Origin of the sequence: Fulvimarina manganoxydans (assembly GCF_900176465.1) — a bacterium.
In the GTDB taxonomy this organism is placed as follows: Bacteria; Pseudomonadota; Alphaproteobacteria; order Rhizobiales; family Rhizobiaceae; genus Fulvimarina; species Fulvimarina manganoxydans.
On sequence record NZ_FWXR01000014.1, the window covers coordinates 57,672 to 114,380 of the forward strand.

Consider the following 56,709-nt stretch of genomic DNA (forward strand, 5'->3'; position numbering starts at 1 on the left):
GCAGAATGTAGCTCTGGCGTTCCGTCACCGAGATAACGCCCCGCGCATCGAGGAGATTGAAGGCATGGGACGCCTTGATGCACTGGTCATAGGCCGGCAGCACGCATCTGTGCAGGGCGCTCTCGCCCGCCGGCGCGCCGGCCTTCAGAATCGCGGCGCTCTGCTTTTCGGCCTCGTCGAAATGGCGATGCAGGATCTCGGTGTCGGCGAATTCGAAATTGTAGCGGGAATATTCCTGCTCGGCCTGCAAGAAGACGTCGCCATAGGTGACCTTCTCGGCGCCTTCGCGGCCATTGAAATTGAGGTCATAGACGTTGTCGACATTCTGCACATACATGGCCAAGCGCTCGAGGCCATAGGTCAGCTCGCCGGCGACCGGCGCGCATTCGATGCCACAGACCTGCTGGAAATAGGTGAATTGGGACACTTCCATCCCGTCGCACCAGCATTCCCAGCCAAGACCCCAGGCGCCGAGCGTCGGGCTTTCCCAGTCGTCCTCGACGAAGCGGATGTCGTGAAGCGCGGTATCGATGCCGATCGCCTTTAGGGAGCCGAGATAGAGCTCCTGAAGATTGGAGGGATTCGGCTTCAGAATGACCTGATATTGGTAATAATGCTGCAGCCGGTTGGGGTTCTCGCCATAGCGCCCGTCCTTTGGCCGCCGAGATGGCTGCACATAGGCCGCGTTCCAGGGTTTTGGCCCGAGGGCTCTGAGGGTCGTCGCCGGATGGAAGGTGCCGGCCCCCACTTCCATGTCATAGGGCTGGAGCACGACGCAGCCATAATCGGCCCAATAGCGATGGAGAGTGAGAATCAGCGCCTGAAAGGAACGGCGCGGGTCCATATGGGGCGCAAGGTCGGTCATTGAGCGGCGGCCTGTCGAAGGGTTGCGAAGGTCGAGCGCCGAGTCTCATGCGGGCTGAGAGCAGTCAAGCCGAGACGTTGTGCTCGTACCCGATCCGCGTCCTCGCGCAGCCTTTTTGAAAAGGCGCGGAGAGCCGTCAGTCCTGTTTCAAGCGATAGACCCCATCCGAGCCTCTGACGAGCGTCCCGTTCGCGCCGGTGCGCATTTCCGCTTCCGAGCGCCGGTTGCGCTCGGCCACCTTTTCGGCCTCTCGCTTCATCTGCTTATAGCCATAAAGCGCGGCGGCCCCGACGAGGCTGAGAAGAAAAAACTGCGGCATGATGTCGATCACGGCGTCCATTGGTCTTCAGCCACTATGCGCTTCGGCCGCCCGCGCCGCAATGTGCGCTCTTCGCCTTCGCCTTCACGGCCTCGGGATCGAGCCGGTCGGCGCTCATAGTCCGTAGCGAGCCCAGAGCGCCCGCTCCTCGGCCAGAGATAGGGTCTCACGCACGAGCGCCGAAGCGAAGGGCGAGGCCGCATCGCCGGACAGCATGTCACCCAGATGCGAGGCGATGCCTGGCTTGGCGCGGCCGAAGAGGCCTGTCTTCGGCGTGACCAGAACCGGCTTGACCTTCTCGCCATAACGCTCGCGCAGCGTCCCGCGCAGATCGCCGAGACTGTCGACGAGACCGAGTTCCTTACCCCGGACACCCGACCAGAAGAGGCCGGTGAAGAGATCGTCGTCGGCCGCGAGCTTGTCGCCCCGCGCGCCTTTGACGAGGTCGATAAAGGTCTGATGCACCTCCAACTGAAGCGCCTTCAGCCGCTCGACATCTTCCTGCCGCTCCGGCTGAAAAGGATCGAGCGTCACCTTGTTGCGCCCGGCCGTATGGACCCGTCGCTCGATGCCGAGCTTTTCGATAAGGCCTACGAAACCGAAGGACCCCGAGACCACGCCGATCGAGCCGACGATGGAGGATGGATCGGCGATGATCTCGTCCCCGGCGCAAGCGATCATATAACCGCCGGACGCCGCGACATCCTCAACGAAGATCAGCACACGCTTCTTCTTCTCATTCGCCAGATCGCGAATGCGCTTATAGATCAGGCGCGACTGGACCGGCGAGCCGCCCGGCGAATTGACAGAGATCGCAACAGCCGGGGCCTCCTTCATGGAGAAGGCCTTTTCCAGCATCGGCGCAGCGCTGGCGAGGGACAGGTTCTGCCGGCCGAGCGTCGAGGAGGCCATAATTGCCCCCGACAACCGAACGACCGGAATCTGCGTCTCCGACTTGCGAAAACGCTTGGGAACGAACCTCTTCAGGGGATTTGCCAAGGCGGCCCTCGTCTCGATGCTTGTATCAGGCTTTTTTCGAAAGCAGTGCTGCTCCGGCCCGTCATGTATGGAGACACCCGGCTTTCGCAAAGCCTCATGACGGATGAATGATCGGCGTTGCGCAGTCTCGAGGAGCAAGGGACAGTGCCTGCGATCGGCGTCGCTACAGCGCTCAAGCCGGCCATACGCCGACGGCCATCCCATCGATTTTTCTGATACCGCCAGAAGAAAATTTCATGAATCTGCCTTCGATGCGGTCATACGACTTGACCTGACGGTTTTTCGGGCAGCAATATATGACAGTGTTGTGGCGCCTCTCTACGAGTCACGTATAGAGGTCGGACCCGAAAGCCGGTGGCATCCATCGACGCTTCCGCGCTTTGGAGATCAGAAATGCAGTCAGGAATCCGGCTCTCATCATGGAGCCGGGCCGGATTGTCTGATGCTAAACTTTGAGAGGCCGGTGAAGATCACGCGTTATACGCATCGCCTCATGACAATTCTGGTCCCGTGATTGGCAATCCGCCGGCCCGGCTCTGGCGCGCCCGCATCTTAGCTTTTGAGGGAGACGGCCTTGTCCACGACACTGATTATCGGGATCGACGGCAGCAAGGCGGGCGAACGCGCCCTTGCCCATGGCAAGCGCCTCTCGCGCCTGATCGGCGACTGCACTTTGCTGCTCGTCTACGTGATCGAATGGTCTCCCTATAAATTCCAGTCGGCCGAAGAGAATGCGATGCGGCACAAGCGCCGCGAGGAAGAGATCGAGATCGCCAAAATGCGGGTCATCGAACCTCTGCTCTCCGCGCTGAAATCGGAAGGGCTCGATGCCGATTGCCGCGTTCGCCATGGCGACGCCGCCGAAATCCTGAACGCCGTCGCCCTCGAACATCGCGCCGAACAGATTGTCGTGGCGCGCGGGTCCGAGAGCGGCTTTGCCTCCCGCGTCTTTGGCACCGTCGCCATCAAGCTGGTCTCGTCGGCCAGTGTTCCGGTCACCGTCGTTTCGTAAGGATCGAAATCCGATGAAAAGACTGTCCCTCCTCGGCCTTTGGGCTCTCGTCTCCTTGGCCGGCACCACGGCCTTCGCTCTTGCCCAGGAGGCCGAGCCGGCGCCCTCGGGTATCGACGCCGTCGTCAACAACATTTTCGGCCTGTCGACGGGCTGGTTCGTCAGTCTCATCTTCGCGCCGATCCCCGGCACGAGCTTTCCCTGGATCGTGCTTTGGCTGGTCGCCGGCGCAACGATTTTCACAATCTATTTCGGCTTCATCCAGTTTCGCGGCTTCAAACATGCGATCGAATTGGTGAAGGGAGATTATTCGGACCCGAACGACGCCGGTGAGGTCAGCCATTTCCAGGCGCTGGCGACGGCGCTGTCCGGCACGGTCGGTCTCGGCAACATCGCGGGCGTTGCGGTCGCGATCGGCATTGGCGGGCCCGGCGCGACCTTCTGGATGATCTTGGCCGGCCTGATGGGCATGGCGTCGAAATTCACCGAATGCACACTCGGCGTCAAATATCGAAACGAATATCCCGATGGTTCGGTCTCCGGTGGGCCGATGTACTATCTCACCAAGGGCTTCGAGGTGCGAGGGAAGAAAGGCGGCCAGTTTCTCGCAGTCCTCTTCGCGATCTTCTGCATTCTCGGCTCGCTCGGTGGCGGCAACATGTTTCAGGCGAACCAGGCCCACGCCCAGCTCGCCAACATCTTCGGCGATTTTCCAGGCTGGATCACCGGCGTGATCTTTGCCGGCATCGTCTTTGCCGTGATCGTCGGTGGCATCAAATCGATTGCCCGCGTGACCGAGAAGGTCGTCCCCTTCATGGGCGTCCTTTATGTCGGTGCCGCCCTCATCATTCTCATCGCCAATTACGACATGATCGGCTGGGCCTTCGGCCAGATCTTCGCCGGTGCCTTTACCGGGCTCGGCGTTGCCGGCGGCTTCGTCGGCGCCCTCATCCAAGGCTTCAAGCGCGCGGCCTTTTCCAACGAGGCCGGGGTCGGATCGGCCGCGATCGCTCACTCCGCGGTGCGCACCAAGGAACCGGTCACCGAAGGCTTCGTCTCGCTTCTCGAGCCCTTTATCGACACGGTCGTGATCTGCACTATGACCGCCCTCGTCATCATCATCACGGGGGTCCTGCAGGTCGATCCCGAGACGGGCCTCTATCTGGTCGAAGGCGGCGCCATCGTTACGGAAGGCGGGGCTTCGGGTGTGGAACTGACCTCGCTCGCCTTTGGCCAGTCGATCAGCTGGTTCCCTTATGTACTCGCGCTGGCGGTCATCCTCTTCGCCTTTTCCACGATGCTGTCCTGGTCCTATTACGGGCTGAAGGCGTGGACCTTCCTCGTCGGCGAAGGAAAGAACAAGGAAATAACCTATAAGGTGATTTTCTGCCTCTTCGTCATCGTCGGCGCGGCGGCGAGCCTCGGGCCGGTCATCGACTTCTCCGACGCGGCGATTTTCGCAATGGCGGTCGTGAACATCGCCGGCCTCTATGTGCTGATGCCGATCGTCAAGGCAGAACTCAACTCGTACTGGTCGCGACTGAAATCGGGCGAGATCAAGAAATACAAGGCTGCCGGGTCCGGCACCCCTGCAGCGGCCGAATGACGGGCGGGCGCCTCCAGCGACGGATGCCGGCAGGTTTGGAGGGTGTTGCTGGCCTGTCGCTCGATCAGCCTGGCTCCGCCACCGACGTCGGCGTCAGCGCCAACCGAAAAGCGCCTCTCCCTCCGAGACGCTTCTCAAGAATTCGCTCGGCGTGCCGCCGGTCTTATGAAGGATGCATCCCGGCAGGATGGCGAGCGGGGCACGCGATGCCTTTCGCCCGGTGATCAGGATGCGGATCGCGGCCTCACCCTCTCTTGCATGAATGGGCGTGATGGCGATCGCGCCGAGACGCGTTTCATAGACGGGAAGGCATTCTCCAAGCGCCTCGGGCGGCAGAATTGCCGAAAAACGCCCACTATCCTTCAAAAGCGCGAGAGACGAGCGCATCCAATGCGACAGGAAATCCTCCCCCAAGGCATTCAGCGCGGCCGCTCGCAGAGGATCGGGCGAGATGCGATGGCCGGCGGGATAGAAGGGCGGATTGGTCAGAACGTGATCGAAAACACCCACATGAAGCCCCGCTTCCTCAAGGACCCGCCTTGGCGCCAGGAGGTCGGCCTCGATCGAGGAGACCCGATCGGCGAAGCTCTCATTCTCCGTAAGCGCTAGCCCTTGAGCGAGAAGGCCAACCATTTCCGGCATCTTCTCGACGCAAACGACGTCAAGCCGAGGGGCACGCGCCGCACAGGCAAAGCCGACCGCACCGGCCCCGGCGCCGAGATCGGCGAGGCGCCCCTTGGCATCCGGCGCGAGGGTCGAGGCGAGCAGCAGCGCATCGAGCCCCGAGCGGTAACCCTGCCCGACCGGCTGCACCAAGGCGAATCGCCCGCGCCAGAATCCGTCGATCCGGGTGTCGAACGGGCTTATGGAAGCCTCAGGCCGGATCGGTGAGCTCATGGCCGAGTTCGGCATCCTTCAAGAGGCGGCGGGCCTGCTCGGCCCAGTCGCCATCCACCATCACACGTCGCGGCAGGGCTCCGATCGAGCCGTCGAGAATGCTCATATGCGCATCAGCGACGAAATGCGGTATGCCGGCGTCATTGAGAAGTGCGTCCACGAAGGATATGAGAACCGCGTCGTTGGACCGCATCAGTTCCTGCATTTCGTGCTTTGCCCCTTTGCAAAGATGGCCGGCCGTCCGAATGGTTCGGCCCGACTTTGATGATTGAAGGGTGCCGGATCGCATAGCTGGAAGGCAAGAGCGCCGCGGACATCCTATCGAATGGCTGGCGTCCGCTCCCGGTCGCCCTAGCCTAATGGGTCGAATCTGATCGCAAGGCCTGTCTCAATGATCAGGCGAGGCCGATGGCCGAAGGGAATTGGAGTGACATGGTGAGTTCGGCGAGCCAAGTCCGGCACAGCGAGACGCGCGGATCGATCGATGGCATCCTCGCTGTCACCAAGCACGACATGGGCCGGGTCAACGATCTCATCCTGTCGATGGCAGGGTCCCGCGTCGATCTCATCCCTGAGATCGCCAATCATCTGATCTCCTCCGGCGGCAAGCGGCTGCGTCCGATGCTGACCATCGCATCGGCCCTCGCCCATGGCTATGAGGCGGGAGACGGTCATGTAAAGCTCGCGGCCTGCGTCGAATTCATGCACACGGCGACGCTTCTCCATGACGACGTGGTGGATGAGAGCGATCTGCGCCGGGGCAAGAGCACGGCGCGCACGATCTGGGGCAATCAGGCGAGCGTCCTCGTCGGTGACTATCTCTTGGGCCAGGCCTTCAAGATGATGGTCGAGGTCGGCTCGATGACCGCGCTCGGCATCCTCTCAGACGCCTCCGCCGTGATCGCCGAGGGCGAGGTCTGGCAGCTCGCCGCCGCCAAGAAGATGACCACCAGCGAGGCCGATTATCTCGCCGTGGTCGATGCCAAGACCGCGGCCCTCTTTTCGGCCGCCGCCGAAGTCGGGCCGGTGATCGCGGGCGCCGGCGAGGCCGAACGCGAAGCGATGCGCCGCTATGGCCGCTCGCTCGGGATCGCGTTCCAGCTCGTCGACGACGTTCTCGACTATGGGGGCGTGGCGGCCGATCTCGGCAAGAACACCGGCGACGACTTTCGCGAGGGCAAGATCACCCTGCCCGTCATTCTGGCTTACGCAAAGGGCGACGAGGCCGAGAAGGCGTTCTGGCGCGCGGCGATGGAAGAGGGTCGCAACGACGACGACGCGCTCGCCGAGGCGACGAAGCTGCTTCACCGCCACGGCGCGCTCGCTGCGACCACGGACCGCGCCCGGGCATTTGGAGCCGAAGCCTATGGCGCAGCCGAGACGCTGGCGCCCTCGCCTGTCCGCGAAGCCCTTCTCGATGTCGTGGAATTCTGCATCGACCGCATTCGCTGAAGAGGCCGGCTCGTCGACCCTCGTCCGACCTAAAGAAGACTGAGGGCGATAGGGCAAAGCCGATTAACTGCCTTTCGCTTGAAGGCGGAACAATCGCTCCGTATTCGAGACAAATCGCGGGGCCGACGCGAAGGGCTTTGAAAGCCCCAATCACGACAAGGTCTTGATGCAGGGTCCGCGATCACTTGCATTTCGGGCGCTTGTAGCGTCACTTCGCGCGACGAAAGCCTATCGCCGATCGGCGACCACCATGCCGAGAAGAGGAAGTCCCGTGTCCCTGAAACGTCGTCTCTGCCTGTCCGCGATGGTCGGTCTGGTCGTTGCGGCGCCCTTTGGCGCCTTCGCCGCCTCCGATCCGGTGGATGCTGGCAAGCCGGGCATTCCGCCGGTCGTCGCGCAATCGCTGTCCGGGGCCTATCTCGCCGCCAAACAGGCCCAGCAGACCGGCGAATTGGAAAGCGCCGCCCGTTTCTACGACCAGGCGCTGCGGCTCGATCGCGAGTCCGAGATCCTGCGTCAGGACGCGATGCTGGCTTATCTCGCAGCCGGCCGGTTCCAGGATGCCGCCGATCTCGCCGCCGAGCTTCGGGACAGCCCGACCAGCGGCAAGATCGCACGCATCACACTGGGCATTGACTCGCTCAATAAGGGGCTTTGGGACGCGGCGATCGAGGAATTCGATATCGTCGACCCCTCCGATCTCGACGCGCTTCTTCTCGGCGAAATGACCGCCTGGGCCGAGATCGGCGCCGGCCGTGTCGATGCGGCCCTCGCGCGGATCGACGCGCTCGATCAGGTGCCTTGGTACGAGACCTTCAACCTGTATCAAAAGGGCCTTCAGGCCTTGGTGGCCGGCCGCGACGAGGTTGCGCGCGGGACGCTGCGGACCCTCGTTGATCGGACCGATCTCGCTCGCACCTCGCCGGACGCCTATCTCGGCGGGGTCGACGCCCTGGCCCGGCTCGAAGCTCGCGCAGGCGATAAGGAGGCCGCACTCGCCGCTCTCGACAAAGGGCTCGAACTCGCCTCCTCCTATGACCCGCTTCTTCAGCTCAAGAGCCGGATCGAAAGTGGCGAGACCATCGAACCGGCCGTTTCGGGTGTGAAGGAGGGTGCGGCCGAAGCGCTCTATGTGCTCGGCCAGACCATCAATCGCGGCGACGGCCAGGATGTGGCGCTTCTCTATTTCCAGCTTGCCCGGACTCTCGCTCCGCGCAACCCGGCCCTTCTGACGGCGCTGGCTGGCATTGCCGAGCGCACGGAGCAATTCGATCAGGCGATCGCCTATTACCGCGCGATCCCCGAAGATTCGGCCTATCGCCGCACCGCCGATCTCCAGATCGGTCTCGACTATTGGTATGCCGAGCGCAAGGACGAGGCCAAGCAGCATCTGAAGCGCGCAGTCGAAGCCTATCCCGACGATATCCAGGCCCATACGGCGCTTGCCGACGTCCTCGCCGCCGACAAGGACTTTGCCGGCGTGGTGAAGGCTCTCGACAAGGCGATCGCGCTGGCCGAACCCATCGACGACCGCGACTGGAACCTCTTCTATCAGCGCGGTATCGCCTATGAGCGCCAGGGCGAATGGGACCAGGCGGAAGCGGACTTCAAGAAGGCCCTGGAGCTTTCGCCCGACCAACCGCAGGTGCTCAACTATCTGGGCTATTCCTGGGTCGATATGGGTCGCAATCTCGAGGAAGGCCTCGAAATGATCCGCAAGGCCGTCGAGCTTCGGCCCAATGACGGCTACATCATCGACTCCCTTGGCTGGGCTTATTATCGTCTTGGCCGCTACGAGGACGCGGTCGAGGAACTCGAGCGGGCGGTGCTGATCACGCCGATCGACCCGACCATCAACGACCATCTGGGCGACGCCTATTGGCATGTGGGCCGCGAGCGCGAAGCGCGCTTCCAATGGGAGCGGGCGCTGAAGGGCGATCCGGAGCCGGATGCCGAGCAGGTCGAGAAGATCAAGGCCAAGCTCGAAGGCGGTCTGAACGCCGTCGACGACGAGGGCGGCAATGTCGGCCCTGATGCCACGGAGCGGACCGGCGAGGCCAAGTCCGAAGGCGGCGGCTCGACGACGGCGGCGGAGGCGGAAGCCGCTCCCGGGTCGGGCAAGTCCGAGACTCGCTGACGGGCTTTTCGATGCAATCTCTTGCCTGCGGCGGACTGAACGCCCCCGCCAAGGTCAATCTCGCTTTACATGTCGTCGGTCGGCGCGCCGACGGCTATCACGAGCTCGAAAGCCTCGTTGTCTTCCAACCGCGAGCAGCGGATCGCCTTGATATCGCAATCGCGCCGCCGGGAAGCGCGGACAGTCTGAGCGTCGGGGGCCCCTTCGCTGCCGGTGTGCCGACGGGGCGGGAGAATATCGTTCTGAGGGCGATCGCGCTCGCGCGGGACCTGGCGGAAAGGGATGGCGAAACGATCCCACCGCTCTCGGTACGGCTCGAAAAGCATCTCCCCCATGGCGCCGGCATCGGCGGCGGCTCGGCGGATGCGGGCGCGATCTTGCGCCATTTGACGGCCGCCTGCCCTCGCCTTGGCGACCGGCTGACAGAGGCCTCGGCCTCTCTCGGCGCGGACGTTCCGGTCTGCCTCTTCGGTGCCCCTGCAATTATGAGCGGAATCGGTGAAAAGCTCGAAGCGGTCGGATCGCTCCCCGGTTTCGGCCTCCTTCTCGTCAATCCCGGCAAACCGGTCGCGACGCCGTCCGTTTTTCAGGCGCTGGAAAACCGAGACAATCCTCCGCTCCCCGCCTTGCCGGCTGGCGGCTTCGGCGATTTTCCCGCCTTTTGCGCCTGGCTCGCCAAGACACGCAACGACCTGCAAGCCCCGGCCGCCAGGATCGAGCCGTCGATCGGCGAGGCGATGCGAGCGGTCGAGGCGACAGGCGCTGTGCTCACCCGTATGTCCGGCTCCGGGGCGACCGTCTTCGGCCTCTTCGAAACGCAAGCCGAGGCCGAGGTGGCGGCGATTGCGGTGGCGGCCGCCCATCCTGACTGGTGGGTCTCCCCCCAAACCTCGGAGCGTTAAGACCGGCCCGTCCGGCGGCAAAAGCTGGCGCCCTATTCCGGCACTTCGTCAAGAAGCCGCTGAAGAAATTTCAAGACGCCGTCGCGTTCGTCCTGCGACAGGCTGCCGACGGCCGCCGCGAGACCCTGCTTCAAGACCCGCTGCTCTTCGAGGATCGGGCGCGCCTTCGCTTCGTTGAGAACGATGACGATCGCCCGACGGTCTGCCGGATTGGGCTGTCGCTCAATGAGGCCGGCGCGCTCCAATCGATCCAGAAGCGCGGTGGTCGCCCCGGTGGAGAGTGCCACATGCTCGGCCACCATCTTGCCAGACACCGGCTCGTGGCAACTCTCTAGAAACCCCAGGCAGCCTATATCCGTCAGCGCCAGATCGTGTCGGGCCGCGACATCCCGGTCGCGCGCGATCGCCCGGCGTAGCACCGCCTTGAACAGTCGCGCGACGTCGCAGAGCGCCAGATCGGCCTCGTCGTTCTCCCGGCTTTCCGAACGTCTTACCGAAGCGTCATCCGTCATTGACGTCACCCCCAATTCAATATAGCTTTATCGTAGAGTAATTCGACCATCAAGCAAAATGGTGATTAATATGGCCGGCAGAGGGGAAGTCGGGCAGAGACGGGACTTGCGCTCGCGCTGGGCCGCTATCGGGCGTTTGGCGCCGCTTCTCCTGGCGGCGGCGCTTGCTGGCTGCAACGAGGCGGAGACGCCCGAGCGTCCGCCCTCTCCAGTTGCCTATGTCACGGTGGAACCTCAGCCCTTCAGCCGCACGATCGCTCTGACCGGCGAGATCGCCGCACGCCATTCGGCGACCTATGCCTTCAAGACCAGCGGCCGGGTGACGGATGTCGCCGTCGATGTCGGCTCCAAGGTGGAGGCTGGCGATGTCCTCGCCCGCCTCGATCCGGTCGAACAGGAAGCCGACGTAGCAGCGGCGGAAGCCTCCGTCGCCTCGGCCAAGGCCCAGGCGACCCAGGCCCAGGCCGCTTTCGACCGCCAGAAGAACCTTCTCGACAGCGGCTACACGACCCGCAGCAATTTCGAGAATGCGGAAGAGGCGCTTTCCTCCGCGACGAGCGCCGTGGACATGGCCGAAGCCGAGCTTGGCACCGCACGCGAAAATCTAGACGACACCGTCCTATGCGCCGACGCGAGCGGCGTCATCACGAGCCGCAGTGTCGATCCGGGTCAAGTGGTGAGCGCCGCTCAGACCGCCTTCGGTTTTGCCGAGGATGGGCCGCGCGACGCCATCTTCGACATCCAGGAACAGCTTCTCCTCCAAAGCGACAAGCCGCCCGAGATCGCGATTCATCTTCTCGCCGATCCGAAGGTGCAGACCCGTGGCACGGTTCGCGAGATTAGCCCTTTGATTGACACGAGGACCGGCACCGTGGAGGTGAAGGTCGGGCTTCAGGACACGCCGCCGGAGATGACCCTCGGCGCAGCGGTCGTCGGCAGCGACACCGGCATCAGCGTGGAAAATGCAATCGTCATTCCGTGGGCCGCCCTAATGACGAGTGAAGGGGAGCCGGCGGTCTGGGTGGTCGATGGCAAGACGGGCGCCGCGCGCCTGACACCGATCAAGATCGGCTCCTATCAGAGCGACATCATCCTTGTGGATAGCGGCCTCTCCGAGGGCGACAGGGTTGTGACTGCCGGCTCGCAGCTCGTTCGGCCGGGGCAGGTCCTCGATCTAGTCGAACCCGACGAGCCGATCGGCATCGTCGGCGGCGGAAAGGACGGTGCATGATGACACGCGCGTTTTCGAACGGTCTGGTCCTTTTCGGGCTCATCGCGCTTGCGGCCTGCAGCGAGGCCGAAAACGAAGCGGCCGAGACGCCACAGGCGCCGCGCCCCGTCGTCAGCATCGTTGCCGAACCCATGGCGCTGGAGACCCTCGGCTATAGCGGCATGATTGCGCCGCGCTACGAGACGGCGCTTGCCTTCCGCACGCTCGGCCGAATTGTCGCGCGCGAAGTGGATGTGGGGGATCAGGTGGAGAAGGGCGAGACGCTCGCCGCCATCGACGCCGAGACGCTCGCGGCCAATGTGCGCTCTGCTAAGGCGCGGCTTGCCAATGCCCGCATCCAGGCGCGAACGGCGCGCGAGAGCGAGCAGCGCACCCAGTCGCTCTTTACCGAAAACACCGTCTCTCAGTCGGACCTCGACGTGGCGCGCCAGAGCCGCAGCGTCGCCGAAGCCGAATTGAAGAGCGCCGAAGCCCAGCTCGACAAGGCGGAGAATGCCCTCACCTTCGCCGTCCTCACCGCGCCCTTCGACGGCGTCGTCACCGCGCGCTCGGCCGATGTAGGCGATGTGGTCTCGGCCGGCGAGAGCGTCATGACGCTGGCAAGGACCGACGAGCGCGAGGCGGTGGTCGACGTTCCGGCTTCCGAGACCTCGAAGCTCGCGCCCGAGCAGTCCTTCCGCGTCGTCCTCCAGATCGATCCGAGCATTCGGATCGACGGTAAGTTGCGCGAGATCGCGCCCCAGGCCGATCCCCTCACCCGGACCAATCGGGTGCGGATCGCACTCGATGATGCGCCGCAGGCCTTTCGCATTGGCGCTCTCATCACGGCGGTACCGATTTTCGAAGGGGCGGCAATGCCGATTCGCATTCCCGAGACCGCGCTCTTCAAGATGGACGGCGAAACCAAGGTCTGGGTCGTCGACGAGGCCGCGGCCTTGGTGAAGGGTCGCAGCGTGACCACAGAAGCGGCACCGGACGGAATGGTGACGGTCGTCAGCGGCCTGTCGCCCGGCGAGCGGGTGGTGACGGCCGGTGTCGGCAGTCTGAAGGATGGTCAGGCCATCTCTCTTCAGGAAGGCATCGGCGAGAGCGGCGCGGCCGAGGCCCGCCAGGACGAGACGAGCGGGAGCGCATCGTGAAGGGTTTCAATCTGTCGGACTGGGCGCTGCATCACCGCTCCTTCGTCTGGTTCCTGATGATCGTCGCCATGATCGCCGGCACGCTGGCCTATCTCGGCCTCGGCCGGGAGGAGGATCCGCCCTTCACCATCAAAACGATGGTCGTCTCCGGCGCGATGCCTGGCGCGACCGTGACGGAGATGGCCGAACAGGTCACCGACCGCATCGAGAAAAAGCTCCAGGAGCTCGACAGCCTCGATTACACGCGTTCGATCACGACGCCCGGTCGCTCGGTCATCTTCGTCAATCTTCTGCCGACCACCCGAGCCGAGACGATCCCCGACGTCTGGACGAAGGTCCGTCATATGATGACGGACATCCGGGCTGACTTCCCCTCCGAGTTCAAGGGCTTTGCCTTCAACGACGAGTTCGGCGACGTCTTCGGCAACATCTACGCCTTTACCGCCGATGGTTTCTCCCAGCGCCAGCTGCGCGACACGGTCGAGGCGGTGCGCACCCGCATCCTGCAGCTTCCCGATTCCGGCAAGGTCGAGCTGGTGGGAGCGCAGGACGAAAAGATCTTTCTCGAATTCTCCCTGAGACGCATTGCAAGTCTGGGTATCGACCAACAGCAGGTGATCTCGACGCTTCAGGCCCAGAACGCGATCGCTCCCTCCGGCGTCGTCCAATCGGGCCCCGAGCGCATCTTCGTCAGGGTCTCGGGCCAGTACCGATCGGAAGAAAGCCTGCGCGAGGTCAATCTTCGCATCAACGACCGCTTTTTCCGCCTCAGCGACATCGCCACTATCACCCGCGGCTACGAGGACCCGCCCGCCACCCTCTTCCGCTACAATGGCGAGCCGGCGATCGGGCTTGCCATCGGCATGCGCAAAGGCGGCAATATCGTCGATTTCGGCGAGGAGCTGAAGGCGGAGATGAGCCAGATCGTCTCCGAGCTTCCCGTCGGCATCGATGTCCATCTCGTCGCTGATCAGTCGGCGGTCGTCGAGGAATCGGTCGGCGGTTTCACGCAGGCTCTCTTCGAAGCCGTGGTGATCGTTCTCGCCGTCAGCTTCGTCTCGCTCGGATTTCGGGCCGGCTTCGTCGTCACTCTGTCCATCCCCCTCGTCCTCGCCCTCACCTTCGTCGGGATGGAGTTTTATGGGCTGACGCTGCAGCGCATCTCGCTCGGCGCGCTCATCATCGCCCTCGGCCTTCTCGTGGACGATGCGATGATCGCCATCGAGACCATGGTCTCGCGCCTCGAAATGGGCGAAAGCCGGGAAAAGGCGGCAAGCTTTGCCTGGACCTCGATCGCCTTTCCGATGCTGTCGGGAACGCTCGTCACCGTCGCCGGCTTCCTGCCGATCGGCTTCAACAATTCCAACGCCGGCGAATACACCTTCTCGCTCTTCGTGGTGATCGCGCTTGCCCTGCTCCTGTCCTGGATCGTGGCGGTGCTCTTCACGCCGCTCATCGGCGTGCTCCTTCTGCCCAAGACCATGCATCATCACGATGCCAAGCCCGGCTTTGCTCGCCGAGCCTTCAGCGCGGTACTGAAGGGAGCGATGCGCTTTCGCTGGCTGACGATTCTCGTGACGGTTCTGCTCTTCGCCGGCTCGATCTATTCGATGCGCTTCGTCCAGCAGCAATTCTTCCCGACCTCCGATCGTCCCGAACTGGTGGTCGACTTCACGCTTCGTCACAATGCGACGATCGCCGACACCAAGGCGCGGATGGACGAATTGGAGGCGATGCTGAAAGGCGAGGAGGATATCGACCATTTCAGCTCTTATGTGGGCCGCTCAGCCGAACGCTTCATCCTCGCCTATGACGTCCAGCCCGACAATCCGTTCTTCGGCCAGATCGTCATCGTTAACAAGGACCTGGAAGCGCGCGAACGGATTCATAAAAAGATCGACGCCTTCGCCCGCGAGCATCTCGTCGGCATCGACGTCTATGTGAAGAATCTCGAACTCGGGCCGCCCGTCGGCCGACCTGTGCAATATCGCATCGGCGGTCCCGACCGGTCTGTGGTGCGCACCAAGGCCCGCGAGGTCGCGGCCATCATGGCGAGCGATCCGCGTCTTCATTCCATCGTTCTCGATTGGAACGAGCCGGCCCGCGTCTTGAAAGTCGAGATCCTTCAGGACAAGGCGCGCCAACTCGGCATCAGTTCCCAGGAGATCGCCGCCAATCTCAATCTGATCCTCGATGGCGAGACGGTCACCCAAATCCGCGACGACATCTATCTGGTGGACGTGGTGGCGCGCGGCCGCCAATCCGACCGGGACTCGATCGATGCGATCGAAAATCTCCAACTCACCAATTCGCAAGGGGCCTCGATCCCGCTGGCGAGCCTCGTGACCTATGAATATGGGTGGGAGGATCCGATCCTCTATTCGCGCTCGCGGATTCCGACCATCACCGTCAGCGCGGCGATTCTCGGGCCGACCCAGCCCGCGACGATCGTCACTGATCTTGCCCCCCAAATCGCCGAATTCGAAAAGAGCCTGACGCCGGAGACCAATCTCGAAGTCGGCGGCGCGGTGGAATCCTCGGCCGAGAGCCAGGGTCCGATCGCGGCCGTCGTGCCGGTCATGCTGGTCGTGATGCTCACCTTGATCATGGTCCAGATGCAGAGCTTCAGGGGTATGATCATCGTGCTCTCGGCCGCCCCGCTCGGTCTCATCGGCGTCGTCGCCGCGCTTGTCCCCTCGGGCGCCCCGCTCGGCTTCGTGGCGATCCTCGGCGTTCTGGCCCTGGTCGGCATCCTCATCCGCAACTCGATCATCCTCGTTCACCAGATCGAGGTGCTGAGGGACGAGGGCCTTCATCCCTGGAATGCGGTCTTCGAGGCGAGCGAGATGCGCGCCCGACCGATCCTCCTGACGGCGGCGGCGGCGAGCCTTGCCCTCATTCCGATCTCGCGCGAGGTCTTCTGGGGGCCGATGGCCTACGCCATGATGGGCGGCATCATCGCCGGCACGCTGATTACGCTCCTCTTCGTCCCGGCGCTCTATCTCGTGGTCTACCGGGTCAAGCGCCCGGATGGGCCGCAAGGAGAGACCGGCGCGAAGGCCGATGGCGAGAAGCCGCAAACGGCCGCCGGTTGACGAAACGACGGGCACCGCAATCGGCGACCGGGCTTGATCCCTCACCGATTGCGGCCCTTGCGCGATGCGGACAAAGCTGACGGGCGGCCCTTCGTTCGTGCATTTCCTCGGCCCGAGTGCCGCTCTGACGGTAACGGCATGGTCCCCGCACTCTTCGAGTGCGAGGATGACGAAGCGTCGGGGAAATCGCTCTCACCGTCGAACCCGCAAACTTGAGGACAGTTTACGAAACGAGACGGTAGGCTTCAGGAACTGTCCGAGATCCACAGAAATGGCGCGGCGGCGGCGCTGCGAATGGACAAGGAGACAGAAAACGGCGACGGCCCCGATCGATGATCGAGGCCGTCGCCGTTTCAAGCGTTCTGGCGAAACGAGGTGTCTTGGCGGAGAAGCGAGCTTCCGCAACGCCCTGAGCGCTCGGATCAGAAGGCGTAATTCAGACCGACGCGGCCGATGACGAGATCGTTGTCGAAGTGATAGTCGATCTGATTGCCGGGGAAGACGGGATCGGTCACCTTGATCTTGGTGTCTTCGAGATCGACGTAGAAGAGCTCGGCCTTCAGCGAGAAGGCCTCGGTGAACTTGTGCTCGACGCCGCCGCCGATCGCATAGCCGGCCGACCAGTCCTCGTTGCTCCAGCGCCCGATACCGCCGAGATCGCGCGGATATTGCGCGCCGTTGAGGAGCGGGAAGGTCAGATCCAGATTGAACTGATTTTTCACTTTACCGTATGCGAGGCCGCCCGAGACATAAGCGAGGGTCGGGCCGCTGGCATAGCCGAAGCGGGCACGCACCGTGCCAAGATTTTCGATGTCGGTGCTGTAGGACGTCCGGGTATCGGTTCCGGTATAGGGAAAGGCCGGGCTCGGATCGATCCGCTGATATTTGTTGAGAACGTTCAGATCGGTGAAGGAGAAATCGGCCTCGGCGCCGGCGACGAAATTGCCGAACTGGTGATTGTAGCCGACCTGAACGCCGCCGATCACGCCCCATTCGTCGCCATCAATGTCGCCGGGAAAGAGCCCATTGCCCACATCCGTCGTCAGCGGTTCGCCGGTATAATAGCCGCGCTCGGCTTGTCCGTCGCTATGGGCCCCGCCGAGGGTCACACCCGCATAGAACCCCGTCCAGATCGTGGGCTCGGAAGGTGCGGTGAACGGCGCGTAGTCGGACATGTCCGCCGCGCTCGCCGAAGTGGCCCCGACGATCAGTCCCGCAAGAGCTATCGAAAACCGGTTCATGGAGGCGGCTCCTGTTGAGCTGAAATCAGATCGTCAATCGGCTCCAAAAGGCACCGAACGAAATGCTGTCGTGGTTATCGTTTTCTAGTCGAGCTAGGTTAACCGATCGTTACCACTCTCGCGCGGCGAGTGTTTCGACAGGGGAACCGCCCGCATCGGCGGGACAGCCATCTCATGGTGCGGAAGGGTGGCGATGATCCAAAAGGCCCATAAAAGCCCGCCTCGCGTTTAACAGGCGATCAAGCTTTGACGCCTATGATCGGCCGAACACTTTCCTAAGGCTCCGTCGCGACGCTGAACCGTGGAGACCCCGGTTCGCGGCGCCGGCCAACACTTGTCGGGAGCCGCGATCGCTCGGATGTCGTCGCGCTCCAGGCCGGGAAGCCGAACGGACCGCACGGCCCGTCAGGGCCACGCTCAGGGGTTGAGAAGCATGCGTTTCGCCGAGCATCTGTTGCGCTTCATCGAGTATTTCGTTCCCGATTATATGCGGAATGACCGGGAAGCATCGGATCAGGCGCGCATGTTCTTGATCAGCCATTCGGTGGGTCCGATCATCGGCAATTCGGTCCCGCTGGCTCTCTATCTCGCAGACCCGACACCCGACTATGCGATCGCGGTGTTGTGCCTTGCGATCACGTCCTTCTGGGGCTTCCCCTTCCTGCTCAAGGCCGGACTTGGCTACAAGCCTCTCGTGCTGGTCTCGGTCACGATCCTCAACTTCTGCATTTTCTGGAGTTGCTGGTTCAATGGCGGCATCGCCTCGCCGACCCTGTCTTGGGTGCTCGTCATTCCGCTCTTGTCGTTCTTCTATATCGGCGGCGATGCGTCGCTTCGCGTGCCTCTTCTGGCGATTTTCGCCGCCTTCGGCTTCGGCTTTTTCGTGCTCTATCTGAAATTTCAGCCGAACCCGAACGACATTCCCGCCATGTCGAGCAAGGTCCTGGCCTTCGTCTCGAACATCGCCGCACTGCTCTATGTCGCGTTGATGGCGATCTATTATTCCCGCGTCTTCGATCGCAGCCTGGAACTGGAGCGCGAAGTGCGTCGGCGCCAAGTCCTCTCGCGCGAACTGCGCAGCGCCGTCAGCCAGAGCAACGAGGCCAATCAGGCTAAATCCCAGTTTCTGGCCCGCATGAGCCACGAATTGCGCACTCCGCTCAATGCCGTGATCGGCTACAGCGAAGTCTTGCGCGAGGACATGGAAGCGGACGGTCGCACCCATATGCTGCCGGACGTCATCCGCATCCACGATGCCGGACGATATCTCCTGCGCCTGATCAACTCGATCCTCGACATTTCCAAGATCGAGGCAGGTCGAATGCAGTTCGACGTCAAACAGCATGATGTGTTCGATATCGTTTCCTCAGTGGCAAACGACCTTCGCGGTGCCATCGAAACGAATGGCAACCGCCTCGACATCAACTTCGAAGCGCAAGAGCGTCTCATCGAGACCGATCGTTTCAAGCTTGTCGGAGTCCTGCGTGAACTCCTCGTGAATGCCGGCGACCATACTCGGAACGGCGAGGTGCGTGTCACGATTTCGCGGGAAACCCACCAAGATCGGCCCTTCTATCGCATCGCGGTCGCGGACACCGGCGCCGGTATCGCACCGAGCGAGCGTGTCGGTCTCTTTGAGCTTCATGGCGACAGCCGGGATGCGGCCGGCAGCCAATATGGCGGGACCGGCATGAGCCTGATCGTCTCGCGCATGTTAATCCGCGCCATGGGCGGCACGATCGAGGTGGAAAGCGACCTTGGCAAAGGCAGCACCTTCTCGGTGCTCGTGCCGGTCAAATGGAGCAAGGCGACGCCGGACCGCGATAAGGATCTCTTCGCGCTCACCACTACGTCGGTCGAGCGGAGCGATCTCGGGCAATCAGCTGCCGCCATCGCCTAGCGCGAGATGCAACGAATCGGAATCGCGATTTCGCTCTAAATCTTTGTTTTCCTGCATGACGAGATCCGGAAAGTCATGCAACTTTTCGGATCTCATCATGCTCGATTAAGACGAGGAAATCCTTCTCGTCTAGAACCGCATGCCGACGCCCGCGGTCAGAACCAGCGGATCGAGATCGACCTTGGCCGTCGCCGGCAGGGGGGCGCCGGTCGCCGGATCGAAGGTGGTCGCCGTGCCCGACGCGCCCGTGAAGACCTTCTTCACGTCGGTGAAGAGGTGGTAGTTGTCCCAAAAGCCGAATTCGGCACCCGCCTGAAGCACGGCGCCGAATTCGCCCTCCACCTCGAAATCCTTCAAGACGGCGTCTTTATCGTCGAAGATGAAGGTGTAGGCGACACCGGCGCCGATATAGGGGCGGAAGCCCTCCCCAAAGGCGTTGATGTGATATTTGGCCGTCGACATAACGGTGCCATAGGTCACTTCCCCGAGCCGTAATCCCTCGAAGCTGCCGCGCCCATCGAAATCCGAGGTCAACGGTATTCCGAGCGTCAGCGCCAGGGATACATCCGGCCGGACATAATAGCCGATTTCGGCCGTTCCGGTCATTTCGTCGGAGATTTCGGCATCGGCGTCGGGAACGCGATGGCCCATCACGTCGATCTTCGAGGAGGAGTCGAACAGGACACCGGCCAGGCCGATATTGACGTACCAGTCATGCGCTTCGGCGACCCTCTGATCGGCAATCTCGAGAGTGTCGGCGGCCTGTGCGGCGCCGATCATCATCATGCTGGTTGCAACGACAGCTGTTTGAACCGCACTCTTGCGCATTCCATCTTTCCTTCGAGCAGCCTTCGCTCCGGCATTCCCGGAAAATGAGATCGCCTGCGGCCTGAGGTCGAACGCGCTTCGCCCCGCGACCGGCGCGGCAGGCGCTGTGGGAATCGCAGTCGTCCGCCCGCCGGTGTCTGGCGATATCTCGACGGCCGAACGCCGCCCGACCGCCGCTCGGTATAGCCACCGCGCCTTGCCCGAAACCATCATCACAGGGTCAAGAGGCGTTCACAGGGGGTCGGGCAGAGCCAGCCGGCTAAGCCGAATCGGCTATCGCCCGTCTCCGAGGCGCGGAGTCCGACCCTCGCTCTGGCCGGTGGTCTCGCCCCTCTTCATAAGCCAAACTTAACGGTTGCGCCGATAGGTTGGGTCTCGAAGGCGTTCGTGATTCTTACAGCCTTCGCGCGTTGGCCGAGAAAACCGACACGCATCTCTCCGCTTGCGTCGCCACATCGGCTCGCAAACCACCACGCGGAGCACACTCCAGACAAAACACCTTGTTCTCAAAGATTTTTTGGAATTACACGGTCATTAAGCGTGTTTTGCCGCGAGATTTCGTTAATCCATCAAGTTATCCCTGTCTTAAGCCGCGGATTGGAAGGTCGCGTTGCAGAATTCAACTTAAGACGCCTATAGACAGGGGCCCTCCTCATGACCTTCCGCACCCTTCCCGCCGTCCCCCAAGCTGCCCTCGAAGGGTCTATGCGCGACTTCCGCGTCATGGAGGGGATCGATCTTCTCGAGCGCTGCGAACATTTCTTCGCCTGGCAGGATGTGCGCCGGCAATCGGGCACCTGGCCCTTCTCGCGTTCGACGGAGACGGGTCCGGCTTCGACCTGCGGCGTTCGCGACGATACCGGCACCTTGACCGAGGGCGTCAATTTCGCCTCCCAGGACTATCTCAGCCTTTCGTCCCATCCGGCCGTTGCGGCCGCCGCCAAGCAGGCGATCGACGTCTTCGGCGTCCATTCCGCCGGTTCACCGGCGCTTGTCGGAAACACCTCGACCTCGGTCGTCCTGGAGCGCCGGATCGCCGACTTCCTGAAGATGGAGGAAGCAATTCTCTTCCCTACCGGCTGGGCCGCCGGCTTCGGGGTCATCAAGGGCCTCGTTCGCTCCGAGGACTTTATCGTGATGGACGCCCTGTCGCACGCCTCCCTCCAGACCGGGGCCTATGCAGCGACGCGCAACATCTCGCTCTTCCGGCATAACGATCTGGAAAACTGCCGCGATCGCCTTGTGCGGATCCGCAATCGCAGCCCGAAATGCGGCATCATGATCGTCACCGAAGGCCTGTTCTCCATGGACAGCGATACCCCCGACATCGAAGGCCTTCAGGCACTGGCGAAGGAATTCGATGCGACGCTCATGGTGGATGTCGCCCATGATTTCGGCTGCCTCGGCGAGGACGGAACGGGCCATATCGGCATCCAGGACATGCTCGGCAAGGTCGATCTCGTCATGGGCAGCTTCTCGAAGACCTTCGGCTCGAATGGTGGTTTCGTGGCGACCAACAGCCGCGCGGTGAAGGAATATTTGCGCTTCTACAGCCCGTCCTGCACCTTTTCCAACGCGCTGTCGCCGGCTCAGATCGCGACCGTCACGGCCGCGCTCGACATCATCCAGAGCGACGAAGGCGCCGAGCTGCGCCGTAAGCTCATGACCAATATCCTCTCCCTGCGTTCGCAGCTGAGCGATCTGGGCTTCGAGACCTATGGCGAGCCCTCGGCCATCGTCTCGGTGAAGATGGGCGACGAAGCCCTGGCCCGCATGACGGCGCGTGCCCTGCCCCATGTCGGTCTCGTGGCCAATCTCGTCGAGTTCCCGGCGGTCGCCAAGGGATCGGCCCGCTTCCGCCTCCAGGTCATGGCGAACCACACGCCAGAGGAAATACAGGCGGCCGCCCGTCGTGTGCATCAGGCCTATCTCATCGCTCGGCGAGAGCTTGAAACCAACGAAGCCGCGGACGAAAAGCGCCTCTCGGCCTGACTCTTCACAGCTGATAGTATCCGGCGCCCGAACCTCGCCGGATACTGGATTATAAGGCGCGAGTAAGCCCTTCATGTTCGAAGAAACTTAAGACGTTTCTGGGACTGTTCGCGAACAAGAGGGAATGGATCGATGGGCGAGACTATCATCAACATGTTCATCCCGCGTTCGCTGGTCAGCAGCCACACCGAACGCGAATTGATGAAAATCTTTGTATTCACGCATCTTCTGGGCCCGCTGATCGCGCAGCCGATGGTCATTTATCTCTATGTGATCTCACCGAGCATCAACGCGCCGATGACCATCCTGACGGCCGGCGTCTGCGCTTTTTGGGCTTTGCCCTTCTTGCTGCGATACACCGGGGATTTGCGTCTTTGCGCGACCTTGTCCTTCGTCGGTCTGACCTCGGTCTCGCTGTTCGGCACCTATTTCTACGGAAACCTGGCCTCGCCCTTCCTGCCATGGCTGATCGTCAGCCTGCTGCTCGGCTTCTTCTACCTGTCCAAGAATGTCGCGCTGGTAATTGGCCTGTTCTCACTTTGTGTGGGCGTCTTCTCATGTGCTGTGCTTCTGTTCGGCCTGCCCACGATCGTCGATGCCAGACATCTCCAGCCGGTCGCCTGGCTCTCCATCGTCGCGGCCAGCATCTACATGTCCTGGATGGTCGTCTATTACGCCCAGATCTGTGCGATGCGCATGGATTTGTCGGCCGAGAGCGAACGCTATCAGGCAACGCTCGCCAAGCTTCGCAGCGCGCACGGCGTCGCCGAAGAGACGAGCCGAAAGCGCTCAGCCTTCTTCGCCAAGATGAGCCATGAATTGCGCACCCCGCTCAATGTTATCATCGGCTTTTCCGAAATCCTCATCGAGGATGTCGCGGACGAGGACGGCGAAGACGCCGCCAGCTGGGAGGACCTGCAGCGGATCAACAAGGCCGCCAACCACCTTCTGTCCTTGATTTCCCACGTCCTCGACGAAGAGACCGGCGAGACACAGCTCGACGATCTCGACGTCACGGAATTCGCCCTGTCGGAGCTTGTCGCCGATATCGAGGCCACGGCCCGCCCGATGATCGAATCCAATGGCAACGAATTCGTCATCCATTGCGTCAGAAGCCGCGAAATCCTTTGGACCGATCGCACGCGGGTTCGGCAAATCCTCCTCAATCTGTTGAGCAATGCCGGCAAGTTCACGCAGGCCGGCAAGGTGACGCTTTCGATCGAGGTCGACAAGATCGGCATAGACACACGAATCCGCTTCAGCATCGCCGATACCGGCATTGGAATCACGCCGGAGGCCATGGGCCGGCTCTTCCAGGACTATATGCAGGCCGACGCCTCGATTTCGGGCCGGTTCGGCGGAACCGGCATCGGCCTCGCACTGACGCGCCAGCTCTGCATTCTCCTTGGCGGCGATGTCAGCGTCGAGAGCACGCCCGGCGCGGGCTCGACCTTCACCGTCGAGATCGCCGCCGAGGTGAATGGTGGCACCGAACGCGCTGCGACGCTCCAGGAGGCCCTTGCGGGCGACGAAGACGACGGTGGCGGCGGACAGGGCAACGAAAAACAGACGATGCTCGCGGCCGCCTGACAGGTCATGAAGTGCCCCTTTTGAAGCGGACGAGAGAGAGATGCAAAGCGTTCAGAAGATCGACATCGACGACTGCGAGACGCCACAGGCCCAGCCGCGCCTTCTCGTCGTCGACGACGTCGCCGATAACCGTGCGATTTTGATGCGCCGCCTCGTCAGGCGCGGTTTCGAGGTGGTGGAAGCCATCGGCGGCCAGGACGCGCTGGACAAGATCGCGGCCGAATCTTTCGATCTCGTGCTTCTCGACATCATGATGCCGGACATCAACGGCAACGAGGTTTTGCGCCGGATTCGCGAGCGCTTTTCGGAGATCGAGCTCCCGGTCATCATGGTGACGGCGAAGGGCCTGAGCGACGATGTGGTCGAGAGCATCACCCTCGGCGCCAACGACTATGTGACGAAGCCCGTCGATTTCGCCGTCGCGCTGGCCCGTATTCAGAGCAATCTGCAGCGAAAGCTTCTCGCCGACCGTCTGAACCAGGAAAAAAAGAGCGCTGAAAGCCAGGCGGCCGAACTCAAGGTGACGGTTCTCAAGAACGAGACCCAGCTTCTCGACGAGAGCAATCGGCGCCAACAATCGGAAGAGCAACTCCGCTTTCTCGCCTTTCATGATTCGCTGACCGGCCTTCTCAACCGGCAGGGCTTCAACAACGCCCTGGCCGAGACGCTCGAAGTCACCAAGCGTGGCGAGGCCGAGACCGCTCTTCTCTTCATCGATCTCAATCTCTTCAAACAGGTCAACGACGCTTACGGCCATGAAGTGGGCGATCAGCTGCTCGCGGCTGTCGGCGCCCGCCTCAGCGAGACGATCGGCGAGGGAATGTCCGTGGCGCGCCTCGGCGGCGACGAATTCGCCGTTATCACGACGGCAGCCCATCAGCCGCAGATGACGATGGCGATGTCCGACAAGGTGATCGAGGCGCTCGGCCGCCCGTTCGAGATCGCCGGGCATCAGCTCCAGATCGGCGCATCCTGCGGAATCGCCTGTGCCAGCGACTGCGCCAACCAAGCCGAAAGCCTCGTGAAGGCGGCCGATCTCGCCATGTATCAGGCCAAGGGCGCCTCCAAGCAGACGGCGGTTCTCTTCACGCCCGACATGCTGACGGCCCAGAACCAGCGCAGGCAAATGGAGCAGGATCTGCGCCATGCCGTCGCAAATGGCGACCTGCAGCTCTTCTACCAGCCGCTGGTGGATATGAAGACCCGCAAAATCGTCGCCTTCGAAGCCTTGGTGCGCTGGCTCCATCCGACGTTCGGCATGTTGCCGCCGGATGTATTCATTCCATTGGCCGAAGAGATCAACGTCATCGATCAATTGGGCAATTGGGTGATTCGAACGGCCTGCGCGCAGGCGGCCCAATGGCCGTGTGGGATCGCCGTTGCGGTCAATGTCTCGCCGCTGCAGTTCCGCGAAACCTCGCTGCTTCCCACGATCATCAACGCCTTGAGTTCGAGTGGCCTCGCCCCGCGCAGGCTGGAGCTCGAACTCACCGAATCGACGCTTCTCAACCAGTCGGACGACCTGATGCGCACGCTCTCGTCGATCCGCGATCTCGGCGTCAAGCTCGCCATGGACGACTTCGGGACGGGCTATTCCTCCTTGAGCTATCTGGAGCGCTTCCGCTTCGACAAGATCAAGATCGACAAGAAATTCATCCAGAGCATGAGCGCAAGCGTCGAGACCAGCGCCATCGTCTCGGCGATCATCAATCTCAGCCAGACGATCGGGGCTCGAACCACCGCCGAAGGCATCGAGACGGAGGAGCAGTTCGACCAGATCTCAGAGCGCGGCTGCAATCAAGGCCAAGGCTACCTCTTCAGCCGCCCCGTCGCCGCCACCGAAATCGGCGCCCTCATCGACGACTATGGCTGCCTGCAGCAGCTGCCGATCGCGGGCAAAATCGACTGAGGCAGATATGCCGACCTCTCGTTGCCGTGGCGTGGCAGCCTGGATCTGATTGAACCACCGGGTCGAACAAAAAAACCGACGCTGACAAGCCGGGCCTTTTGTTTGCTGTCCCATACATGATGACGTGCTTCCCTGAATTCGGACCGTTTTGAGCTGGAATTTTCCAATTGTGATCCTGAGATCGGGATGAGGAGTGACATTGCCCCCTCGACCTACTCCAGTTTGAAGTTCGCTCTGGCCTTCTGACAGGAGCAGGATGAGCGGTCGCCCTTCGCCGTCGCAGACGGTATGGAGCTTCGAGTTCAATCCACCCTTGGTGCGCCCAATACGACGGGGAACATCCCCTTTTTAAGCAGGCTCGCCGCCGTGCGGTGGGCCTTCAGATGGGTGTCGTCGATCATGATGCGCTCAGGTTCCGGCCCTTCACCGGCAAGCCCGGCGAAGATGCGGTCGAAGACACCCAGCCGGCTCCAGCGGATAAAGCGGTTGGTGAGCGTCTTGTGAGGGCCGTAACCTCACGGTGCGTCCTTCCACTGCAATCCGTTGCGGATCACGTAGACGATGCCGCTCACCACGCGTCGATCGTAGACCCTTGGGACACCATGCGACAGCTTGTCGACGAGGAGACTCCGTTGACGGTGGACGTGGCGTTGCGCCTTGCCCGCCTCTTCGGAACGGTGCCGGAATTCTGGATGAATTTTCAGACACACTACGATTTGGAAACCGCCGAAAAGAAGCTCAGCAAGGATTTGGAAGCGATCAAGCCGCTTCCGAAGCAGGACGCGGCCTGATTAAGCTGCGTCCGTTACCCACCATGCACCCGCCCATGCAGCGCCTTCACCGCCTCGCGAAAGGTGTCGTCCGGCCCCGCGATCGGATGACCGGGTAGAAGTTCGCGCGTGCCGATCGGCTTGTAGGGCAAGGGCTTGGCGCCGAATTCGTCGAGCCAGACGACGAGGTCTTCCGTCGAGGTGGCAAAGACGATGCGCCCAAGACCGACCCATGCATGGGCTGTCGCGCACATGGGGCAATGTTCGCCGGAGGTATAGAGCGTCGCCGAAAAACGCTCTTCCGGCGCGAGATTCTCCGCGGCCCATCGGGCAAGCGCGAATTCGGGATGGCGAGTCGGGTCGCCGGAGCCAGTGCGGTTATAGTCTTCCTGAAGCACCCGCCCATCGCCTGATACGAGAACCGAGCCGAAAGGCCGGTTGCCGGTCTCGACCGCCTGCTCCGCCAGTTCGACGCAGCGCGCCAGATGCTTGCGGTCGGTCTCGCTTACGCTTGAAGACTCCATCACCCGCTCTCCTGATCCAAGAGGTATAAGCGGTCGAAATAGCCTTTGATTGATGGCGGACCAGCGTCGGCGGTCGTCCCGGTCAGAACAAGTCCAGCTGCCGGGCCTCACGTTTAGCTTTCGGCACGAAGCTCTCGCGTAGACCTTCGCGATCCGTCAGCCCGCCCGGCGAATAGTCGAGCGTCGTGATGAAGGGCCGGACCTTGTCGATCGACTGGCAGAGCTTGGCGACGTCGTCGAGCCGCAAGGTGCGGTGACGGCGCGTCGTCAAAATGCGTTTGACGGCCCGCGCCCCAAGGCCCGGCACACGCAGCAGCATCTCCCGGTCCGCACGATTGACGTCGACCGGAAACCGACTCCTATTCTTCAACGCCCAGGCAAGCTTCGGATCGATGGCGAGATCGAGCATACCGCCCTCCCCGCCCTCGACGATCTCGCCGCGCGAAAAGCCGTAAAAGCGCATCAGCCAGTCGGCCTGATAGAGCCGATGCTCCCGCATTAAGGGTGGCTTGAGGAGCGGCAGTTTCGATGAGGCGTCGGGGATCGGAGAAAAGGCCGAATAATAGACGCGAGACAGCCGATAATTCCCGTAGAGATTTTCCGAACGGCCGAGGATCGCCTCGTCGTTGGAGCCGTCCGCGCCGACGATCATCTGGGTCGATTGTCCGCTCGCCGAGAAGCGCGCCGGCTTCTTGCGGTCCCGCTTCTCGCCCTTGTGCTCCTCGATCTTCGCGCGAAGATGGCCCATGGAGCGGCGAATGTCGCGCGGGTCCTTTTCCGGCGCAAATTGGCTAAGCGTGATATCGGTCGGCATCTCGATATTCACCGACAGACGATCAGCGAACAGGCCGGCCTCCTCGACGAGCTTGGGCGCAGCGTCCGGGATCGCCTTCAGATGGATATAGCCGGAGAAATTCTCTTCCAGCCGAAGCTTGCGGGCGATCCGGACCATCTCCTCCATCGTGTAGTCGGAGCTTTGGATGATCCCGGAGGAGAGGAACAGACCTTCGATATAGTTGCGCCGATAGAAGGCCATGGTGAGGTCGACGACCTCCTGCACGGAAAAGCGCGCCCGCTGCACGTTGGACGAGGAGCGGTTCACGCAATAAGCGCAGTCATAAATGCAGAAATTCGTCATCAGGATCTTGAGCAGCGAAATGCATCGGCCGTCGGGTGCATAAGCGTGGCAGATCCCGGAGCCCTCGGTCGAACCGATCCCCTTGCTCTTGGCCGAGTCGCGACGCGGCGCCCCGCTGGAAGCGCAGGATGCGTCGTATTTCGCCGCATCCGAGAGGATGGCGAGTTTGTCCTGAATTGTGAGTCGGCCCATGACCTCTTTATAATGTTCGCGGTCCGTTCACTCCACCCATCAGGTGACGACAAGACGTCGCAGCGGCGCCCGAAGCTTATCCTTCGCTCAAGCCTTGCTCTTGCGGGCATCCGGCCAGGCGCAGGTCCATTTCTTCACGGTCCATTGCGGATGGTCACCGGCCCAGGCCGCCACATAGGGGCTGGACAGCATCATGCATTGCGCCAGAGACGAGCGTGCCTCGAAGCTCAAGCGCTCTTCGTGACAATCCGACGGGTTCGTGGCCATGCAGACCGTAAGGATGAGATCGACCAGCATTGAAGCGTTCGCCTCCCAATTGTTTCCACCGGTGCCCGTCAAGAAAAATGGCGCGCAACGATGCGGGAGGCAATTCGCGACGGGCGGACCGATGGCCGCAGGTCGAGATGCGTTCACCTTCTGCCCGGAAAAAATATTTGGCCGAAACCCGATTGCGGCCCCGCGCAGCTTTGACGCACCGCACTCGCCGTCTAGTTCCCCTCGCGCAAACGTTAGACCGCAGCCACCATTGTCCCCGTTGCGGGGCTTGGGCCGGCGCGTCGACAGCCTGAAAGGATTGTCCATCATGTCGAGACATGCGTCGTCAGGCACGACCGAAGGGGCGCTTGTCGTCATCTTCGGCGCCATTATCGGCCTCATCATCGCAGCCTATCTCTATATCACGCCGCTGACCGGCATCACCGGCTCCTTCGGCGCCATCCTGGTGATTGTCTCCTCCGCCCTTCTCATTCTCGACGGCGTGATGCTGCTCGGCGCGGTGACGCCGGGCTCTCGCGGCGTCTGGCTGACGCTCGGCTTTCTCGGGGCGCTCGGCACACTGGCCGCCGCCTGGTTCCTCCATGCCTTCTTTCTGATGGCGGCGATGGTGGTCGTCCTCGTCGGCCTCGTCATGGCCCTAGCCCGCCCCCCCTACGCCACCGCCGCCGCGAGCCGATGAGACCCATCATGTTGAAATTCCGTCTTCCTTCCGCCATCGCTCTTGCCGCTGGCGTGAGCGTTCTGACCCTGACCGCCCTCCCCGCCGCCAAGGCCCAAGAGACTGATAGCGAGGCCACCGGCCAGCAGCTCGGCGCTTCGCCCGGCGGCGGCGATGCCACCACGGGCGGCGCTCTCAATTCCGGTGGAAATGCCGGAACAGCCGGCGAGACGACGACCACCGAGGCGGCGAGCGAGCCTCAGGCGACATCGAACGGATCTGAAGCGAACGGCGCCGATGGCTCCGACTCGAGCGCGTCCAGCACCGCCGCAGCCAACAATTCCGGCCAAGCTCCCGCCCCGCGCGAGCGCCGCGACATTCCGCTCGTTCCAGCCGAGTCCACCTGGGATGGCTTCCACGGTCAGCTGAACGCCCAGAAATATTCGCCGCTCGACCAGATCACGGCGGACAATGTCGGCGAAATCGAGAAGGTCTGGGAGTATCACACCGGCGACGTCTCGGACGGATCGGGCGATCTGCCGACCACGGTCTGGTCCGCTACCCCGATCTACGCCAATGACACGCTCTATATCGGCACGCCCTTCTACCGGGTGATCGCGCTCGATCCGGCGACCGGCGAAGAGAAATGGACCTTCGACAGCCAGTCGACCCTGAAGGCCCTCACCCAGCCGGCCCTGAAGAACCGGGGCGTCGCCTATTGGGAGGCCGAGAATCCGCAAGAGGGCGAGGCCTGCCAGAAGATCGTCTATCTCGGCACGATGGATGCGCGGCTCTTTGCCATCGACGCCGATACCGGCAAGCCTTGCGAAAATTTCGCCGATAATGGCGTCCTCGACGTCAATCAGTGGAACACGACCAATGCCCGTTGGCCGCTGTCGCTTCTCCAGCCGCCGACGATCACCGGCGATCACGTCATCATCGGCTGGGCCGGCATGGATTGGGCCTATGAGGAAGCCCCTCCCGGCACGGTCTTTTCCGTCAATGCCCGCACCGGCGAGCTCGAATGGACGCTCGACTTCATCCCCGAGGCCATTCGCGAGCGCACGGGCACGGCGAATGTCTGGACGGCCATGAGCGTCGATGAGGGGCTCGGCCTCGTCTATCTGCCGGTCTCTTCGCCGTCGCCGAACTATTGGGGCGGCAACCGCACCGAGGAGATCCCGCTTGCGACCTCCACCACCGCCGTCGATATCGAGACGGGCGAGGTCGTCTGGTCGCGCCAATGGGTTCATCACGACATCTGGGATTACGACATCAATTCCGCCCCGACGCTGATGGACATCACCGTCGATGGCAAGACGATCCCGGCCCTGATGCAGGCGACGAAGATGGGCTTCCTCTTCGTGGTCAATCGCGAAACCGGCGAGGATGTCTGGCCGATCGAGGAGCGGCCCGTCCCGTCAGGCCATGTGGAGGGCGAGGTCTATGCGCCGACACAGCCCTTCCCGACCAAGCCCGAACCGCTCCTCGACCAGGCCGAAAAGCCCAAGGCCTGGTGGCTCGCGGATCTCGCGAGCTTCGGCGCCTGCTCTCGGCTCATCGATTCCCTGCATTACGAGGGGATGTATTCGCCGCCGATCACCGAAGGAAACGGCGTCGCGGCCTTCCCGGACTCCTCGGGCGGTGTCCAGTGGGGCGGCGTCGCCTACGATCCGACCACGGAGACGGCGGTCGTCAACACCTCGCATATTCTGCAATATATCCAGCTCTACGATCGCAAGACCTATAACGAGATTGCCGGCGGCTCAGGCAATGAGAGCGGTTTCTATCCGCAGGAAGGCGCCCCCTTTGGCATGAGCCTGAAGGTCGCGCTCAACTGGCTCGGCATGCCCTGCTGGGAGCCGCCTTATGGCGAGCTGGTCGCCATCGACATGAAAACTGGCGACATCAAATGGCGCCATCCCATCGGCTCATCGCAGAAATACGGCTTCTATATGCCGGAATCTCTCGGCTCGCCGACGATCGGCGGCCCGGCGGTCACCGCCGGCGGCGTCATCTTCATCGGCGCTTCGATGGATGCGAAAGTGCGCGCCTATTCGCTGGAGACCGGCGAAGAGCTCTGGTCCGACATCGTTGAAGCACCGGCCGTCTCCAACCCGGCGGTCTTCGAGCATGACGGGCGCCAATATGTGGCCTTCACCGCAGGCGGCAACACCATCCTGAAGGATCAGGTGGGCGATCAGGTCGTCGTCTACGCTCTGCCCCAGGACGAGTGATCGAAAAGCGGGTCCGACAGGGCGCCTCCTTCGTCCGAGGAGCGCGTCCTGTCGGCTCGGCGATAGGCGAGCGAATGCCCGCGCGGCGCCCCGGCCGCAGGCCTTCCCGCCCCGTGCTCCTTGTCGCGGCCATTTGACCCTTCCGCTCACAGGTCTAATTCGTTGGTCCGCAGACACTGTCGGCCACGATCTCGTTGAGACGGAACGTGCGCCGTTGCGCGAGAGAGGGAGGAAGACGTTGGCGAAGGTTGCATTCATCGGATTGGGGGTCATGGGCTACCCCATGGCAGGCCATTTGAAGGCCAAGGGCGGCCATGACGTGACGGTCTGGAACCGCACCGGCGCCAAGGCCGAGAAGTGGGCCAGCGAACATGGCGGGGCCAAGGCCGATACGCCGCGCGAGGCGGCAACAGGTTGCGACTTCGTCTTCATGTGCGTCGGCAATGATGACGATGTCCGCTCGGTCGTCTATGGTGAGGATGGGGTTCTCGCAGGGCTCGAGACCGGCGCGACGCTCGTCGACAACACCACAGCCTCGGCCGAGCTCGCCCGCGAGCTCGATGCGGCAGCCCGCGAAAAGGGCGTCAAATTTATCGACGCACCCGTTTCCGGCGGCCAAGCCGGCGCCGAAAATGGCGCGCTGACCGTCATGTGTGGCGGCGAGGAGGCCGATTTCGAGACCGCCAAGCCGGTCATCGAGGCCTATGCCAAGATGGTCGGGCTGATGGGCCCGGCCGGGTCCGGTCAGTTGACCAAGATGATGAACCAGATCTGCATCGCGGGCCTTGTCCAGGGCCTGTCGGAGGCGATCGCCTTCGGCCAGAAATCCGGTCTCGACATCGAGAAGGTTGTCTCGGTTATTTCCAAGGGCGCCGCTGGCTCCTGGCAGATGGAAAACCGCCATAAGACCATGAATGAGGGCCATTATGACCACGGCTTCGCGGTCGAATGGATGCGCAAGGATCTCGGCATCTGCCTTGCCGAAGCCCGCCGCAATGGCGCCAAGCTCCCGGTGACGGCCCTGGTCGATCAATTCTATGCGGATGTGGAGGCGATGGGCGGCAAGCGCTGGGACACATCCAGCCTCCTCGCTCTTCTCAATCGCAACTGATCGCTTCGGGAGGCGGCGTCATCCGAAATCCGTTTGATCGCGTCGCGATGACGGATTTCAACACGCTCAAGCACCGCGCGGGCTTTGATACGGCACCGGCCTGATCTGCCGGATGCCTTTTCGTACCAAGATGCAGGGATGGTGACCCATCCGCATCTTGAGCCGTTCGAGCGCCACGCGGGCTTGACCAAAACTCGATGAGTCGGCCTCATCGAGCTTCGGTGTCAGGCCGCCTCTTCGACCCGCGACTTCATGAACAGGCTGATCGTCTCGCGAAAGCCGTCGGCATCGAACGGCTTCATCAGGACGCCGTTCGCGCCGGAGCGTCGCACCTTCATCTGCATGCCGATATTGCGTTCGACCAGCGAGACGAGGATCACCGCTTCGCGCCCCGCATCGCTCAAGCGAATCGTGCGCACGAAGTCGAAGACGGCCTGATTGCCGCCGGTCGCCGACAGGATGATGAGGTCGGCGCCACCCTTTTCCCGATGCGCGGCTTCCGCTTCGGACAAGGTCTCGAAACAGTCGGTCTCGACGCCAAGCTTTGCGAGAATGCGCGGAGCCACTTTCCGCACGATCGGCATCTCGTCGAAACACAGGCAGGTCGGCATCGGCGTCTCCTCCGCTCCATCGCGCATCGGAGCGCCGCTCCGGCCGAGCTCCGAAGACCGATCATGTCACGGGACGGCTTGCCAAAAGGTTTGCGTCCGGCCGATTATCGGCCTTATATCGCCGGACGAATGAATCGACCCCTCGGGTCAATCCACGTCCAGCGAAGGGCTCAGACGCCGCTCGGCCTCCCAGCGAACATTCGAAAGCGGTGCTCTCATATGTCCGCTGGTATTACCCGATCTTGAAGACGACCGATCCCTCGCCCTTCTCGTAGCTGACGCTCAACCCGGCCTCGCGGGCAAGAAACAGCGTGTAATAGGGCTGGATGGTCTGTGCATCCATCGCCTCGCCGTCGTCGACGCCGTCGAGCAGGGCCACCGCGCGCGGCTGGAGCCGGATCCGCTCGCCCTTGGCGGTGACGGTCGCCTTGCCGGGATCGATCTCTTCGATCGACACTGTCACCTCGCCGCCGCGGCTGATCGAGTGGGAGGCCAAGACGACGAGATTGAGCACGGCCTTGGCGAAGTTCTTGGCCGCATAGCCGCCCTCGCCCTCCCAGGTCAGGGTCGGCTTTTCATGGGCCATATAGCCTTCGGCCACGCCCTTGGCGTCGTTGAGATCCACCGTCGCCGTCTTCGAGCCAGAGGCGCCATAGGCCATGCGCGCGAATTGCAGCTTGGCGACCGCTGATTTAAGCGAACCGCGAACGAGCTCCATCGACTCGGCATCGTTCGGCATGTCGTCGAGAAGCTCCAGACCGCTCTGGATGCCGAAGACCGGCGAGATGATGTCGTGGCAGAGCTTGCTGGCCAGAAGCGCCGCGAGATCGGCTGGCGAGAGATCGGGCAAGGACGTCATGCGGGCTTCCTTCGTCTTTGAGTGGTCCTCGGCCCTTACGCCGACCGGTCCGCCGGGCCAACCCTTCACAATGGCGAGGCCTCGACGGGAACCGGCCCTTGGAACGGGCAGACCGTCAAGCGGTGTGAATCCTCAGCCTTGCGCGGGGCTGATGATCCGACCTCCGACGGCTGTGACCGGCAGAGCGAAGAGCTCAGATCCAATCGACATCTTAGCGTTTCGGTAACCCTGAACCGCCAGACTAGGGGCCCTGCCGGCCGCGGTCGACGGCCTTTGCGCCTGCCGAATATCGAAGCAGGCGCGAGATACGAGATCCATGGGAGCCTTTGCGCCATGACACGATCGTTCAACGCCTTTGCCACTTTCTGGCTCGCCTGTTGCCTCGCGCTCGGCGCGATCGGGGCAAGCCGGGCCCAAACGCCTGCGCCTCAGTCCGGCTATACGATGGACGAGGTCATCACGACCGGCCATCGCTTCTTCGGCTCGACAGCCGGCGGACTTGCCCAGCTCGTCCAGCGCGCGATCGAGGATTACGGCCTGCCCAATGGCTACATTCTCGGCGAGGAGGCTTCGGGCGCCTTTGTCGGCGGCTTGCGCTTCGGCGAAGGCACGCTCTTCACTAAAAATGCGGGCAATCACCGGGTCTTCTGGCAGGGCCCATCGGTCGGTCTCGACTTCGGCGGCGACGGGGCCCGGACCATGATGCTCGTCTACGACCTGCCCTCGGTCCAGGCGATCTATGGCCGCTTTGGCGGCGTCACCGGCACGGCCTATTTGGTAGGCGGTCTCGGCATGACGGCGCTGAAGCGCGACCAGGTGATGATCCTGCCGATCAAGACCGGCGTCGGAGCGCGGCTAGGCGTAAATATCGGCTATTTGAAGCTGACGCCGATGCCGACCTGGAACCCTTTCTGACCGAAGGGAATTCCCCTTCGCCGAACACGATCGCAACACCTGCCGGAAGAATTTCGACGAAACCGCATCGATAGGCGAGAAAAGTCGCGTCCGCCGGATTATGTTATGGTGGCAGAACGAAAGTTGCCGTCTCGCCCATGATCACCGCCGCCCTCGTCTTCGCCTTCGGGTTTCTCGTCGCTTTGCTTCTGGCGCTTCTGCTCGCACCGCTCGTCTGGAGGCGGGCGCAGCACATTGCGCGCCAGGAATTCGAAGCGACCATCCCGGCCAATGCGCGTGAGATCCGGGGCACTTATGACCATCTTCGCGCGCGCCTCGCCTTCGACGCGCGCAAGCGCGAAGTGGCCGCCGAAGAGCGCGAACGCCGCGCCGCTTTGGAGCGCGCCGATGCCGGCCGGGTCGCCAGCGAAAATGCCGAGCTAAAGGCTCGAACTCAGGCGCTGAGCGCGCAGATCGCCCAGCAGATGGCCGAGCTCGAAGATCTCAATACCACCTTGTCGAAGCGCGAGAACGAGGCGGACGAGATCGATCGCGAATTGCGCGATGCCCATCACGATCTGATCCAGAAGATCGAGGAGCTGGAAACGCTCGGCGCGCGCTTCAACGAACTCTCCGACATCGCGGAAGAGCGAAAGATCACTTTGGTCGCGTTGGAGACCCGCAATGAGGGCCTTCTCGACGATCTGCGCCAGAACGAGCGGCGTGCGCGCGAAGCCAACCACACGATCGATCGGCTGACCAGCGAGCTCGAAGCCACGTCGGCCCAACTCGATAAGGAGCGTCAGGCCAATCGCCGCTTGGACGCGAAAGTGGCACGGCTGACCACGCAGCTCTCCGATCGCGACGAACAGCTCGAGCGCATGTTCGCGCAACGAGGCAACGACAATGGCGCGCGCCCCACGCGCAGCGCGACACGAAGCCGGGACGAGAGCGCAGCGAACGGACGGAGCACGAACGATGCGCGCGGGACCGATCGCGCATCCCTGCCAGCGGCAAGCCCCGAAGATGCGGCCCACAAAAGTCGAGACATGCCTCGCCGAGGCGTGCGAAGCGGCTATCAAATCCTCGAAGAGGCAAGCCGCGAACCTGCGGCCGAACGGGGACAGGATCCGGCTGCCCTGCGTCCCGAAAGCGAGGAAACGACATCAATCGACAGAGAAAAGACGGAAACTGATCTTTTGGCGATCCATGACCCCGCGCAGCTGCGCGAGGAGGTCGCGGAAATTGCCGCCCGCGTCATCGACGTCACCGCGCGCCAAGAAGGGCCGAATTCGCCCATCGAGACGATCCTCGCCCGCGCCGACGAGGATACCGACCCGCGAACATTGGCTGGCCGGGTCCGCAGTCTGCGCAAGGATCGCTCCATCCAAGCAGCCGAGTAAAGACTTCAGCCAACCGGAAGGCGTACCCGGACGAGAAGCCTCTGGGCTCGGTAGCCCGGCTATGGCATGGACGAGAGGCAGAGGCGGGCCGACTGGTCCAAGCCGTCCCACGGAAGCTTTGAGGACAAGGATGCCCATAGGCCCGGACCCATTCAAGGTCGCATTGGCGGCCGGTCTCATGATGGTCTTCAGTCTGACGCCGGCCCAATCCCAGACCTGGAACGCCAGCGAGGCGGATGGCGAGGTGCGCACCGGTCCAACCTACGAATTCGACTATTCGGGCCTGTTCCTACGGTGCAACCGATCGACCGGCCGGCTCCATCTCAGGCTCGACGGCACAACCGGGCGCTATATCGAAGGATCGGTCCACCCATTGACCATATCCATAGCCGGGCGCGTCTTCCCGCTCGAAGGCATCGTGTACCCCTCGGAGCTTGGAGAAAACTACAGCTTCGAGATCGAGCCGAAGGCCGAGACGCTGAACCCGCTGCTCGACGCTCTCGCCGCTGGCCTTCGAGCGACGGTCATCACCCCCAATGACCGCTACGAAGTGCCGCTCAAAGGCTCTCAAAAAGCAATCGAACGCTTCCGCCGGGATTGTCCATCGGTTTGAAGATTCGAGCGATCGGTCGATTTAGGCCAACGTGCTCGCTTTGGTCGATGAAGCGCTGACGACGTTCGTCATCCTCGGCCAGTCTGAGCCGGGATTCCATGCCTCAGCGCCTTTCAATCCGCTCGGTTTCGCGGCCTGTCATGATGCCCTTCCGCGATCAGAGCACCGCACGAGCGTGGACTACATCCGTCCCGCGCCCTTCGAGCATGGGGATGACGAAGCGTCGGGGGCTCGCCTGAGCTTTCGACACCGGGAGAGACGGCGGTCCTTCGTGGCCAGACTTAGCCGGGCTCCTCGAACTGCCTCGACCTCAACTGGCGATATCCCTCCGATTCCGCAGGAAATGCGACGACGCCTCTGTGATAGGGAAATCGGGCGCGCTGGAGCGGATCGGGACCGGTGAAGATGAGCCGCGTCCGGAAGGCCGGAGGGCTCACGACGATCAGATAAGGTTTTAACGAGGGATCGTTCGGAACGAACATCGGCATGTCGAGATACCGCCTGTCGTCGCGAACCCAGCCGGGCATATCGAGCGCCCAGCGCCTCGCAAGATGTTCGCCGACGCCGCCAATGAAGGCATCGGCCTGCGGATGGCCGAGATATCTCGGCTCATCGGCGATCATCGCGGATTGGCGCTCGATGTCTCCATCCGCGCCATAGAATGCATCGAGAAATTCGCGGATGTGGTCGTTCCAGTCCCCCCCCTCCATGCTCCTCTCGGCAACCGCGACGAGGCTTCGCGAGCGCATCCGCCTCAAGCTCCTTTCACGAGAACGGAGCGAAAACGCGATAAGGCCTCCCAATGGGGCTCTTCGTCATGAATCGAGACGTATAGGGCTCGAAGTTCGCCCTCGTTGTCGATGGCGAGATGAGAAGCCAGCGCCGAGCATCACCCAAGTCCTTGTCGCCTCGGTCGATGTTGCGCAACGCCTGCAGCTTCATCGCCAACAGATATTGGGGCTTGGCCGTCAGCACCCGAAGGCCGGGAGTCCCAGTCATGGGATAATTGCCCATGACGTCGAAGAGATCGTCGTTCTCGCCAAGCGGCGTGTACATGCCGACAGCATTGTTCAACCAGTCGCCTTCGAGCCCCATCTGACGCGCGACCACCGCCACCGAAGCGCCAAGCGCATGCTCGTCGTAACCCTCTCTCACGACAGCGTCGACATATTCGGTGGATCGCCCCCAGTCGAACTGCAGAACAATCGCGCTTCCGCGATAGACAGCGAGCTCGATAAAGAGTCCTCTGGCGAGAAGATCGTTGCCAAGCCGTTCGAGGGCCTCGATCAGTCGCGCCTTGTCGAACATCCGCTTCTGCCTTCGAGAAACGCTTCAGGCCGGAGCGCGATCCGCTTTGGACGAACTCGCCCCGCCCTCCGCGTCAAATATCGAGATTGGCGACCGAAAGGGCGTTGTCCTGGATGAATTCGCGCCGGGGCTCGACCTCGTCGCCCATCAGCCGGGCGAAGAGGTTGTCGGCGTCGGTGGCGTCCGACACCTTCACCCGCACCAGCGTGCGGGCATTGGGGTCGAGGGTCGTCTCCCAGAGCTGGTCGGAATTCATCTCGCCGAGACCCTTATAGCGCTGGGTCGAGATTCCCTTGCGGCCGACTTCGAAGACGGTGAGGAGAAGTTGCAGCGGCCCCGCGATCAGGCGCTCGGTATCCTTGCGCCGCAGGACCGGCACGCCGGCGCCATAAATGTCGTTCAGCCGCTCGGCCTGGCGCATCAGGGCATGGGCATCGCCCGAATGCAGGAGCGCGGCATCGAGCGTCTGCACCTCGGTCACGCCGCGCACCGTCCGGCGGAAGCGATAGCCGCCGTCGATGGCTTCGCCTTCCCAGCCCTTTTCGGTTTCTTCCGCAATCAAGTCGAGCCGCTCGGCAATGCGGGCCGCCGTCGCTGGCCCGTCCTGGGGGTGATCGGCGACGTCGGGCGACAGCGCGCCCATGATCGCCGCCTGCTCGACGACCGAGCGATCGTAGCGCGAATGAAGCCCGGACAGGATCTGGCGCACCGCCAGGGCATCGTCGACCACGGCGCGCAGATCGCGCCCGGTGCGGATTTCGCCGCCCGGCATTTCGAGGGCCGCGTCGTCGAGGCCGCCTTCGATCAGATAGTTCTCAAGCGCGCGCTCGTCCTTCAGATATTGGCTCTGCTTGCCGCGCGTCACTTTGTAGAGCGGCGGCTGGGCGATGAAGATATGGCCGCGCTCGATCAGCTCCGGCATCTGGCGGAAGAAGAAGGTCAGAAGCAGGGTGCGGATATGGGCGCCGTCCACATCGGCGTCCGTCATGATGATGATCTTGTGATAGCGCAGCTTGTCGGCATTGAACTCGTCCTTGCCGATCGAGGTGCCGAGGGCGGTGATCAAGGTGCCAATCTGGTCCGAGCCGAGCATGCGATCGAAACGGGCGCGCTCCACATTGAGGATCTTGCCGCGCAGGGGAAGGATCGCCTGGTTCTGGCGCGAGCGCCCGCCCTTGGCCGAGCCACCGGCCGAGTCACCCTCGACGATGAAGATCTCGGACTTGGCGGGGTCGCGCTCCTGACAGTCGGCGAGCTTGCCGGGCAGCGAGGTGATGTCGAGCGCGCCCTTGCGCCGGGTCAGCTCGCGCGCCTTGCGCGCCGCCTCGCGGGCGGCAGCCGCCTCGACCACCTTGGTGATGACGATCTTGGCTTCCTGGGGGTTCTCCTCGAACCAGGTCGAGAGCGTCTCGTTGACGAGATTTTCCACCACCGGACGCACCTCGGACGAGACGAGCTTGTCCTTGGTCTGGGAGGAGAATTTGGGGTCCGGCACCTTCACCGACAGGATGCAGGACAGGCCCTCGCGACAGTCGTCGCCGGTCGGCTGGACCTTTTCCTTCTTCAACAGGCCGGAAGCGTCCGCATAGCCCGTCACCTGCCGGGTCAGGGCGCCGCGAAAGCCGGCAAGATGGGTGCCGCCGTCGCGTTGGGGAATGTTGTTGGTGAAACAGAGGACGTTTTCGTTATAGGAATCGTTCCACCACAGCGCCGCCTCGACGGTGATGCCATCCTTCTCGCCCTTCAGCGAGATCGGCGCCGAAAGCAGCGGCTTCTTGGCGCGGTCCACATAACGCACGAAGGCTTCGAGGCCGCCCTCATAGAACAATTCGATCCGCTTCTCGTCGGCCGGCCGCTTGTCGGTAAGCGTGATGCGGACGCCGGAGTTCAGGAAGGCGAGTTCGCGCAGCCGGTGCTCCAGCGTTGCGTAGTCGAAGCTCGTCACGCCCTGAAAGGTCTCGAAGGAGGGCATGAAGGTGATCGCCGTCCCGGTCTCGCCGCCGGCATCCCCCGTCGCCGCGAGCGGGGCGTCGGGTACGCCATGGGTAAAGCTCATCTCGTGGATCTGGCCCTTGCGCTTGATGCGCATCTTCAGCCAGGTCGAAAGAGCGTTCACCACGGACACGCCGACACCGTGGAGGCCGCCGGAGACCTTGTAGGAGTTCTGATCGAATTTTCCGCCGGCATGGAGCTGGGTCATGATGACCTCGGCGGCCGACACGCCCTCGCCCGTGTGAATATCGGTCGGAATGCCGCGCCCATTGTCAGTGACCGTGCAGGAGCCGTCGGCATTCAGCGTCACCGTCACCAGGGTCGCGTGGCCGGCCAGCGCTTCGTCGATCGCATTGTCGACGACCTCATAGACCATGTGATGCAGGCCCGACCCGTCGTCGGTGTCGCCGATATACATGCCGGGACGCTTGCGGACGGCGTCGAGCCCCTTCAGGACCTTGATGGAATCGGCACCATATTCGGCGGGGAGGCCGGCGGAGAGATCGTTGGCAGCGGACATTGGCTTCCTTGCATGCGGGAGGCCCGTTCGAGGGCCTTAAGAGCGAGTCATCGCTCTCATGAACACCCATGTATATAAAGTGTTGTGGAGCGCGATGAAAGCGTTGCGACGCAAAGAGGCGTCATGCGTTCCAGGGATCGACCAGTTCGACGCCGCATCCGGTGAAATCGGCGACATTGCGCGTGGCGATCGTGGCGTCCAGGGAGCGTGCCGTGGCGGCGATGAGGCCGTCGAACCCCTCGAGCGGCCGACCCACCATCCGGCGCATCATAACGATTTCCGCATAATGGTTGGCAGCATCTGCGGTGAAGGGCAGAATGGCCTGGAACTGACCGAACACGTCGGCGAGAGCGGCCGACAGGATGCGCCTGCGTGACCCTGCTGGCATGATGGCCAGCCCGGCCTGGATTTCGGCTTGAACGATCGTTCCCGTCACGAGAGACGACCGGGGCTGCGAAGCGACCCAATCGAAGACCTGCTGCGAACAGGCCGGGCGAACGAGTTCCGAAATCACGTTGGTGTCGAGAAGAATCATGAAAAGTCCGGCGGCTCGCGTGCAGGGCCGCGCGCAATTTCGGGCAGATCGATCCCGCCGATGGGTTCCACGATCCTGCGGATCGACGTCGCCAGATCCACCTCTTTCTTCGCGGACGGTGTAATCGCATCCCGCAAGATCGCGCGGAGCTCGGCCTCCATGGACCGGCCGTTCTTGGCCGCCCGCACGCGCAGGGCTTCGCGTTCGTGGTCGGGCACGTTTCTGATCGTCAAGGTCGCCATGCCGCCACTATAGCAACGAGATCGACAGCACTGCAAGCATTGCATGCATTGCATGCATTGCCTCGCTGGCCTGCGATTGACGGTTCGATATCCCGCGTCCCTTCGCCCCGCTCGACGCCGTCCGAGCGCGTCCCCATATTGCAACGCAGGGTCATCAACACAGTCCGATCGGCGATAGGCTCCATGTCCACTGCGCTTCCCGCAACAAATAGTCCTGGCCCCGAATCGGCGCCGCGTCCATTTCGGGCACCGGCTCCAGTTCCCCATGCCGAACCGCTGGGCTTCTTCGGCTTCATCCAGACCGCGACGCGCAATCCCATCGAGATCTGGGGCACCAGGGCCTTCAAGGAGCCTTACGTTCGCGGCTCCTGGCTCGGTGTGCCCAATATCGTGATCAACGATCCCGACAGCGTCCGGCACTGTCTCGTCGACAATGCGAAGAACTACGTGATGCAGCCGCTGCGCCAGCGCCTCTTGCGTCCATTGCTAAGAGACGGACTCCTGACGGCGGAGGGCCAGCTTTGGCGCCGAACGCGAAAGGCGATCGCTCCAGTCTTCACACCGCGGCACATCGCCGGCTTCACGGAGCCGATGGCGGCACGATCGGAACAGATGGCCGATCGCCTGGAAGCTCTTGAAGGCCGGGAGCTGGACATCTCCCATGAGATGACACTGCTCACCTTCGACATCCTTCAGGCAACGCTATTCTCCGACGACATCGCCTCCGAGCCCGAAGGCTTCGCTCGCTCCACCCGCGACTTCCTCGGCTCGATGGGCCGGGTCGATCCGCTCGATCTTCTCGGCGCGCCCGCCTTCTTGCCGCGACTTCGGCGTCTCAAGGGCCGCAGGTCCATGGCCTATTTCCGCGGCCTCATCGTCGAGACGATCGAAAAGCGGAAAAGCCAGATGGCAGCGGGCGGAAACGACGTCCCGAACGATCTCCTCACGCTCCTCCTCAAGGCCGATGGTCTCTCGCGAGACGAGATCGAGGACAATATCATCACCTTCATCGGAGCCGGGCACGAAACGACGGCGCGTTCGCTCGCCTGGACGCTCTATCTCCTCAGCCAGGCGCCGGAGGAACGCGCCAAGGTCGAAGCCGAGATCGACCGGGTCCTTCCGACTCTCTCCCATCCATCCCAGTATCTCGACGCCCTGCCCCAAACCCGCGCCGTCTTCGAGGAGGCCATGCGGCTCTATCCCCCCGCCCCCTCGCTCAACCGGACGGCGCTCGCGCCCGACAACGTCGGCGATCTGGAGATTCCCGCCGGCGCCACCCTACTCGTTATGCCCTGGCTCATCCATCGGCATGAAATGCTGTGGGATCGGCCTGACCATTTCATCCCGTCTCGCTTCCTGCCGGAGAATCGCGACGCGATCGATCGTTTCCAATATCTGCCTTTTGGGGTCGGTCCGCGCATTTGCATCGGCGCTAGCTTTGCCATGCAGGAGGCGGTTATCGCCTTGGCTATCTTGATGCGGCGGCTGCGCTTCGACTTTGTGGGCGCGGCTCATCCAGCTGTCGTTCAGCGCATCACCGTTCAACCCGATGGCGGCCTGCCCATGCGCGCGTCGCGGCGCTAGGTGCAAGACATCAGCCGTCGCGAAGAATTGTATCGAAGGCCTTTCGCGGGCCCGGCGACGGGGTCGGCGCGCCCAAACGCGCTGGACTGTCGAGGTTTTTGGGCCGCTCCATCGCGTGAAACGACACGTCATGAACGGGTCGGCCGGCCCTTGATCGCACCGCTTTTTGCTCACAAGGCATGGACATTCCGGCCCGGGCGCGCGAAAAGACACGCTACGCCTGTTCCGATTATTCCGCATTCTCGCGGCTTTCTGTCCGGGACAGGGCGCTCGGCAGCGTCCTCTGGCGGTGACTGGTCCAAAATGGACATGGCACCGTCTTCCTAGAGTAAGGCGCCAAAAAGTTGATCGACTTTTTGGATCACGGCTTACGACAAACAAGAGGTTAGAGTGGGCATGCGACCGAACTCGGTCGCGTTTCACTCTAGAGCGCCAAGCGCCGGTCAAGCGCCTTTCGTGATGGAAGCGGCAGCCCGTTCGGGCGCGGCTCTCAAGGCGCGGCCAAGCACTCGTCGAAGGCCATCGACCTTCCGGCGAAGCCTGTCATCCGCAGGCGATCAGTGACGTTCGTTTGAACCTTCGGGTCCAGACGATCGTTATCCGTCTATCGATGCATCATCCGATGCACCGATCCGTTGAACGACCAACCTTACGACGAAGGAGACGCTTTGAAAGTCGACGTTCGAGACAACAATGTGGATCAGGCTCTTCGCGCGCTGAAAAAGAAGCTGCAGCGCGAGGGCGTATTTCGTGAAATGAAGGCACGGCGCTCCTATGAGAAGCCGTCCGAGGAACGCGCTCGCCGCAAGCAGGAAGCCATCCGCCGTTCGCGGAAGCTCGCTCGCAAGCAGGCCCAGCGCGAAGGTCTTCTGCCGAAGTCCGGCCGCGCACGCTGAGCCGCGAAACCTAAGGCGTCCGATCGAGGCTGCCGATCCGGCAAAGCCGCGACCGCCTCCTCGACGAAAGCCAACCCCGTCATCGCGGCTCGAGTCCCGATGACACACCAAAAGCCCGAGCGAAATTCGCCCGGGCTTTTTTGTTTTCCAATGAAACGTCAAGCTTCGCCAGGGACGCGAACCGGGTTCCTCGTCAGGGGGGAGCTTTCGCAAATTCCTTGACGCGTTCGAAAGGCAGATCACACGCCGGGATCGGCGGCTTGAAGAACCACCGATGCCGGATCGACAAAGCCAAAGCTTCGTTCGTTAGATCGAGGGCGCGCCTTTGCGCGGCTCTTGGGTCTCGTCCTCGTCCGTCAGACCTTCGAAGAGAGCGGTCGAGAGATAGCGCTCGGCAAAGGACGGGATAATGACGACGATGTTCTTGCCTTCCATGCCCTCGCGCTGGCCGACCTTGATCGCAGCCCCAAGAGCTGCGCCCGATGAAATACCAACCGGGACGCCCTCGAGACGGGCGACGAGACGGGAAATCTCGAAAGATTCGTCATTCGAGATCTGGACGATTTCGTCATAGACCTCGCGATCGAGAATATCCGGCGCAAAGCCCGCGCCGATGCCCTGGATCTTATGCGGACCGGGATCGCCACCCGAGAGAACCGGCGAGGCCTCGGGCTCCACCGCAATCACCTTCATCTCCGGCTTGCGGCTTTTCAGGACCTGGCCGGCACCGGTGATCGTGCCGCCGGTGCCGATGCCGGCGACGAGAACATCGATCGCGCCGCCTGTATCGTTCCAGATTTCCTCGGCGGTCGTCACGCGGTGGATTTGCGGATTGGCCGGATTCTCGAACTGCTGCGGCATCACCGCGTCGGGAATCTCCGACAGAAGCTCCTGCGCCTTGGCGATCGCGCCCTTCATGCCCTTCGGCCCTTCGGTGAGGACGAGGTCGGCGCCCAAAAGCCGCAGCATCTTGCGGCGCTCGATCGACATGGTTTCGGGCATGGTCAGGATCAGGCGATAGCCCTTGGCCGCGGCCGCGAAGGCGAGCGCGATGCCGGTATTTCCCGAGGTCGGCTCAACGAGCGTCGTCTTGCCGGGGGTGATCTTACCGTCGGCTTCCAGACGCTCGATCATCGCAACGCCGATACGATCCTTCACCGATGAGATCGGATTGAAGAATTCGAGCTTGGCGAGAAGATTGGCCTTCACGCCCTTCTCCGCCGCCAGCTTATTGAGCCGAACGATGGGCGTATCGCCGATCGTGTCGACGATCGAGTCGTAGATGCGGCCGCGTCCCTTGGTGCGGGGGGTCGTGTCGTCGATCGGGTTGTCCATGTCTCTCTCCCTGAAAAACGATCGCAATTCGTCGATGAGCCGTCACGGGCGGTGCCGCGCCGAGACCATCGGTTCGAATACAGAAGGTAGGGCACGGCCGCGCCGATTGTCAGCACCGCTCTTTCAAAGACGGCCTCCAGCGGAGAAGAAGATTCCAGTCGGATCGATCGAATTGCAGGAAAACCCTTCAAGGCTCGTTGAGGCGGCCATGAAAGAATTGCCGGTAACAGTTGAATTGTGAGTGTTTTCTCATGTCGAAGCCGAGCCTGTCGATCGGGACGATCGTTACCGAATGCTGCCTGCTTCTGATCGCCAGCATCGCCTTCTCGATCAAGGCTGCGACCTGGTTCTTGGAAGACTCGAATGCAATGGTGCAATATCGCGTGACGCTCTTCGTCGTCATTCTCGCCGTTTGCGTCAGCTTGGTCCATCTCATTTATCTTGTCATTCGGCTGGGGCTGTTCCGCCTGCAGAGCGAGGGATGGAAGCGCCGGGCGCTCTATGATCGGCTGACCGGGGTGCGCAATCGAAGCGGGCTGACGCTGGGCTGGGGCGAGAAAATGGCAAGGGGTGGGCACGGCCTCGGGATCATGCTGCTGATCCTCGACGCCGACCACTTCAAGCGCATCAACGACAAGCTCGGGCATCCCGCAGGGGATCGAGCACTGAAGGCCATCGCGGGGACTCTGGCGCACTCCTTGAGACGCGACGATCTTGTCGGCCGAATGGGCGGCGAGGAGTTCGCTATCGTCTTCAATTGCTCGTCGGAAGACCAGGGCAGAGCGATCGCCGAACGTCTTCGTGCGACCATCGCGCGGCTTTCGGTTACGGAAGGCGGCCTGACGCTTCCGATCACGGTCAGCATCGGCGGGGTGTTCACCGCTCAGCCGATCGGCTTCCAGCGCCTTTACGACATTGCCGACGGCAATTGCTATCGCTCCAAGCGCGCCGGCCGCAACCGGGTGACAACCTCAACCGTACCGCCGGTGGCCTACGGTCACTCGGCGCAGCATTTCCGCCATGGTCAGCCCGCACGCGCCGCGTGAAAGATCCCGACAAAGAACTCGAAGAGCCCCCTCTCAGCGTCCGGTCGACCCGAATCCCCCGCCCCCGCGAAGCGTCTCGTCGAGCGCGGCTCCTTCGAAAAAGGTCCCGCGCGTGACCGGCGAAAGGACGATCTGGGCGATGCGATCGCCCCGCGCGATCGTCACCGGCCATTCGCCGAGATTGATCAAGATCACCATCACCTCACCGCGATAGTCGCTATCGACCGTGCCCGGCGTGTTCAGAACCGTTACCCCTTGCCGGGCAGCAAGGCCTGAGCGCGGCCTCACTTGCATCTCGTAGCCCTCGGGGATCGCGAAGCGCAAACCGCTCGGCACCAGCGCTCGCGCCCCTGGCTGAAGCACGAGATCGGTATCGATCGCCGCGCGCAGATCCGCGCCGGCCGCCCCGTCCGTCTCGTATCGGAGCAGCGGCAACCCCTCGCCATGGGGCAGTCTTTGGACGGCGACGCGGATTTCGCTCATGCGCCCGAAGCTCCCATTCGCGCAACGATCCAGTCGACGAGGCGGCGCGCGACATCCGCCTTGGCCATGGTCGGCCAATCCTCGACCCCGCTTTCGCTGACCAGATGCACCGTGTTGCGCGGCCCGCCCATGACGCCGCCTTCCAGCGAGACGTCATTGGCAAGGATCGCGTCGGCGCCCTTTCGCATGAGCTTTGCTTGCGCATTCGCCAGAAGATCGTTCGTTTCAGCGGCAAAGCCGACCACGAGCTTCGGGCGCTTCTCACCATGGCCGATCGTCGCCAGAATGTCGGGATTCTCGACAAGCTCCAGACGCGGCGGGCCGTCCGCGCCCTTTTTGGTCTTGGATGCGCCTTCAGTCGCAACGCGCCAATCGGCGACGGCCGCGACGAAGATCGCGCCATCGGCCGGCAAAGCTTCCTCGACAGCCTTCAGCATCTGGCGGGCGGTCTCGACCTTGACGGTCCTGACACCCTGAGGGTCTGGGATCACGACCGGACCGGAGACGAGGACGACCTCGCCCCCGGCCTCGGCAAGGGCTTGCGCGATCGCATGGCCTTGCTGGCCGGAAGATCGATTGGCGATATAGCGGACCGGATCGATCGGCTCATGGGTCGGACCGGAGGTGACGACGAAGCAGCGCCCCGCCAAAGGCTTAGGCGCGTTCGGTGCCAGCACCTCTTCGACCGCCGCGACGATCTCCAAAGGCTCGGCCAATCGCCCGACGCCGGCCTCCCCCGCCTCCGCCATTTCGCCCGCACCCGGCCCGACGAAACGCACCCCATCGGCGATGAGGCATTCGTGATTGCGGCGCGTCGCGGCATGGGCCCACATAGCTGGGTTCATGGCCGGCGCCATCAGGATCGGGGCCTTGGCCGCCAGCATCACCGCGCTCGCCAGATCGTCCACCAACCCACCCGCCAGGCGCGCCATCAGATGCGCCGTCGCGGGCGCAACCAGAATGAGCTCATGATCCCGCGCCAGGCGGATATGGCCGACATCGTGCTCGTCCTCGCGGTCGAAGAGATCGGAATAGACCTTCGAAGCCGACAAAGCCCCGATGCTGAGCGGCGTCACGAACTCGGCCGCACCGCGCGTCATGACCGGCGTCACCTTCGCTCCGCGCTCGCGCAGGCGCCGGATGAGGTCGAGCGCCTTATAGGCGGCGATCCCCCCGCCGACGACGAGAAGAATGCGCTTATCTTTGAGGCTCGCCATCGCGCTCTTCGACCCCGGCTGTCTCGATCGAGGCGCCGGACCGACGGAACGGCGCTGTCAGACGAGCCTATAGCGACCGGAAGCGCCGAGAGCTACCGTCAAGCGGCCAAGAGCATCCCGGCTCGAGCCCGAAGTCGCGGCGCGGCGCCGTGTCTCTATGACACCGCTAACGGCTTGGTGTACCGCTCCGCCACGTGTCCCAATCCCGAAACAGGATCAGACGATCCAAATTCCTTCCGCGATTGCCGGGGCGACGAGCCCCACATTTTCTGGGCTCTCGGAGAATCCAGCGAGAATGTCGGCACGCTCGGCGCGGCCAGAGGCCAATTCGCCGGTCCAGAAGGCGACACCTTCGATCTCACCCTCGCGGCCGAGAATGTTGAGATAGAGTTTTTCAACGAAACCCCGGCTCGTCGTCCCGCCATAAAGCGCGAGAGACTCGTCCGAATTCAGAAAGCCGGCTCCGACCTCGCGCAGCGTAGCGCCCTGATCCATCGAGTCGATCCAGAATTCGAGGCCATCCATATCCGGCGTCCGCGCAAAAGCGGCTTGATAGATGCGATAGGCTTGGCCCGCGATCCCGCCGGTATCGAGGGCGAGCGTCCCGTCGCGAAAGGCGAGCCTCTCGATATTGACCAGCGTGTCCGTGCCATAATCGCCGGAAACCGTAATCCGGCCGCCATCGACAGTGATGCTGTTCTCTGCCCGGGTCGAATAATAGACCGCCGTGTCGATGCCCGTTCCGCCATCGGCATAATCGTTCAAGGTCGAGAGACGAAATTCGTCATTCCCACCAAAGAGCGCATGGGGCGCGAAGACGGTTCCCACACTCGCCTGACCGAGGCTGGCGAGTTCCTCTTGTGAATAGGGCCTACCTTTGGTGAGGTCGATGGAAATGGACGTGTTGGCGACGCCGGCCTTGGTGATCGAATAATATTCAACCGTTCCCGCCGGGCGTCCGTCCGCGGCGTCCATCAATCGCGAAATGCCGACATAGTACGGGGCGCTGACTGCCTCCTCATACATTGTGAAATATTGCGTATATTTCGTATTCGATCCACTGTCGAAGCCCCCACCCGCAATATCGAGCCCGTAATAGATTCTCTCACCCGTCAAGGAGTCGTGTAGCGACATATCGAGCGCGAGATTTCTTGCTGTAACAAGTGCCATACCCGCTTTCCCTCCAACCAAACGCCCCTTTTGTTACTGCATAGGACTGTTGCATTCCGCAAGGATCGAATGATGGTGAATCGAATGAAGATGAGAGGACATTGGTTTCCATTTGCCGTCTCACTCGGCCTGTCTGCGGACCCGCTCGATCCCGGCCGCGGCGCAAACCAGCTCGAACACCGAGGATTGCCGACAGCATTCAACGCCACCGCCCTCCAACCCGTCGCACTCTCGACGCTTCAGCCATCTGAAATTCGATATGCCCGCCCGTTGACAGGTGACGCCGCCCCATCCTAAATGCCCGGCACCGGTGGACGGGGCTGTAGCTCAGTTGGGAGAGCGCGTCGTTCGCAATGACGAGGTCAGCGGTTCGATCCCGCTCAGCTCCACCATTCACCTTTATCCTTTTGATTTTACTCGAAAGCCTTGTGACTCAAGGCTTTCGCGTGCGAATGTGGTACACAACAGTGGTACACAAGAGTGCGCTTTGATGGCCGGGCGGGTTCCCAATTTGCAGCTTTAAGGCGGCACGTATCGCCTTCGAGTTCGCGTCCCTGACGCTTTACGATCCGTCCTCGGAAAGCAGGAAATCACCATATCGCTCCATACCGGTGATTTTCGTGAAGCCAGCCGGCTTGCTCGGCTGGAAAGGGTCAAACTCGATGCCGAATGAGCAGCGCTCCGTCGCAAGATCGACGGGACGCAAAAGTCGCGTCTGACGGAGCCCGAGATTTTGAATCTGGTTGCAAAATGGATTGACCTTGCCAAACGTTGCTCAAGTCCTGATCGCTTTGATGAGGAAACAGAAGCGCCGGAATATGACGAGGAGCTGCGAGACCTTCAGGACACAACTGAATGGGAGAAGATCGCGCCGGTGGTGTACGCCGAAGCGACGCGCCTCTTACGTGAAGCTCATCTCGTTGCACCAGAAGACGGATCTGAGTTCCTACACCTTCAGCGGACACTCCACAGTGCTATGATTGAGATCGCGCGCCGTCGTGTGATGCGTCGCTTCCCAAACGCCCACATTGCGCTGGACCCGGTGTTTCAGGAAATCGAGCGAAAGCCGGTCGTGAACCCGGTTGCAAAAATTTCGCTCGCCAACCTCATCACGGACTATCAAAAAGACCCGACCCGGCCTGCCTTACGGGGCAAGACCCTGGCCAAGCGCCAGGCTCAATGGCGCATGCTGGAGAGCTTTTTCGGTGCAACAACCGCAATCGGCGAGATTGAACGCTCTGATGTGCGGCGGTTTATGAGTTTCCTGGAGCGCTTCCCCAGCAACGCTTCAAAGCACTTTCCGGGTGTTGAGCCCACGACTGTTGTAGCGCTTCCGGAAGCGCAGAAGCTCCCCGCGATCTCGCCCGATACGGCCAACGACTACCTGCGGCAACTGGGCGCCCTAACCCGCTTCGCCTTGCACGAGGGACTCATCAAGACCGACCCCGCCGCCGGGTTGCTTTTCGCCAAACCGAAAATTGCGGCAAAGGACAAGCGTCTCCCCTTCTCGGAAGACGACCTGAAACGCATTTTCGGGGCTCCGCTGTTTCGCGGTTGCGTCGATGACGAAGCAGGTTACTCCAAGCCGGGGCCGAACATCATCCGTCGAGGTCGTTTTTGGGTGCCCCTCATCGCCCTGTTCACCGGCATGCGCCTGAATGAAATCTGCCAACTTACGCTCGATGACTTCGTTGTTGAGGATGGCACTGATATTATTCTGATCCGAGGTTCAGACGACGAGACAAAGCGGGTGAAGACGGAAGCGGGCCAACGTTTCGTTCTTGTGCATCCGGAGCCGAAGGCAATCGGTCTCCTCGCCCATATCGACGGTCTTCGACGCAAGCGCGCATCGAACGCGCCTGTCTTCGCGGACCTTGCGGTTGGGACGACAGGCTATAGGTCAGACCCCTTCTCTAAGTTTTTCGCGCGCTTTCTGGACCATGTGGGCATCACCCATTCCAAGAAGGTGTTTCACTCCTTCCGGCACACTTACCGCGATGCCCTCCGAGAAGCGGAGATTTCTCCGGAACGTGTTCGCGCTCTGGCTGGCTGGACGTCTGGACGAACAGAGGAAGCGTATGGGAGTGGGCTACGTCCAAGCACACTGAGGACCGAGATCGAGAGGATCTCTTACCCAGATCTGGACCTTAGCCACCTAAAGGCCAACCGCTCCTAGCAATGGAATTTCGAAGGGCGAACAAGTATCGCAGGTGGTCTGAATGCACGACAAGGCTACGCATCTCAGGCTTTCGCCATCTGTTACGTTCATCCACCGTGAACAGATCGGATAACAGATCAATAGGGCGTCTTCAATTCGGAGAAAATTCATTCATTCCAATAACCTAAACGCTTGACGACGTGTCGTTTGACCGTCGATCTGTTATGGTTTGAGAAAATCACTGTGAGTGGTCGAATTTGCAACCGGGTTCAAAAATTGGGAAAACTCGAGCAGTAGCGCGTCGGCCCTTTTATGAAGCCGGTTTCAAAATTGAGAAGCCTATCCATGCTCGTTGTCATCGAACCGAAACTCGGCGATGTCGAGGATGGACCGCGTTTCGGCGTCGTGCAAAGCCAACCTTAGTGACTCGACGATCCCATGTGGCCCCTCTTCCTCGTCAACGACGAAGGATATGGGATCGGCGGTGTAGCTCTCCGGCTGACCATCCTGGTCGTAATAGACCTCATGGAGCGAAAAATGCCCCTCCGCGTGCCGGATGATCCGGTAATTCCAGCTCATGCAGTTCCATGCTCCCTGGTTGATCTACCAGACTCGGCCACGCGCGTAATACGCTGCCTTTGACCTGCCATTGAGTTTTTCCCTCCACGTTGGACTAAAGTCCGCTCCCATGAGGACGGACGGCATGTAGCGAAGCCTCGCCGAGTGCCGCTGTCATTGACAGCCAGAGCGTGAAGGCGATCGAGAGCGGCGGGCCGACGAGCTATGACGCTGGCAAAAAGGTCGCGGGGCGCAAGCGCCAAACGATGGTGGATAAGAATGGCCGAGCCCTCATCATCGATCCGCAGTCTGCCGACATCCAGGATCGGGACGGCGCCGTCCCCATCCTGCGGGTCTCCCGCAAATCATACCTGTTCGTCGAGAAGGTCTTTGCCGACATGGGCTTCTCCAGCGAGTGGCCACATAACGCCTCTTTGATCGACGTCGAGATCGTGCGAGAGCCGCCTGACCAAATCGGCTTCGCCGCTCACCCTCGGCGCTGGGTCGTCGAACGCTTCTTCGCCTGGATCAGTCGAAACCGGCGCCTCTGAGAGGACCCCGAGTCGACCATCGCCCTCGCGGCCGCCTTCCTGTACGCCGCTTCCGTGATAATCCTCGTGAGACGGCTCGGATGGGAGCCATGACTTCACGGACGGACTCTGAGCCTAGCGAGCGTGCTTTCACACGGATCTTGCTTCTGGTCGAAGTGCAGGTCCGCCACCTCCCTATATTATTCAAAATCGCCTAAAATATTACGATTAACCGAAACATTACTGAAAGTCACTAGCTCATTGACGTCAGTTTTGCTTTGCAACAAAGTATGAGAGTGAATGGAGCCATGCTCTGCTCGTATTACCCTTTGGAAAGAGATTCTCATGCGCGTTGTCCTTTCAGGGGCTGGCTGGCTCGCTTGCGCGGCCGCGTTCCTTCTTTTGATTCAGCAGCCGATCAGTGTGAATGCCCAATGGGTGATCGCGATGACGGCGCTCGGAGTTGCAGCCGCGATCTATGCCTTGCGTCTCGGAGGAACGTGGCGTTTTATTTTCCTCGCAGCGGCCTCCGTCGTTATCTTGCGTTACGCCTACTGGCGAACGACGGCAACTTTGCCCTCTACCGAAGATTTAATCAACTTTGTTCCTGCAATAATTCTTTACGGCGCCGAGATGTACTGTCTCCTTATGCTTGCAATGAGCCTGTTTGTCGCCGCAGATCCTTTGGAACGTTCGCGTGCGCCGCAATATCCGGACAATGATCTGCCGAGTGTTGATGTTTTCGTCCCTAGTTACAATGAGAGCAGCGACATTCTTGCGCTCACTCTCTCCGCCGCAAAGGGAATGGACTATCCGGCGGACCGGCTCCGGGTTCATCTCCTCGACGACGGCGGCACCGACGAGAAGCGCCTTTCCAGAAACCCTGCAATCGCTACAGCGGCTCTTCGCCGCCACGAGGAACTCAAAGATCTTTGCAGGGACCTCGAGGTTACCTATCACACGCGCGTCGCTAATGTTCACGCCAAAGCCGGCAATCTCAACAACGGCCTGTCCCGGTCTTCTGGCAAGCTAATTGTCGTGTTCGATGCCGATCATGCGCCGGCGCGAGAGTTTTTGAGGGAGACAGTCGGCTTCTTCCTCACCGATCCTAAGCTGTTTCTGGTCCAGACGCCGCATTTCTTCGCAAATCCGGATCCGCTGGAGAAAAACCTTTCAACGTTCAAGCGCATGCCGTCTGAGAACGAGATGTTCTACGGCCCGATCCAGAAGGGGCTCGACAAGTGGAACGCTGCTTTCTTCTGTGGGTCGGCAGCCGTTCTGCGGCGCGAGGCTCTTGCGCAGGTGGGCGGCTTTTCCGGCATCTCGATCACTGAAGACTGCGAGACGGCACTGGATTTGCACTCGCGTGGATGGAATTCCCTGTACGTCGATCGCCCGATGGTAACCGGCCTGCAGCCGGAGACGGTCTCCAGCTTTATAGGCCAGCGTTCGCGCTGGTGTCGCGGAATGGTGCAAATCCTTCTCCTGAAGAACCCCGCCTTCCGCCGCGGCCTCAGCTTGCCGCAGCGCATCTGCTACCTGTCCAGCATGATGTTCTGGTTTTTCCCATTCATCCGGCTGATTTTCCTTATCTCTCCCCTTCTATTTATCCTGTTCGACCTCAAGATTTTCGACGCTTCGGTCGACGAGTTCATCTCCTACTCCATCACCTATCTTTGCGCGGGTGAGCTGATCCGGAACTATCTTTATGGTCGCGTGCGCTGGCCCTGGGTTTCCGACCTCTATGAATACGTTCAGTCGGTCTACCTCGCGCGCGCCGTCATCAGCGTCCTGATCAATCCGCGTCGCCCGACCTTTAACGTCACAGCGAAGGGGCAAACTACCGATAAGGAGCATCTGTCCGAGCTCGCCTGGCCCTATTTCGCGATCTTCGGCGTCCTGCTCTTCGTCATGGGTGTCGCCATCTACCGCTTTCAGACCGAGCCAGCGATCAGCGGCATGCTGCTCGTCGTCGGCGCCTGGAACTTGATGAACCTTATCGTGGCTGGTGCTGCCCTCGGCGTGGTGACCGAACGAATGGAGCGCCGGCAGTCACCGCGTTTGCTGGCCATGCGCAAGGGCGATCTTTGCATCGGCGGTGCTACGGTTCCCGTGGCCATCGAAGATGTATCGCTTGGAGGTGCGAAGGTCCTGGCGCTCGGCCCAGTGCCGGAAGGCCTTGTGCGGGAAAACGCCCGGCTCCTGATCTATCCTCTAAGCGGCGGCAAGGAGATCGGCTCGCTGCCGGTTGCCATTCAAAGCCTGGTGACGAGCGAGGAAGGGCTAGGACTTGGAGTTCGGTTCAAGGCTGCGCTGCAGCATTACCATCTGATCGCCGAACTCATGCTCGCCGATATGGAACCGGTGCGCGAGCAACGCAGTAAGCGGCGGCGGATGCGCGGCATCCTGGGCGGCAGCCTGGCCTTCATCGGCTGGGGAATAAGCTACCCCCTTCGAGCCTTTCATCACCTGATCTTCGATCGCGACGAGCCGAAAGCTAAAGGCGCCGAGCCAGCAGGTTTAGAGGCTGCCTTTCCGACGTCGGCGCCGACAAGCTCTAGAATTTCCTGAGGGACGGTCATGCTGAAGAAAACGTTTCTGTCTACCACTTTTATCGCGGCCGTCGGGGTCTTCTCGCTTCCCGTCTGCGCCCAAGGGATCGCGCCGTTTTCCTTGGCGGATTCCGGACGGCTGGCCCCCGCAGCCGCGGCAGTCGGAACCGCATCGACTAGCCTCAGGCGCTTTGCGGCATCACAGCAGGACCTGCTTTTAAGCGGCGAACGAGCCATGACCAACATCGCGTTCTTCGTCACGGCTGCGGAGACCGCTCAGCCGGCGCGCCTGAATATCGTCTACCAGACTGCCGTGTCCGTCCTGCCCCAGACGTCTAGCATGCAGGTTTTCGTCAATGACCGGTCTGTGAGCGAGACCAAGCTTCGGGCGGGTCCGGCAAATTCGCTCGTCCTAGAAATTCCGTCCGGTATGCTGCAGCCCGGCTATAACAGCATCGGTATCGCCGTCGACCAGCATCACCGGGTCGATTGTTCGCTCTCAGGAACATACGAACTGTGGACGCAGGTCGACGCGGCGCGGAGCGGGATCGATTTTGCCCTGCCGGATCTTGGGCCAATATCGCTTGCCGACCTTCCTGTAGTCGCCCGCAGCGGTACAGATCATACGGCGATCAATGTCGTGCTGCCCGAAGGCACGTCGAACCGGCTGAAGTCTCTCGCACTGAGTGCCGTGCAGGCTGTCAGCATCCTCGGTAGCTTTAAGCACCCATTGGTGACCTTCAGCAAAACAGCAGGAACCGGGCCCGGTATCGACATCTTCTTTGGGGAGGGAGCAGCCGCGAGAGCGATTGGCGCCGGAACCGGACTCCCGGGCGTCTCGCTCATCAAGCCTGATCCGACAGGGCGAGCCGGGCTGGTGCTGGGCACTCAGGCGGCTCCCGACATTGCATCCGCAGTGACGGCGCTCGTTTCTGCAGCCCAGTCGAGCCGGGCGAGCGGAACAATTTTCGGACTGAAGGCGCTCGGGCAGCCGGAACAGGCCGAATTCCCGCTAGCGACGGCTGTGTCTCTTCGGGAATTTGGGCTTGATACCCAGGAATTTTCTGGCCGGATGTATCGGTCCGAGATGTCCTTCTTTCTGCCGACTGACTTTTATCCTGCGGACTACGATACCGCGCGCCTGAAGCTGAATGCAGCCTACGCAGCCGGTCTCTCGACAGACGCCCAACTGCTCGTCAAGGCCAACGGGCACCAGGTCGCCGTGCTGTCGCTCAACGCACCGGGCGGCGCGCAACTGACTGACCAGGTTCTCAAGATTCCGCTCGGCAATCTTAGGCCGGGGAGAAATACGATCTCCTTCGAGGCGTCGCTTTTGAAGAATACGGACGCCACCTGCGATCCTGCTGAGGCTGCGGATCTTGACCCACGTTTCGTAATCCGTGAATCCTCTACCTTGAGGGTCCCGCAGGTTGGGCGGATGGGGCATCTTCCCGACCTTGGGGCGATCGCCAATGCCGGTACTGCGGATGCCGCGGTAGGTGCTTCTCTGACGCTCCTCACGCCGGTCTCCGACGGCCCCTCCTTCGATGCTGCAGCAACGATCCTCGCCCTATCCGCACGTTCGTCCAGAACCGTCAGGACAACGCGACTGAGTTCGACGGTTCCACCTACGACGTCCGGCGATCTCCTGGCGGTCGGCACTTTCAAGGA

Annotated in this window: 48 protein-coding genes, 1 tRNA gene and 3 pseudogenes (2 of these 52 running past the window's edge); 28 read left to right on the forward strand and 24 right to left on the reverse strand. The window is 62.0% G+C overall.

Annotated elements, in window-relative coordinates:
* The 3 genes from B9A15_RS14820 to B9A15_RS14830 all read right to left on the reverse strand — a co-directional run.
* On the reverse strand, window positions 1–865 hold the 5' portion of the coding sequence (locus B9A15_RS14820) for a glycine--tRNA ligase subunit alpha (RefSeq protein WP_084411118.1). 71 nt of this gene lie to the left of the window's left edge; the window shows 865 of its 936 coding nt (coding positions 1–865); it begins with the start codon at window positions 863–865; its stop codon lies beyond the left edge, outside the window.
* Window positions 866–1,001: 136 nt separating this feature from the next.
* Entirely contained in the window at window positions 1,002–1,205 is a 204-nt protein-coding gene (locus B9A15_RS14825) for a hypothetical protein (RefSeq protein WP_084411120.1), read from the reverse strand.
* Between the two features lie 93 nt (window positions 1,206–1,298).
* Window positions 1,299–2,183 carry a S49 family peptidase gene (locus tag B9A15_RS14830; protein ID WP_139798406.1) on the reverse strand — a complete coding sequence of 295 codons (885 nt, stop codon included), beginning with the start codon at window positions 2,181–2,183 and terminating at the stop codon, window positions 1,299–1,301.
* A gap of 574 nt (window positions 2,184–2,757) precedes the next feature.
* On the opposite strand from B9A15_RS14830, the gene B9A15_RS14835 reads away from it, so the two are divergent.
* Together B9A15_RS14835 and B9A15_RS14840 are read left to right on the forward strand one after the other, a co-directional pair.
* Window positions 2,758–3,195 (forward strand): universal stress protein, encoded by a 438-nt coding sequence (locus B9A15_RS14835; protein ID WP_084411124.1) that lies wholly within the window; start codon window positions 2,758–2,760, stop codon window positions 3,193–3,195.
* Window positions 3,196–3,208: 13 nt separating this feature from the next.
* Window positions 3,209–4,801, forward strand: a complete 1,593-nt coding sequence (locus B9A15_RS14840) for an alanine/glycine:cation symporter family protein (protein ID WP_084411126.1) — start codon at window positions 3,209–3,211, stop codon at window positions 4,799–4,801.
* Between the two features lie 93 nt (window positions 4,802–4,894).
* Here B9A15_RS14840 and B9A15_RS14845 read toward each other — a convergent pair whose 3' ends face one another.
* A complete protein-coding gene (locus B9A15_RS14845; protein ID WP_170923316.1) occupies window positions 4,895–5,698 on the reverse strand; it encodes a tRNA1(Val) (adenine(37)-N6)-methyltransferase in 804 nt (267 codons plus the stop codon).
* Window positions 5,676–5,903, reverse strand: coding sequence for a putative signal transducing protein (locus B9A15_RS14850; protein WP_084411224.1), 228 nt, complete (start codon window positions 5,901–5,903; stop codon window positions 5,676–5,678). The genes B9A15_RS14845 and B9A15_RS14850 overlap by 23 nt, the downstream gene beginning before the upstream one ends.
* Window positions 5,904–6,130: 227 nt before the next feature.
* On the opposite strand from B9A15_RS14850, the gene B9A15_RS14855 reads away from it, so the two are divergent.
* The 3 genes from B9A15_RS14855 (at window position 6,131) to B9A15_RS14865 (ending at window position 10,189) form a co-directional block, all read left to right on the forward strand.
* Window positions 6,131–7,150 carry a polyprenyl synthetase family protein gene (locus B9A15_RS14855; RefSeq protein ID WP_084411130.1) on the forward strand — a complete coding sequence of 340 codons (1,020 nt, stop codon included), beginning with the start codon at window positions 6,131–6,133 and terminating at the stop codon, window positions 7,148–7,150.
* Window positions 7,151–7,421: 271 nt separating this feature from the next.
* On the forward strand, window positions 7,422–9,287 hold the full coding sequence (locus tag B9A15_RS14860; RefSeq protein WP_244556969.1) for a tetratricopeptide repeat protein: 1,866 nt from the start codon (window positions 7,422–7,424) through the stop codon (window positions 9,285–9,287).
* Between the two features lie 11 nt (window positions 9,288–9,298).
* Window positions 9,299–10,189: a 4-(cytidine 5'-diphospho)-2-C-methyl-D-erythritol kinase gene (locus tag B9A15_RS14865; protein WP_084411134.1), complete on the forward strand. Its 891-nt coding sequence runs from the start codon at window positions 9,299–9,301 to the stop codon at window positions 10,187–10,189.
* A 32-nt stretch (window positions 10,190–10,221) separates the two neighbouring features.
* Here the strand turns inward: B9A15_RS14865 and B9A15_RS14870 are convergent, their stop codons facing one another.
* A complete protein-coding gene (locus B9A15_RS14870; protein ID WP_084411136.1) occupies window positions 10,222–10,701 on the reverse strand; it encodes a MarR family winged helix-turn-helix transcriptional regulator in 480 nt (159 codons plus the stop codon).
* A 70-nt stretch (window positions 10,702–10,771) separates the two neighbouring features.
* Here B9A15_RS14870 and B9A15_RS14875 point away from each other — a divergent pair, with 70 nt between their 5' ends.
* From B9A15_RS14875 to B9A15_RS14885, 3 genes are read left to right on the forward strand one after another with little or no spacing between them, the layout of a single operon-like run.
* Window positions 10,772–11,932: an efflux RND transporter periplasmic adaptor subunit gene (locus B9A15_RS14875; protein WP_210190529.1), complete on the forward strand. Its 1,161-nt coding sequence runs from the start codon at window positions 10,772–10,774 to the stop codon at window positions 11,930–11,932.
* Complete coding sequence (locus B9A15_RS14880) at window positions 11,929–13,071, forward strand: efflux RND transporter periplasmic adaptor subunit (RefSeq protein ID WP_084411140.1); 1,143 nt, start codon at window positions 11,929–11,931, stop codon at window positions 13,069–13,071. Before B9A15_RS14875 ends, B9A15_RS14880 begins: the two co-directional genes overlap by 4 nt.
* Window positions 13,068–16,166 carry an efflux RND transporter permease subunit gene (locus B9A15_RS14885; protein WP_280173807.1) on the forward strand — a complete coding sequence of 1,033 codons (3,099 nt, stop codon included), beginning with the start codon at window positions 13,068–13,070 and terminating at the stop codon, window positions 16,164–16,166. Before B9A15_RS14880 ends, B9A15_RS14885 begins: the two co-directional genes overlap by 4 nt.
* A 422-nt stretch (window positions 16,167–16,588) precedes the next feature.
* Here the strand turns inward: B9A15_RS14885 and B9A15_RS14890 are convergent, their stop codons facing one another.
* The gene (locus tag B9A15_RS14890; protein WP_084411143.1) at window positions 16,589–17,407 is read right to left on the reverse strand and encodes an outer membrane protein; all 819 of its coding nucleotides are present in this window, start codon (window positions 17,405–17,407) and stop codon (window positions 16,589–16,591) included.
* A 433-nt stretch (window positions 17,408–17,840) separates the two neighbouring features.
* Between B9A15_RS14890 and B9A15_RS14895 the strand changes: the two genes are divergently transcribed.
* Window positions 17,841–19,307, forward strand: coding sequence for a sensor histidine kinase (locus tag B9A15_RS14895; protein WP_170923318.1), 1,467 nt, complete (start codon window positions 17,841–17,843; stop codon window positions 19,305–19,307).
* A gap of 129 nt (window positions 19,308–19,436) precedes the next feature.
* Here B9A15_RS14895 and B9A15_RS14900 read toward each other — a convergent pair whose 3' ends face one another.
* Window positions 19,437–20,135 (reverse strand): OmpW/AlkL family protein, encoded by a 699-nt coding sequence (locus B9A15_RS14900; RefSeq protein WP_170923319.1) that lies wholly within the window; start codon window positions 20,133–20,135, stop codon window positions 19,437–19,439.
* 654 nt (window positions 20,136–20,789) lie between these two features.
* Here B9A15_RS14900 and B9A15_RS14905 point away from each other — a divergent pair.
* From B9A15_RS14905 to B9A15_RS14915, 3 genes are all read left to right on the forward strand, one after another.
* Window positions 20,790–22,127 carry an aminotransferase class I/II-fold pyridoxal phosphate-dependent enzyme gene (locus tag B9A15_RS14905; RefSeq protein WP_210190530.1) on the forward strand — a complete coding sequence of 446 codons (1,338 nt, stop codon included), beginning with the start codon at window positions 20,790–20,792 and terminating at the stop codon, window positions 22,125–22,127.
* Between the two features lie 132 nt (window positions 22,128–22,259).
* Window positions 22,260–23,717: a sensor histidine kinase gene (locus B9A15_RS14910; RefSeq protein WP_084411151.1), complete on the forward strand. Its 1,458-nt coding sequence runs from the start codon at window positions 22,260–22,262 to the stop codon at window positions 23,715–23,717.
* Window positions 23,718–23,757: 40 nt separating this feature from the next.
* Complete coding sequence (locus B9A15_RS14915) at window positions 23,758–25,626, forward strand: putative bifunctional diguanylate cyclase/phosphodiesterase (RefSeq protein ID WP_084411153.1); 1,869 nt, start codon at window positions 23,758–23,760, stop codon at window positions 25,624–25,626.
* 234 nt (window positions 25,627–25,860) lie between these two features.
* Here the strand turns inward: B9A15_RS14915 and B9A15_RS14920 are convergent.
* A pseudogene (locus B9A15_RS14920) lies at window positions 25,861–26,234 on the reverse strand (IS5 family transposase); the annotation flags it as partial.
* On the opposite strand from B9A15_RS14920, the gene B9A15_RS22615 reads away from it, so the two are divergent.
* Window positions 26,229–26,417 carry a HigA family addiction module antitoxin gene (locus B9A15_RS22615; RefSeq protein ID WP_139798408.1) on the forward strand — a complete coding sequence of 63 codons (189 nt, stop codon included), beginning with the start codon at window positions 26,229–26,231 and terminating at the stop codon, window positions 26,415–26,417. The pseudogene B9A15_RS14920 and the gene B9A15_RS22615 sit on opposite strands and share 6 nt — an antisense overlap.
* Before the next feature lie 14 nt (window positions 26,418–26,431).
* Here B9A15_RS22615 and B9A15_RS14925 read toward each other — a convergent pair whose 3' ends face one another.
* The 3 genes from B9A15_RS14925 to B9A15_RS14935 all read right to left on the reverse strand — a co-directional run bounded on the left by B9A15_RS14925 (window position 26,432) and on the right by B9A15_RS14935 (window position 28,547).
* Window positions 26,432–26,920 carry a nucleoside deaminase gene (locus tag B9A15_RS14925; protein ID WP_084411155.1) on the reverse strand — a complete coding sequence of 163 codons (489 nt, stop codon included), beginning with the start codon at window positions 26,918–26,920 and terminating at the stop codon, window positions 26,432–26,434.
* Window positions 26,921–27,002: 82 nt separating this feature from the next.
* The gene (locus B9A15_RS14930) at window positions 27,003–28,250 is read right to left on the reverse strand and encodes a putative DNA modification/repair radical SAM protein (RefSeq protein ID WP_084411157.1); all 1,248 of its coding nucleotides are present in this window, start codon (window positions 28,248–28,250) and stop codon (window positions 27,003–27,005) included.
* An 87-nt stretch (window positions 28,251–28,337) separates the two neighbouring features.
* A complete protein-coding gene (locus B9A15_RS14935; protein ID WP_084411159.1) occupies window positions 28,338–28,547 on the reverse strand; it encodes a hypothetical protein in 210 nt (69 codons plus the stop codon).
* Between the two features lie 286 nt (window positions 28,548–28,833).
* Between B9A15_RS14935 and B9A15_RS14940 the strand changes: the two genes are divergently transcribed.
* The 3 genes from B9A15_RS14940 (at window position 28,834) to B9A15_RS14950 (ending at window position 32,532) form a co-directional block, all read left to right on the forward strand.
* On the forward strand, window positions 28,834–29,205 hold the full coding sequence (locus tag B9A15_RS14940) for a hypothetical protein (protein ID WP_084411161.1): 372 nt from the start codon (window positions 28,834–28,836) through the stop codon (window positions 29,203–29,205).
* A gap of 8 nt (window positions 29,206–29,213) precedes the next feature.
* Window positions 29,214–31,421 carry a pyrroloquinoline quinone-dependent dehydrogenase gene (locus B9A15_RS14945; protein ID WP_084411163.1) on the forward strand — a complete coding sequence of 736 codons (2,208 nt, stop codon included), beginning with the start codon at window positions 29,214–29,216 and terminating at the stop codon, window positions 31,419–31,421.
* A gap of 238 nt (window positions 31,422–31,659) precedes the next feature.
* Entirely contained in the window at window positions 31,660–32,532 is an 873-nt protein-coding gene (locus B9A15_RS14950) for an NAD(P)-dependent oxidoreductase (protein WP_084411165.1), read from the forward strand.
* Between the two features lie 224 nt (window positions 32,533–32,756).
* Here B9A15_RS14950 and B9A15_RS14955 read toward each other — a convergent pair whose 3' ends face one another.
* On the reverse strand, window positions 32,757–33,170 hold the full coding sequence (locus tag B9A15_RS14955) for a response regulator (RefSeq protein WP_084411167.1): 414 nt from the start codon (window positions 33,168–33,170) through the stop codon (window positions 32,757–32,759).
* A gap of 205 nt (window positions 33,171–33,375) precedes the next feature.
* Complete coding sequence (locus tag B9A15_RS14960) at window positions 33,376–34,002, reverse strand: histidine phosphotransferase family protein (protein WP_084411168.1); 627 nt, start codon at window positions 34,000–34,002, stop codon at window positions 33,376–33,378.
* A gap of 333 nt (window positions 34,003–34,335) precedes the next feature.
* On the opposite strand from B9A15_RS14960, the gene B9A15_RS14965 reads away from it, so the two are divergent.
* The 3 genes from B9A15_RS14965 (at window position 34,336) to B9A15_RS14975 (ending at window position 36,912) form a co-directional block, all read left to right on the forward strand.
* Entirely contained in the window at window positions 34,336–34,917 is a 582-nt protein-coding gene (locus B9A15_RS14965; RefSeq protein WP_084411225.1) for a DUF1134 domain-containing protein, read from the forward strand.
* A gap of 137 nt (window positions 34,918–35,054) precedes the next feature.
* Window positions 35,055–36,299, forward strand: coding sequence for a hypothetical protein (locus tag B9A15_RS14970; RefSeq protein WP_084411169.1), 1,245 nt, complete (start codon window positions 35,055–35,057; stop codon window positions 36,297–36,299).
* A 130-nt stretch (window positions 36,300–36,429) separates the two neighbouring features.
* Complete coding sequence (locus B9A15_RS14975; protein WP_210190531.1) at window positions 36,430–36,912, forward strand: hypothetical protein; 483 nt, start codon at window positions 36,430–36,432, stop codon at window positions 36,910–36,912.
* 281 nt (window positions 36,913–37,193) lie between these two features.
* On the opposite strand, the gene B9A15_RS14980 is transcribed toward B9A15_RS14975, so the two are convergent.
* The 5 genes from B9A15_RS14980 to B9A15_RS15000 all read right to left on the reverse strand — a co-directional run bounded on the left by B9A15_RS14980 (window position 37,194) and on the right by B9A15_RS15000 (window position 41,509).
* Window positions 37,194–37,661 carry a hypothetical protein gene (locus B9A15_RS14980; protein ID WP_084411173.1) on the reverse strand — a complete coding sequence of 156 codons (468 nt, stop codon included), beginning with the start codon at window positions 37,659–37,661 and terminating at the stop codon, window positions 37,194–37,196.
* 16 nt (window positions 37,662–37,677) lie between these two features.
* Window positions 37,678–38,220 carry a hypothetical protein gene (locus B9A15_RS14985; RefSeq protein ID WP_244556970.1) on the reverse strand — a complete coding sequence of 181 codons (543 nt, stop codon included), beginning with the start codon at window positions 38,218–38,220 and terminating at the stop codon, window positions 37,678–37,680.
* Between the two features lie 73 nt (window positions 38,221–38,293).
* Window positions 38,294–40,732, reverse strand: a complete 2,439-nt coding sequence (gene gyrB, locus B9A15_RS14990) for a DNA topoisomerase (ATP-hydrolyzing) subunit B (protein ID WP_084411174.1) — start codon at window positions 40,730–40,732, stop codon at window positions 38,294–38,296.
* A 121-nt stretch (window positions 40,733–40,853) separates the two neighbouring features.
* Entirely contained in the window at window positions 40,854–41,267 is a 414-nt protein-coding gene (locus tag B9A15_RS14995) for a type II toxin-antitoxin system VapC family toxin (RefSeq protein ID WP_084411176.1), read from the reverse strand.
* The gene (locus tag B9A15_RS15000; RefSeq protein ID WP_084411178.1) at window positions 41,264–41,509 is read right to left on the reverse strand and encodes a FitA-like ribbon-helix-helix domain-containing protein; all 246 of its coding nucleotides are present in this window, start codon (window positions 41,507–41,509) and stop codon (window positions 41,264–41,266) included. Before B9A15_RS15000 ends, B9A15_RS14995 begins: the two co-directional genes overlap by 4 nt.
* A gap of 183 nt (window positions 41,510–41,692) precedes the next feature.
* On the opposite strand from B9A15_RS15000, the gene B9A15_RS15005 reads away from it, so the two are divergent.
* Both B9A15_RS15005 and rpsU read left to right on the forward strand, forming a co-directional pair.
* A complete protein-coding gene (locus tag B9A15_RS15005) occupies window positions 41,693–43,093 on the forward strand; it encodes a cytochrome P450 (protein ID WP_084411181.1) in 1,401 nt (466 codons plus the stop codon).
* Window positions 43,094–43,761: 668 nt separating this feature from the next.
* Window positions 43,762–43,989 carry a 30S ribosomal protein S21 gene (rpsU, locus tag B9A15_RS15010; protein WP_084411183.1) on the forward strand — a complete coding sequence of 76 codons (228 nt, stop codon included), beginning with the start codon at window positions 43,762–43,764 and terminating at the stop codon, window positions 43,987–43,989.
* Between the two features lie 306 nt (window positions 43,990–44,295).
* Here the strand turns inward: rpsU and cysK are convergent, their stop codons facing one another.
* Entirely contained in the window at window positions 44,296–45,324 is a 1,029-nt protein-coding gene (gene cysK, locus B9A15_RS15015; RefSeq protein WP_084411185.1) for a cysteine synthase A, read from the reverse strand.
* Window positions 45,325–45,575: 251 nt separating this feature from the next.
* On the opposite strand from cysK, the gene B9A15_RS15020 reads away from it, so the two are divergent.
* Complete coding sequence (locus B9A15_RS15020) at window positions 45,576–46,370, forward strand: GGDEF domain-containing protein (RefSeq protein ID WP_084411187.1); 795 nt, start codon at window positions 45,576–45,578, stop codon at window positions 46,368–46,370.
* A 33-nt stretch (window positions 46,371–46,403) separates the two neighbouring features.
* Here the strand turns inward: B9A15_RS15020 and dut are convergent, their stop codons facing one another.
* The 3 genes from dut to B9A15_RS15035 form a co-directional block, all read right to left on the reverse strand.
* Window positions 46,404–46,853 carry a dUTP diphosphatase gene (dut, locus tag B9A15_RS15025; RefSeq protein ID WP_084411189.1) on the reverse strand — a complete coding sequence of 150 codons (450 nt, stop codon included), beginning with the start codon at window positions 46,851–46,853 and terminating at the stop codon, window positions 46,404–46,406.
* Complete coding sequence (coaBC, locus tag B9A15_RS15030; protein ID WP_084411191.1) at window positions 46,850–48,070, reverse strand: bifunctional phosphopantothenoylcysteine decarboxylase/phosphopantothenate--cysteine ligase CoaBC; 1,221 nt, start codon at window positions 48,068–48,070, stop codon at window positions 46,850–46,852. The genes dut and coaBC overlap by 4 nt, the downstream gene beginning before the upstream one ends.
* A gap of 216 nt (window positions 48,071–48,286) precedes the next feature.
* Window positions 48,287–49,240, reverse strand: a complete 954-nt coding sequence (locus B9A15_RS15035; RefSeq protein WP_084411193.1) for a DUF4214 domain-containing protein — start codon at window positions 49,238–49,240, stop codon at window positions 48,287–48,289.
* Between the two features lie 316 nt (window positions 49,241–49,556).
* Between B9A15_RS15035 and B9A15_RS15040 the strand changes: the two genes are divergently transcribed.
* The 3 genes and pseudogenes from B9A15_RS15040 to B9A15_RS15045 all read left to right on the forward strand — a co-directional run bounded on the left by B9A15_RS15040 (window position 49,557) and on the right by B9A15_RS15045 (window position 51,416).
* Window positions 49,557–49,632, forward strand: a tRNA-Ala gene (locus B9A15_RS15040).
* Between the two features lie 143 nt (window positions 49,633–49,775).
* Window positions 49,776–49,913: pseudogene (locus B9A15_RS23880) on the forward strand (DUF6538 domain-containing protein); the annotation flags it as partial.
* 60 nt (window positions 49,914–49,973) lie between these two features.
* A complete protein-coding gene (locus B9A15_RS15045; protein ID WP_084411195.1) occupies window positions 49,974–51,416 on the forward strand; it encodes a tyrosine-type recombinase/integrase in 1,443 nt (480 codons plus the stop codon).
* Window positions 51,417–51,737: 321 nt separating this feature from the next.
* Here B9A15_RS15045 and B9A15_RS15050 read toward each other — a convergent pair whose 3' ends face one another.
* The gene (locus B9A15_RS15050) at window positions 51,738–51,977 is read right to left on the reverse strand and encodes a hypothetical protein (RefSeq protein ID WP_084411197.1); all 240 of its coding nucleotides are present in this window, start codon (window positions 51,975–51,977) and stop codon (window positions 51,738–51,740) included.
* A 131-nt stretch (window positions 51,978–52,108) separates the two neighbouring features.
* Between B9A15_RS15050 and B9A15_RS15055 the strand changes: the two are divergent.
* The 3 genes and pseudogenes from B9A15_RS15055 to B9A15_RS15065 form a co-directional block, all read left to right on the forward strand.
* Window positions 52,109–52,600 (forward strand): annotated as a pseudogene (locus tag B9A15_RS15055) (transposase); the annotation flags it as partial.
* A 231-nt stretch (window positions 52,601–52,831) separates the two neighbouring features.
* On the forward strand, window positions 52,832–55,057 hold the full coding sequence (gene bcsA / locus B9A15_RS15060) for a UDP-forming cellulose synthase catalytic subunit (protein ID WP_084411198.1): 2,226 nt from the start codon (window positions 52,832–52,834) through the stop codon (window positions 55,055–55,057).
* Between the two features lie 9 nt (window positions 55,058–55,066).
* Window positions 55,067–56,709, forward strand: partial view of a cellulose biosynthesis cyclic di-GMP-binding regulatory protein BcsB gene (locus B9A15_RS15065; RefSeq protein ID WP_084411199.1) — the 5' portion only. 652 nt of this gene lie beyond the right edge of the window; only the first 1,643 of its 2,295 coding nucleotides appear in the window; the start codon lies at window positions 55,067–55,069; its stop codon lies beyond the right edge, outside the window.

Excerpts from the sequence above, each read along its gene's own strand:
- B9A15_RS14870 (WP_084411136.1), bottom strand. The coding sequence starts at position 10,701 with ATGACGGATGACGCTTCGGTAAGACGTTCGGAAAGCCGGGAGAACGAC.
- B9A15_RS14970 (WP_084411169.1), top strand. The coding sequence starts at position 35,055 with ATGATCACCGCCGCCCTCGTCTTCGCCTTCGGGTTTCTCGTCGCTTTG.
- B9A15_RS14895 (WP_170923318.1), top strand. The coding sequence starts at position 17,841 with ATGCGTTTCGCCGAGCATCTGTTGCGCTTCATCGAGTATTTCGTTCCC.
- B9A15_RS14975 (WP_210190531.1), top strand. The coding sequence starts at position 36,430 with ATGCCCATAGGCCCGGACCCATTCAAGGTCGCATTGGCGGCCGGTCTC.
- B9A15_RS14890 (WP_084411143.1), bottom strand. The coding sequence starts at position 17,407 with ATGAACCGGTTTTCGATAGCTCTTGCGGGACTGATCGTCGGGGCCACT.
- B9A15_RS14915 (WP_084411153.1), top strand. The coding sequence starts at position 23,758 with ATGCAAAGCGTTCAGAAGATCGACATCGACGACTGCGAGACGCCACAG.
- B9A15_RS14825 (WP_084411120.1), bottom strand. The coding sequence starts at position 1,205 with ATGGACGCCGTGATCGACATCATGCCGCAGTTTTTTCTTCTCAGCCTC.
- gyrB (WP_084411174.1), bottom strand. The coding sequence starts at position 40,732 with ATGTCCGCTGCCAACGATCTCTCCGCCGGCCTCCCCGCCGAATATGGT.
- dut (WP_084411189.1), bottom strand. The coding sequence starts at position 46,853 with ATGAGCGAAATCCGCGTCGCCGTCCAAAGACTGCCCCATGGCGAGGGG.
- B9A15_RS14845 (WP_170923316.1), bottom strand. The coding sequence starts at position 5,698 with ATGAGCTCACCGATCCGGCCTGAGGCTTCCATAAGCCCGTTCGACACC.
- B9A15_RS14930 (WP_084411157.1), bottom strand. The coding sequence starts at position 28,250 with ATGGGCCGACTCACAATTCAGGACAAACTCGCCATCCTCTCGGATGCG.
- B9A15_RS15050 (WP_084411197.1), bottom strand. The coding sequence starts at position 51,977 with ATGAGCTGGAATTACCGGATCATCCGGCACGCGGAGGGGCATTTTTCG.
- B9A15_RS15035 (WP_084411193.1), bottom strand. The coding sequence starts at position 49,240 with ATGGCACTTGTTACAGCAAGAAATCTCGCGCTCGATATGTCGCTACAC.
- B9A15_RS14925 (WP_084411155.1), bottom strand. The coding sequence starts at position 26,920 with ATGGAGTCTTCAAGCGTAAGCGAGACCGACCGCAAGCATCTGGCGCGC.
- B9A15_RS14965 (WP_084411225.1), top strand. The coding sequence starts at position 34,336 with ATGACACGATCGTTCAACGCCTTTGCCACTTTCTGGCTCGCCTGTTGC.
- B9A15_RS14985 (WP_244556970.1), bottom strand. The coding sequence starts at position 38,220 with ATGTTCGACAAGGCGCGACTGATCGAGGCCCTCGAACGGCTTGGCAAC.
- B9A15_RS14905 (WP_210190530.1), top strand. The coding sequence starts at position 20,790 with ATGACCTTCCGCACCCTTCCCGCCGTCCCCCAAGCTGCCCTCGAAGGG.
- B9A15_RS14955 (WP_084411167.1), bottom strand. The coding sequence starts at position 33,170 with ATGCGCGATGGAGCGGAGGAGACGCCGATGCCGACCTGCCTGTGTTTC.
- coaBC (WP_084411191.1), bottom strand. The coding sequence starts at position 48,070 with ATGGCGAGCCTCAAAGATAAGCGCATTCTTCTCGTCGTCGGCGGGGGG.
- bcsA (WP_084411198.1), top strand. The coding sequence starts at position 52,832 with ATGCGCGTTGTCCTTTCAGGGGCTGGCTGGCTCGCTTGCGCGGCCGCG.
- B9A15_RS14980 (WP_084411173.1), bottom strand. The coding sequence starts at position 37,661 with ATGCGCTCGCGAAGCCTCGTCGCGGTTGCCGAGAGGAGCATGGAGGGG.
- B9A15_RS14850 (WP_084411224.1), bottom strand. The coding sequence starts at position 5,903 with ATGCAGGAACTGATGCGGTCCAACGACGCGGTTCTCATATCCTTCGTG.
- B9A15_RS22615 (WP_139798408.1), top strand. The coding sequence starts at position 26,229 with ATGCGACAGCTTGTCGACGAGGAGACTCCGTTGACGGTGGACGTGGCG.
- B9A15_RS14910 (WP_084411151.1), top strand. The coding sequence starts at position 22,260 with ATGGGCGAGACTATCATCAACATGTTCATCCCGCGTTCGCTGGTCAGC.
- B9A15_RS15005 (WP_084411181.1), top strand. The coding sequence starts at position 41,693 with ATGTCCACTGCGCTTCCCGCAACAAATAGTCCTGGCCCCGAATCGGCG.
- B9A15_RS14900 (WP_170923319.1), bottom strand. The coding sequence starts at position 20,135 with ATGCGCAAGAGTGCGGTTCAAACAGCTGTCGTTGCAACCAGCATGATG.
- B9A15_RS14880 (WP_084411140.1), top strand. The coding sequence starts at position 11,929 with ATGATGACACGCGCGTTTTCGAACGGTCTGGTCCTTTTCGGGCTCATC.
- B9A15_RS14960 (WP_084411168.1), bottom strand. The coding sequence starts at position 34,002 with ATGACGTCCTTGCCCGATCTCTCGCCAGCCGATCTCGCGGCGCTTCTG.
- B9A15_RS15000 (WP_084411178.1), bottom strand. The coding sequence starts at position 41,509 with ATGGCGACCTTGACGATCAGAAACGTGCCCGACCACGAACGCGAAGCC.
- B9A15_RS15020 (WP_084411187.1), top strand. The coding sequence starts at position 45,576 with ATGTCGAAGCCGAGCCTGTCGATCGGGACGATCGTTACCGAATGCTGC.
- B9A15_RS14865 (WP_084411134.1), top strand. The coding sequence starts at position 9,299 with ATGCAATCTCTTGCCTGCGGCGGACTGAACGCCCCCGCCAAGGTCAAT.
- cysK (WP_084411185.1), bottom strand. The coding sequence starts at position 45,324 with ATGGACAACCCGATCGACGACACGACCCCCCGCACCAAGGGACGCGGC.
- B9A15_RS14945 (WP_084411163.1), top strand. The coding sequence starts at position 29,214 with ATGTTGAAATTCCGTCTTCCTTCCGCCATCGCTCTTGCCGCTGGCGTG.
- B9A15_RS14875 (WP_210190529.1), top strand. The coding sequence starts at position 10,772 with ATGGCCGGCAGAGGGGAAGTCGGGCAGAGACGGGACTTGCGCTCGCGC.
- B9A15_RS14935 (WP_084411159.1), bottom strand. The coding sequence starts at position 28,547 with ATGCTGGTCGATCTCATCCTTACGGTCTGCATGGCCACGAACCCGTCG.
- B9A15_RS14855 (WP_084411130.1), top strand. The coding sequence starts at position 6,131 with ATGGTGAGTTCGGCGAGCCAAGTCCGGCACAGCGAGACGCGCGGATCG.
- B9A15_RS14840 (WP_084411126.1), top strand. The coding sequence starts at position 3,209 with ATGAAAAGACTGTCCCTCCTCGGCCTTTGGGCTCTCGTCTCCTTGGCC.
- B9A15_RS14940 (WP_084411161.1), top strand. The coding sequence starts at position 28,834 with ATGTCGAGACATGCGTCGTCAGGCACGACCGAAGGGGCGCTTGTCGTC.
- B9A15_RS14995 (WP_084411176.1), bottom strand. The coding sequence starts at position 41,267 with ATGATTCTTCTCGACACCAACGTGATTTCGGAACTCGTTCGCCCGGCC.